39 protein-coding genes, 1 tRNA gene and 1 CRISPR repeat array (2 of these 41 cut by a window edge) are annotated in these 57,671 nt (G+C 54.8%); of the genes, 20 read left to right on the forward strand and 20 right to left on the reverse strand.

Annotation, left to right across the window (positions count from 1 at the left end):
- Together FE788_RS13520 and FE788_RS13525 are read left to right on the forward strand one after the other, a co-directional pair.
- Positions 1-136 carry the 3' portion of an FIST N-terminal domain-containing protein gene (locus FE788_RS13520; protein WP_138381138.1) on the forward strand. Its footprint begins 1,025 nt before the window's first position, so only the last 136 of its 1,161 coding nucleotides appear in the window; the start codon falls outside the window, past its left edge; its stop codon occupies positions 134-136.
- Positions 137-168: 32 nt separating this feature from the next.
- Positions 169-1,587 carry an ATP-binding response regulator gene (locus tag FE788_RS13525; protein ID WP_138381139.1) on the forward strand — a complete coding sequence of 473 codons (1,419 nt, stop codon included), beginning with the start codon at positions 169-171 and terminating at the stop codon, positions 1,585-1,587.
- Positions 1,588-1,592: 5 nt separating this feature from the next.
- On the opposite strand, the gene FE788_RS14355 is transcribed toward FE788_RS13525, so the two are convergent.
- Together FE788_RS14355 and FE788_RS13535 are read right to left on the reverse strand one after the other, a co-directional pair.
- Positions 1,593-2,270, reverse strand: a complete 678-nt coding sequence (locus tag FE788_RS14355) for a LuxR C-terminal-related transcriptional regulator (protein WP_138381140.1) — start codon at positions 2,268-2,270, stop codon at positions 1,593-1,595.
- A gap of 50 nt (positions 2,271-2,320) precedes the next feature.
- Positions 2,321-3,952, reverse strand: coding sequence for a long-chain-fatty-acid--CoA ligase (locus tag FE788_RS13535; RefSeq protein WP_138381141.1), 1,632 nt, complete (start codon positions 3,950-3,952; stop codon positions 2,321-2,323).
- A 415-nt stretch (positions 3,953-4,367) separates the two neighbouring features.
- On the opposite strand from FE788_RS13535, the gene FE788_RS13540 reads away from it, so the two are divergent.
- The 3 genes from FE788_RS13540 (at position 4,368) to FE788_RS13550 (ending at position 7,376) form a co-directional block, all read left to right on the forward strand.
- Positions 4,368-5,738 (forward strand): sodium-dependent transporter, encoded by a 1,371-nt coding sequence (locus tag FE788_RS13540; RefSeq protein WP_138381142.1) that lies wholly within the window; start codon positions 4,368-4,370, stop codon positions 5,736-5,738.
- 104 nt (positions 5,739-5,842) lie between these two features.
- Entirely contained in the window at positions 5,843-6,037 is a 195-nt protein-coding gene (locus tag FE788_RS13545; RefSeq protein ID WP_138379006.1) for a hypothetical protein, read from the forward strand.
- A gap of 202 nt (positions 6,038-6,239) precedes the next feature.
- Positions 6,240-7,376 (forward strand): site-2 protease family protein, encoded by a 1,137-nt coding sequence (locus FE788_RS13550; protein WP_138381143.1) that lies wholly within the window; start codon positions 6,240-6,242, stop codon positions 7,374-7,376.
- A 36-nt stretch (positions 7,377-7,412) separates the two neighbouring features.
- On the opposite strand, the gene FE788_RS13555 is transcribed toward FE788_RS13550, so the two are convergent.
- From FE788_RS13555 to FE788_RS13565, 3 genes are all read right to left on the reverse strand, one after another.
- The gene (locus FE788_RS13555) at positions 7,413-8,954 is read right to left on the reverse strand and encodes an indolepyruvate oxidoreductase subunit beta family protein (RefSeq protein WP_138381144.1); all 1,542 of its coding nucleotides are present in this window, start codon (positions 8,952-8,954) and stop codon (positions 7,413-7,415) included.
- A 12-nt stretch (positions 8,955-8,966) separates the two neighbouring features.
- Positions 8,967-11,138: a thiamine pyrophosphate-dependent enzyme gene (locus tag FE788_RS13560; protein ID WP_138381145.1), complete on the reverse strand. Its 2,172-nt coding sequence runs from the start codon at positions 11,136-11,138 to the stop codon at positions 8,967-8,969.
- 147 nt (positions 11,139-11,285) lie between these two features.
- A complete protein-coding gene (locus FE788_RS13565; protein ID WP_138381146.1) occupies positions 11,286-12,071 on the reverse strand; it encodes a cyclase family protein in 786 nt (261 codons plus the stop codon).
- A 524-nt stretch (positions 12,072-12,595) separates the two neighbouring features.
- Between FE788_RS13565 and FE788_RS13570 the strand changes: the two genes are divergently transcribed.
- A complete protein-coding gene (locus tag FE788_RS13570) occupies positions 12,596-13,966 on the forward strand; it encodes a PAS domain-containing protein (RefSeq protein ID WP_168190433.1) in 1,371 nt (456 codons plus the stop codon).
- 104 nt (positions 13,967-14,070) lie between these two features.
- Positions 14,071-18,924 (forward strand): NAD-glutamate dehydrogenase, encoded by a 4,854-nt coding sequence (locus FE788_RS13575; protein WP_168190434.1) that lies wholly within the window; start codon positions 14,071-14,073, stop codon positions 18,922-18,924.
- Between the two features lie 87 nt (positions 18,925-19,011).
- On the opposite strand, the gene FE788_RS14170 is transcribed toward FE788_RS13575, so the two are convergent.
- From FE788_RS14170 to tsaD, 8 genes are all read right to left on the reverse strand, one after another.
- Positions 19,012-19,185: a hypothetical protein gene (locus FE788_RS14170; protein WP_168190435.1), complete on the reverse strand. Its 174-nt coding sequence runs from the start codon at positions 19,183-19,185 to the stop codon at positions 19,012-19,014.
- Between the two features lie 31 nt (positions 19,186-19,216).
- A CRISPR array of direct repeats spans positions 19,217-20,770; the repeat unit is 36 nt; unit sequence GTCATAGCTTCCCTTTTCACACCGATAGGCTATGAT.
- Between the two features lie 46 nt (positions 20,771-20,816).
- Positions 20,817-21,134: a CRISPR-associated endonuclease Cas2 gene (gene cas2 / locus FE788_RS13580; protein WP_210414013.1), complete on the reverse strand. Its 318-nt coding sequence runs from the start codon at positions 21,132-21,134 to the stop codon at positions 20,817-20,819.
- Between the two features lie 30 nt (positions 21,135-21,164).
- Positions 21,165-22,058, reverse strand: a complete 894-nt coding sequence (gene cas1 / locus FE788_RS13585) for a type II CRISPR-associated endonuclease Cas1 (protein WP_210414015.1) — start codon at positions 22,056-22,058, stop codon at positions 21,165-21,167.
- Positions 22,059-22,134: 76 nt separating this feature from the next.
- On the reverse strand, positions 22,135-25,218 hold the full coding sequence (cas9, locus tag FE788_RS13590) for a type II CRISPR RNA-guided endonuclease Cas9 (protein ID WP_168190436.1): 3,084 nt from the start codon (positions 25,216-25,218) through the stop codon (positions 22,135-22,137).
- 209 nt (positions 25,219-25,427) lie between these two features.
- Positions 25,428-25,805: a Rieske (2Fe-2S) protein gene (locus tag FE788_RS13595; RefSeq protein WP_138381152.1), complete on the reverse strand. Its 378-nt coding sequence runs from the start codon at positions 25,803-25,805 to the stop codon at positions 25,428-25,430.
- Between the two features lie 17 nt (positions 25,806-25,822).
- The gene (locus FE788_RS13600; RefSeq protein ID WP_138381419.1) at positions 25,823-26,110 is read right to left on the reverse strand and encodes a YciI family protein; all 288 of its coding nucleotides are present in this window, start codon (positions 26,108-26,110) and stop codon (positions 25,823-25,825) included.
- Between the two features lie 47 nt (positions 26,111-26,157).
- On the reverse strand, positions 26,158-27,165 hold the full coding sequence (locus FE788_RS13605; RefSeq protein ID WP_210414019.1) for an NAD(P)H-dependent glycerol-3-phosphate dehydrogenase: 1,008 nt from the start codon (positions 27,163-27,165) through the stop codon (positions 26,158-26,160).
- Positions 27,166-27,241: 76 nt separating this feature from the next.
- Positions 27,242-28,351 (reverse strand): tRNA (adenosine(37)-N6)-threonylcarbamoyltransferase complex transferase subunit TsaD, encoded by a 1,110-nt coding sequence (tsaD, locus tag FE788_RS13610; RefSeq protein ID WP_138381154.1) that lies wholly within the window; start codon positions 28,349-28,351, stop codon positions 27,242-27,244.
- Positions 28,352-28,461: 110 nt separating this feature from the next.
- Here tsaD and hemC point away from each other — a divergent pair, with 110 nt between their 5' ends.
- Genes hemC through FE788_RS13630 form a run of 4 tightly spaced genes read left to right on the forward strand, consistent with a single transcriptional unit; the run spans position 28,462 to position 32,871 of the window.
- Entirely contained in the window at positions 28,462-29,415 is a 954-nt protein-coding gene (gene hemC, locus FE788_RS13615; RefSeq protein WP_138381155.1) for a hydroxymethylbilane synthase, read from the forward strand.
- A complete protein-coding gene (locus FE788_RS13620; RefSeq protein ID WP_138381156.1) occupies positions 29,412-30,200 on the forward strand; it encodes a uroporphyrinogen-III synthase in 789 nt (262 codons plus the stop codon). Before hemC ends, FE788_RS13620 begins: the two co-directional genes overlap by 4 nt.
- Entirely contained in the window at positions 30,197-31,606 is a 1,410-nt protein-coding gene (locus FE788_RS13625; protein ID WP_138381157.1) for a COG4223 family protein, read from the forward strand. The genes FE788_RS13620 and FE788_RS13625 overlap by 4 nt, the downstream gene beginning before the upstream one ends.
- Positions 31,603-32,871, forward strand: a complete 1,269-nt coding sequence (locus tag FE788_RS13630; protein WP_138381158.1) for a heme biosynthesis HemY N-terminal domain-containing protein — start codon at positions 31,603-31,605, stop codon at positions 32,869-32,871. The genes FE788_RS13625 and FE788_RS13630 overlap by 4 nt, the downstream gene beginning before the upstream one ends.
- Before the next feature lie 13 nt (positions 32,872-32,884).
- On the opposite strand, the gene FE788_RS13635 is transcribed toward FE788_RS13630, so the two are convergent.
- Positions 32,885-33,639, reverse strand: a protein-coding gene (locus FE788_RS13635; protein ID WP_138378788.1) for an IS5 family transposase whose coding sequence is annotated in 2 segments (ribosomal slippage) — positions 32,885-33,306 and positions 33,306-33,639 — 756 coding nt in all. Because the reading frame shifts where the segments join, the coding sequence is not laid out codon by codon here.
- Between the two features lie 348 nt (positions 33,640-33,987).
- Between FE788_RS13635 and FE788_RS13640 the strand changes: the two genes are divergently transcribed.
- A tRNA-Thr gene (locus FE788_RS13640) sits at positions 33,988-34,063 on the forward strand.
- A 134-nt stretch (positions 34,064-34,197) separates the two neighbouring features.
- On the opposite strand, the gene FE788_RS13645 is transcribed toward FE788_RS13640, so the two are convergent.
- From FE788_RS13645 to FE788_RS13670, 5 genes are all read right to left on the reverse strand, one after another.
- A complete protein-coding gene (locus FE788_RS13645) occupies positions 34,198-35,367 on the reverse strand; it encodes a site-specific integrase (protein ID WP_138381159.1) in 1,170 nt (389 codons plus the stop codon).
- A 54-nt stretch (positions 35,368-35,421) separates the two neighbouring features.
- Positions 35,422-35,886 carry a hypothetical protein gene (locus tag FE788_RS13650; RefSeq protein WP_138381160.1) on the reverse strand — a complete coding sequence of 155 codons (465 nt, stop codon included), beginning with the start codon at positions 35,884-35,886 and terminating at the stop codon, positions 35,422-35,424.
- 776 nt (positions 35,887-36,662) lie between these two features.
- The gene (locus FE788_RS13655) at positions 36,663-37,115 is read right to left on the reverse strand and encodes a hypothetical protein (protein WP_138381161.1); all 453 of its coding nucleotides are present in this window, start codon (positions 37,113-37,115) and stop codon (positions 36,663-36,665) included.
- 1,033 nt (positions 37,116-38,148) lie between these two features.
- Positions 38,149-39,462 (reverse strand): type II toxin-antitoxin system HipA family toxin, encoded by a 1,314-nt coding sequence (locus tag FE788_RS13665; protein WP_138381163.1) that lies wholly within the window; start codon positions 39,460-39,462, stop codon positions 38,149-38,151.
- Positions 39,462-39,716, reverse strand: coding sequence for a helix-turn-helix domain-containing protein (locus FE788_RS13670; protein WP_138381164.1), 255 nt, complete (start codon positions 39,714-39,716; stop codon positions 39,462-39,464). The genes FE788_RS13665 and FE788_RS13670 overlap by 1 nt, the downstream gene beginning before the upstream one ends.
- Positions 39,717-39,859: 143 nt before the next feature.
- Between FE788_RS13670 and FE788_RS13675 the strand changes: the two genes are divergently transcribed.
- The 8 genes from FE788_RS13675 to FE788_RS13710 all read left to right on the forward strand — a co-directional run bounded on the left by FE788_RS13675 (position 39,860) and on the right by FE788_RS13710 (position 53,203).
- Positions 39,860-40,057: a hypothetical protein gene (locus tag FE788_RS13675; protein ID WP_138379465.1), complete on the forward strand. Its 198-nt coding sequence runs from the start codon at positions 39,860-39,862 to the stop codon at positions 40,055-40,057.
- A gap of 18 nt (positions 40,058-40,075) precedes the next feature.
- Positions 40,076-41,689: a class I SAM-dependent DNA methyltransferase gene (locus FE788_RS13680; protein WP_138381165.1), complete on the forward strand. Its 1,614-nt coding sequence runs from the start codon at positions 40,076-40,078 to the stop codon at positions 41,687-41,689.
- A complete protein-coding gene (locus FE788_RS13685; RefSeq protein ID WP_138381166.1) occupies positions 41,682-42,956 on the forward strand; it encodes a restriction endonuclease subunit S in 1,275 nt (424 codons plus the stop codon). Before FE788_RS13680 ends, FE788_RS13685 begins: the two co-directional genes overlap by 8 nt.
- Entirely contained in the window at positions 42,953-43,750 is a 798-nt protein-coding gene (locus FE788_RS13690; RefSeq protein WP_138381167.1) for a hypothetical protein, read from the forward strand. Before FE788_RS13685 ends, FE788_RS13690 begins: the two co-directional genes overlap by 4 nt.
- Entirely contained in the window at positions 43,747-47,022 is a 3,276-nt protein-coding gene (locus FE788_RS13695; RefSeq protein ID WP_138381168.1) for a DEAD/DEAH box helicase, read from the forward strand. Before FE788_RS13690 ends, FE788_RS13695 begins: the two co-directional genes overlap by 4 nt.
- Positions 47,019-50,174: a type I restriction endonuclease subunit R gene (locus FE788_RS13700; RefSeq protein ID WP_138381169.1), complete on the forward strand. Its 3,156-nt coding sequence runs from the start codon at positions 47,019-47,021 to the stop codon at positions 50,172-50,174. The genes FE788_RS13695 and FE788_RS13700 overlap by 4 nt, the downstream gene beginning before the upstream one ends.
- A 76-nt stretch (positions 50,175-50,250) precedes the next feature.
- On the forward strand, positions 50,251-51,720 hold the full coding sequence (locus FE788_RS13705; RefSeq protein WP_138381170.1) for a DUF4407 domain-containing protein: 1,470 nt from the start codon (positions 50,251-50,253) through the stop codon (positions 51,718-51,720).
- 540 nt (positions 51,721-52,260) lie between these two features.
- Positions 52,261-53,203, forward strand: a protein-coding gene (locus tag FE788_RS13710; RefSeq protein ID WP_138381171.1) for an IS630 family transposase whose coding sequence is annotated in 2 segments (ribosomal slippage) — positions 52,261-52,602 and positions 52,604-53,203 — 942 coding nt in all. Because the reading frame shifts where the segments join, the coding sequence is not laid out codon by codon here.
- A gap of 132 nt (positions 53,204-53,335) precedes the next feature.
- On the opposite strand, the gene hhe is transcribed toward FE788_RS13710, so the two are convergent.
- Positions 53,336-57,671: the 3' portion of a DUF4011 domain-containing anti-phage protein Hhe gene (hhe, locus tag FE788_RS13715; protein ID WP_138381172.1), read on the reverse strand. The gene runs 1,361 nt beyond the window's last position; the window shows 4,336 of its 5,697 coding nt (coding positions 1,362-5,697); the start codon falls outside the window, past its right edge; its stop codon occupies positions 53,336-53,338.

Genomic DNA, 57,671 nt, shown 5'->3' on the forward strand with positions numbered 1-57,671 from the left:
AATGTCGGAAATCTATGCCCGGGCCCGCACCGTCGGCTTTGCCTCTTTCGGTGAGCAATATAACACCGTGCATATGAACAATTCCTTTTCCTGTGTCGCCATCGGCCGGGACCGGCCTGAAACGCCGAACATATAAACGCCGAACATATATAGGAGAACTTCGGGCCCATGACTGAACGCCAAAGCCGCCTTACAGATGAGGAAATCAAACGGCTGGTTCTGGAAAATGCCCGGCTCAATAAAACCGTTCAGGTTCTGATGGAGCGGGTGGAACAGGAGATGGACCAGCAGAAAGACAGTTTTTCCCTGTTCCAGACCGCCATCAATCTGGAAAAAACCATTGAGCACCGAACCCGGGAATTAAAGGTACTGAATGCCCGGCTGATGGCGGAACTGGCGGAACGGGAAAAGGTGGAAGAAGCCCTGCGCATTGCCAAACAGCAGGCGGAAGAGGCCAATCAAAGCAAAACCAAATTCCTCGCCACCGCCAGCCACGATCTGCGCCAGCCCCTGAATGCGGCGCGTCTGTTTCTGGGTTCTTTGGAAAATGACAGCCTAGGAGACACCGAAACCGACATCCCCCGGCTGGAAACGGTGAAACGGATCGGTGCCGCCCTTGATGCTCTGGATGATCTGCTGAGTGTGTTGCTCAATATTTCCCAACTCGACGCCGGCGGCATCAAACCCAATTTCCATCATTTTCCGGTGCAGGATCTGCTGAACCGGATTGTGCCGGAATATATCAAAACCGGCACGGATCGCGGACTGGAGGTGCGCATGGTGCCCAGCAGCGCCGTGGTCTACTCGGATGGGCGACTGCTGGAGACCATTTTGCGGAATTTCCTGAGCAATGCCATCCGCTATACCAAAAAGGGCAAGGTACTGATCGGCTGCCGGCGCCATGCCGACGGGGTAACCTTGATGGTCTATGACAGCGGCATCGGTATCCGCGAAGACCAATTGGAAACCATTTTCGAAGAATTCCGACAGGTGCATGAAGACAGCAGCATCGGGACCCGCGGTATCGGCCTGGGACTGTCCATTGTAGACCGCATTGCCCGTCTGTTGGGCTTGTCCATCACGGTGGCCTCGGTTTACGGCAAGGGCTCCTGTTTTGGTGTCACTCTGCCGCTGGGCAAACCCCACCAGCTGCGCGAGACGTCCCCTGAACAGTCTTCCTCCGGGAAGATCCCGCAAACCAATCTCTGCGACCTGCTTGGAGAACGGGTGATTGTTGTGGTGGACAATGATCCGCAGGTGCTTGACGGGATGCGTGCCCTGTTACGCAACTGGACCTGCAAGGTGGTGGCCGAAACCACCGCCGAACGGTGTCTGATCCCACTTATCGAACAGGATCTGATCCCCGGCCTGATCATTGCGGATTATCATTTGGGCCCCACCACTAACGGCCTTGACGCCCTGCGGGAAATCCGTGCGGAATTTGACCCTGCCCTGCCCGGCCTGATCATCACCAGCGACCGGAACCAGGAATTGCGGGACCGGCTGGAGAGTTTACAAATTCCGTTGTTATACAAACCGGTTAAACCGGCACGGCTGGCGGCGCTGATCAAACATGCCCTTTCATGAGTGCGTCAGGATGGTGACTGATCAACAAGATTTTTGGCCGCAATCACCGCCTGTAAACGATTGCTGACGCCAAGCTTGCGTAAAATGGCGGAAACATGGGCCTTTACGGTAATTTCGGATATGCCCAGCTCATAAGCGATGACCTTGTTGGGTTTGCCCTTGGCCAGAAGCTCCAGAACGGCCCGTTGCCGGGGCGTGAGGGCGGCGATACAAAGATCCGGCGGGGTCGTCTTTTCTCGCGAAGGAGGAGGCGCATCCGGAGCACGTTCCCCGCTCACCCCCAACGCCTGGGACGGGATATAGCTGTTGCCACTCATCACCAGTTGCAAGGCATGGCGCATCACCTCTTGGGAGGAGGATTTGGGCAGATAGCCCATGGCCCCCCGTCCAAAGCTTTCCCGGACGGTTTCTTCGTGTTCACTGGACGAAACGATGATAATAGGAGTCGACGGCGCCGTGTCACGCAGGGCCATCAAACAGGAAAACCCCTCGGCGCCCGGCAGCAGCAGATCCAGAAGAATCAAATCAAATCCCGATCCTTCTTCCACCGCGGCCAATGTTTCCCGGGCCGTACAGGTCTGGATACAGATCACCTCGTGCCCCATGACACTGCGGACAATATTGCTCAGCGCCTCACGAAACAACGGGTGATCATCCGCAATCAATACCCTGCTTTGCGTCAAACGACGGCCTCCCTTACCGATTCATACGAGTCTGTAAAGCTTAGGCGAATCTAGGCGCGCAAACAATCCTTGTAGCGTTCCCGTAGGGTGATTTTCTTGATCTTACCAGTGGCCGTGAGCGGCATTTCCTCTACAAAAAACACCTTGTCAGGCATCCACCATTTGGCGATTTTGCCGTCCAGAAAAGCCAGGATTTCCTGTTCCGTCGGCGACGCGCCGGGCGCCGGCTTGATGATCAGCACCGGCCGTTCTTCCCATTTGGGGTGATAGACCCCGACTACTCCGGCCTGCAGCACCTTCGGATGTCCCACGGCAAGGTTTTCAATATCAATGGAACTGATCCATTCGCCGCCCGACTTGATCACATCCTTGGCCCGGTCGGTGATTTTGATATAACCATATCGGTCTAGCGTCACCACATCACCGGTCGGGAACCAGCCCTCCTTGTCCAGCACCCGGCCGCCTTCGCCCCGGTAATATTCCGCCACCACCCACGGCCCGCGCACCCAGAGATCACCATAGGTTTTCCCGTCGCGGGGCACCGGGTTGCCCTGCTCGTCCACAACCTTGACTTCCAGCCCGTATTGCACCCGGCCCTGTTTACTGAGTACGGCCTCGCGCGCCTCCGGCGGCAGGGCGTCCACCTCGGGGGTGGACGAGGCGATGGTGCCCAACGGACTGGTTTCCGTCATGCCCCACAATTGCAGCACCCTGACTCCATAATCCTTCAAAAATTTGTCACTCATGGCCTTGGGCACCGCGGATCCCCCGATCATGGTACGCTCAAGACTGTCAACTTTCTGACCCGTTTCCTCAAGATACTGAAACAACATGGTAAAGACCGTTGGCACGGCACAGGAAAAGGTCACGCCCTCGCATTCAATCAGGTCATGAATATGTTTACCGTCCATCTTCGGCCCCGGAAACACCAGCTTGGCTCCCAGCATAGCGGCAATATAGGGCAAGCCCCAGGCATTGCCGTGATACATGGGCGCAATGGGCAGAATCACATCATATACGGACAGGCCAAAGGCGCTGTTCTGGGCCGCCGCCAAGGCATGAATGATGGTTGAGCGATGGGAATACATCACCCCTTTGGGATTGCCGGTCGTACCGGAAGTGTAACAAATGGACGAGGCGCTTTTTTCATCAAAAACCGGCCACGTCATCTGCCCGTCTTCCGCCGCCAGAAGGTCCTCGTAACAATGGACATTCTTCAGCGTGGTCTGGGGCATGTGATCCCGGTCGGTGAGGATCACATAGCCTTCCACATGTTTAAGGCGCGGCGCCAGTTTTTCCACCAGCGGCACAAAATCCACATCCAGAAACAGATACCGCCCGCCCGCATGGTTGATGACATAAACAATCTGTTCATCAAACAGCCGCGGATTGGCCGTATGCAGGATGGCCCCGATACCGGACACGCCGTAAAACATTTCAAAATGGCGATAGGTGGACCAGGCCAGCGTGGCAATCCGGTCGCCCGAGACAATGTTCAGCCGGCGCATCAGCGCCTGAGCAAGCTTCTTTGCCCGATGTTCCGCCTCACGATAGGTATATCGGTGCAGCGGCCCTTCGACTGTGCGGGTGACAATTTCTGTGGATCCGTGATATTCCGCTGCATAACGGATCAAAGACGAAATCATCAGATCATTATACTGCATCAGTCCGGGCTGTGTCATGGTTCTGCTCCCTGTTCCGGCGGCACAGACGTTATTGTTGTCTCCCCAAAAGTAAATTTTTCACCGCCATTTACCCCCTTTACTCTATCTGCCGCTGCATCGGGCGTCCATTGGACCAATGGCGTATGCCCCCCTCGAGCGAACTGTAATGCTTTAGTATCAGATACCTTCGACACCTGGCGGGAAAGCCGGCTCAAAATCGGCTATTCCAAAAATCCTGTCATCCACTATAGTATGCCCTTCAAGGACAGGCATCGCGTGCAACAGGTGACCTGTTTGCCTAACCGAACGCATACAAAAGAAAAAAGAAGAATGACAATAAAACGGGTGGTGAAGGTTTTTGGCCTCCCGCCTTAAAAGGATCGACAACAGACATCGAAGACTACACATTATAAAATTAAACAGGGAAAAACATATGCAGGTTTCTACGTCTCATGAAAAATGGTCCTCCCGCCTGACATTCATCATGGCGGCGGTGGGGTCTTCCGTCGGGCTTGGCAATGTCTGGAAATTCCCCTATGAAGCGGGGGTCAGCGGTGGCGGCGCCTTTGTGCTGATTTATATCGCCTGTATTCTGGTGGTGGGGCTGCCGATCCTGATTGCCGAACTCACCCTTGGCAAACAGGGCCAGATGAGCCCGCCCAACACTATGCGTACCCTAGCCCAGCGGGAAGGCCGATCGTCTCTCTGGCAGTCGGTCGGCTGGCTCGGCGTGCTGGCCGCCTTTATGATCCTCAGTTTCTACAGCGTAATTGGCGGCTGGGCCCTGGCCTATGTGCCCAAATTCATCTCGGGCGACCTGATCACCACAAATCCCGATGTGGTCACAACGGAATTCAATACCTTGCTGGCCAGCCCGGTGCAGATGTTGGCCTGGCACGGGCTGTTTATGGTGCTGACCATTTTCGTGGTCGCACGCGGCATTCATGCGGGGATTGAAAAAGCCGTGGATATTCTGATGCCAGCATTGTTTTTTATCCTGCTGGCGCTGGTCATCTATGCCGCTATCGCTGGCGATTTTGGCCGGGCATGGTCGTTCCTGTTTGCCGCTGACTTTTCCAAAATCACCCCGGATGTGGTGCTGAACGCACTGGGACAGGCCTTTTTCTCCATCAGTGTGGGGCTTGGCGCCATGATGACTTATGGCGCTTATCTGCCGAAAGACGTCAAAATCCCCCGGGCCGCCACCATTATCGTGTTTGCCGATACTATGGTGGCCCTGCTGGCGGGACTCGCGATTTTCCCTATTGTATTCGCCAACGGGCTTGATCCTGCCAGCGGGCCGGGCCTGGTGTTTGTGACATTGCCACTGGCCTTTGCAGGGGTGCCGTTGGGCGGATTTTTCGGCACCATGTTTTTTGTGCTGATCGTTTTTGCGGCCATCACCTCCTCCATCTCCCTGCTGGAACCGGTGGTGTCCTGGGCCGAGGAACACAAAGGTGTGAAACGATCCTTGTCAGCCATTGTGGCCGGTTTCCTGATCTGGCTGCTGGGTCTGTTGAGCGTATTTTCCTTTAACCTGTGGGGCGACGTACACCTTCTGGAAATGTTTGAACGGTTCGAAACGGCAACCCTGTTCGATCTGATGGATTTCACCACGTCCAATATCTTCCTGCCGCTAGGGGGCATGGCCATGGTGATCTTTGCCAGCTGGATTATGTCGCGCGAGACCACCGAAACGGATCTGGGCCTGTCCCCGGCCTTGTATAAAAGCTGGTTGTTCCTGGCCCGGTTTGTCGCCCCGATCGCGCTGTTGATGATCTTTGCCTATAACATTTTCGGCTGAGGAGTGTTGGGCTGAAGATTACTGCCTCGGCCCACAGACCCTAGAGTGAATTGTGAATAGGTTGACCCATTCTGCCGGTCAGGTCTGGTTCAGGAGCCAGGGGTTTGGCGCAGGCCATACTGACGGTACGGCCAAGCCAAACCCCGCCGGAACTGGACCAGATCGGCCCGGCCCTTCGGGGTGGCGGCTTGGGGCCGCTCACTTTGTCAGACTCCTGGGTCAGACGCCTGGCCCGATGCCCCGCATCGCCCGGCGCCGTCTTCCGCGTGAGGCGGGCCACAATCCGCCAACAGAATTGAGCCAACCTCTTCACCATTCACTCTATCAGGTCATATCAGGCCTAATTCTTTCCGGCAGGATTTTCGGGTCCTGCCGGACTTGGCCTGCGGGCCGGTTCCTCCTGCTCTTCTCGCTCCGATTGTTAGTGAACTCCAGCCAGAAATGCTGTAACCATAATGCTGTAACCATAAAGAATGGGCTCCATTTGCGAAGGGGGACAAAATGTTTACCAGGAAAATCGCGCTTTTCTCGTTACTTGGCTTCAAGGTCAACCTGGACATCAGCTGGCTGTTCCTGGCGGTTCTTGTGGTCTGGTCCCTGGCCACGGGATATTTCCCCTATCAGGTGCCGGGGCTCGACGCCTCCACCTATTGGAGTATGGCGATCATCGGCGCCGCAGGACTATTTTTTTCCATTGTGTTTCATGAATTTTCCCATTCCCTGGTGGCCCGTCATTACGGCCTGCCCATCAGCGGCATCACCCTGTTTATTTTCGGCGGGGTGGCGGAAATGGAAGAAGAGCCGGAAAATCCGAAAGTGGAATTCCTGATGGCGGCGGCAGGGCCGCTGGCCAGTTTTTTTCTTGCCGCCCTGTTCTGGCTGACCGCACGGTTTCTGGAAAGTCAGTCATTCGGCATCGGGGTTGCCGCGGTGGCCTCTTATCTGGCCCTGATCAACGCCATTGTGGCCGTATTCAATCTTATTCCTGGCTTTCCCCTGGACGGTGGGCGGATGCTGCGCGCCGTTCTGTGGTACTGGAAAGATGACCTGAGATGGGGCACCCGCATCGCCACCGGGGTGGGGGACGCCTTTGGCCTGGTGCTAATTATCCTGGGGGTAATCAGCATCTTTACCGGCAATTTCATCGGCGGGATGTGGTGGTTTCTGATTGGTCTGTTCCTGCGCGGGGCGGCCGCCGCCTCCTATAACCAGCTGCAGGTGCGCCGCCTCTTACAGGGCGAACCCATTGCCCGGTTCATGACCCGTAATGTGGTGGTCGCGCCGCCGCATATCAGCCTGCATGAGCTGATCGAGGATTATATTTATGCCTATCATTACGACATGTTCCCCGTGGTGGAACAGGACCGGCTGATCGGTTATGTGACGGCACGGGACCTGAAAGAAACCCCCCGGGAGCTTTGGGGGCACACCACAGTGCGCGCCATTTCCCGACCCCTTGATGACGGCACCACCATCGAGGCGCAGGAAGACGCGCTCAAGGCTCTGGCCCAGATGCGCAAAACCGGCAACAGCCGGCTTCTGGTTACCGATCGCGGCCGACTTGTGGGCATTGTGGTGCTCAAGGATCTGCTCGAATTTCTTACCCTCAAAATCGACCTGGAAGGCCTGGACCGGTAAGGTCCCCTCCCAGAGAAAAGATCAGGACCACACCTTTCAGGCGGCGAAGGCCTTCAGGGCCCGGGCCAGTTCCACCCCCTTTTCATCGGCCATGGCTGCGGCCCTGAGATCGGCCAGGCGAGCCGCCGCCTGATCCGTTTTTCTCAGGGAGTCATACAGCGACATCAAGGTTTTGAAATTGCTTGCGCCCCGTTCATGAGTATCGCCATAGCCCTTGATCAGCCGCTGGCAACGGGTGATTTCCACGGCCAGTTCATAATCTTCGGGCAGGGTTTTTTCAATCAGCTCCAGCCAGTAGGTGATCATCTCATGTTCCTGCTGATACCGCAGGGTGGAGCGGCGAATGCGCCTCAGCGACGCCAGAAAATACATCAGCAGATAAACACTGACCTTGCCGGTATTCATGAATTTATCCCCAGTAAATCGGCGGATCAGACCCGACAGCAATTTGCTGTTGCCGATAAAACGGGCCAGCCCCGCCGGCATGGTGCCGAGGATTTCCTCAAGCCGGGGCTTCATGAATTCCACCATATAAACAATCTGCCCGTCGGCGGCACGCACTTCCCGACGATATTCTTCCACCCGTTCACGACGGATTTTCAGGTCCGCCACCCGGATCACATCGTCAAAGGCCATCCACAAGGCCAGATGGCGGGCCACATCGCGGCTGAGGCGATAATCGGCATCCTGATCCCGGGCAACAATATTTTCCAGTTTGTCCAGATAGTCCGCCACATAGTCCAGATCCTGGTAATCCAGAAGTTTTTTGGCGCCTTCATAAGCGGTCTCACGCACCCCTTGCGGCAGGGCGTTGATCCGGTCCAGAATCTTCTGCGCCTCAGGCGTGGTGGCGGCACCGGCAATCTGCGGGCCGTCCCCAGCGATGGGCTCTTGCGAACTTTCTTCGGTATCCACCCGCCGTTCCGCCGCCGCCTCGAAACCTGCGGCAAAGGCCCGCAGATTGGTCTCCACCATCTTGCCTTCGGCCCGAATGGCGTCCTCAAAGCTTTCGCGACTGAACGGCAGACGACCGCAGCCGGCAATGGCGCCAAACAGCACTGCACTAATCACCGCCCCCTTGTCCTGGGCCAGCCGGTCCATGTCGAAAGCCACCAGATCCCGCGACGCCTCGCGGGCCGCCTTCAACAGCACCTGCTTATCGACAATGCCGTTGCCCATATCCATTTTTTCAAAAATGGAGTAAACCCGATGGGTGGATACGATCAGCGTGGTTTTGTCGGGAGTGACGAACTGGCGCTGGATGGCCCGGCCCGCCTCCACCAGTTCGGAGGCCACCACAATGTCCACATCGCCGGCGAATGGCATCAGCGTCATGACCGGCGCCTTATCCACCGTCTGATCGGCCTTGCGCGGCGCCATTTCCAGATAATAGATCGTCGCGCCGGTGCGCTGGGCCACGCCGGGCACGGAAGTGGACTGGGCGAAATAACCGTTGGCTTCGGCCACCGCCACCAGCCAGTTGGTCAGCACGCCACCGCCCTGACCGCCAAGCGCGGAAATGGCGATGGTAATGGGACGGTTTGAACCCTCAGGATGAGAAGTGTTTTGTTCTGTCATAATCGGGCCCCTTTACAAACTCACACGCGCCCGCTTGCGGGCATATCTGTTCTGGAAAAAGCCAATGATGCTCTGGCGCAGCCCGTACATAAAACGGTCCCAGAAAGTGGGGTTGAAAATCAGTTCCGCCCGCGAGAAGGATGGACACAGCACCGCCTCATGCGCCACCTCGCCACACACCCCGCAGCCCACGCAACTGTTATCCACATAGGCGACCGGATCCTCGCGCAGCGGGTCCGGATTGGGTTTGATGGTCAGTGACGGACAGCCCGATAGCCGGATACAGGCATGATCCCCGGTACAGGTCTTGCTGTCCACATAGAAACGCTCCTTGACATAACGCCCGCCTCCCTTGATGGTTTTGGCCACCAGCGGTTTCTCCCGGCGTTGGCGGTTGAGCATACATTCGCCTTCGACCACGATGACCTTGGGGCCTTCATAGTCGGTGGACATGGCTTCATCCATCACCTCGCGCACCGCCGAGATATCATAGCTCTGCACCGTGCGGACCCATTTAACCCCTACGCCCTGCACGGCGTCCTGAATGCGGGCCTTTTTCTCATTTTCCTTGATGGTGGCGCGGGAGGAGGGAATATACTGTCCCCCCGTAGCGGCGGCATAGCCGTTGTCGACAATGACAAAAACGTTGTCGCTTTTGTTATAGACGGCGCTGGCAATGCCCGAGGTCAGACCGTTGTGCCAGAACCCGCCATCCCCCATCACGGCAATGGCCCGTTTGTCGCCTTCGCTTCTTAAGCGTTTGTCGCTGAAAGCCGCGGAGCTGGCCCCGCCCAGGCCATATCCCAGAATGGTGTTGCCGATGTTGAAAGGGGGCAGGGTGCCAAAGGAGTTACACCCGATATCCGCGGACACCTGCATTTCGCCATATTTCTTTTCCAGCATTTTCATGGCGGAAAAAAACGGCCGTTCCGGACAACCGGTACACAATCCCGGCGGACGCGGTGTCACGTTTTTGTCCAGTTCCTCACGGTTGATGGGGCTTTTGGCCAGTGCCTCCAGGGAAACCTTACTGTTATCCTGGCGGATCAGGTCGGGATGCCATTTTTCCAGGAACCGGCGCAGGCCTTCCTTGACCACATCACCCGTATATTCGCCGGCCATCGGTAGAACATCCTTGCCATGAATCCGGGTTTTCAGCTCCGCTTCGTTGAAAATCTTGTTCAGGGCCTGCTGGATATAGTCGGGCTGCCCTTGCTCCACCAGAAGCACAGCCTTTTTCTCCCGGCTGAATTCAATCAGCTCGTCATCCACCAGCGGATAGGTCACATTCATCACATAAAGCGGAATATGGCTGGTGCCGTCCTCATCCGCCAGCCCCAGAAGCTGAAGCGACCGGATGACCACATTATACATGCCGCCTTCCAGAATGATGCCCAGATCCTTTGTCGCATCGCCGTCAAAAAATTCGTTCAGCTTGTTGTCCTTGATGAATTGGACGGCGGCGGGCCAGCGTTTTTCCACCTTTTCCTTTTCCTGCTGGAATGTAAAGGGCGGCAGGATGATCTTTTCCTTGATCCGGGTGGGATGAGCGAGAGCATCCCGCACCCGGAAAGCCGGCGCCACATTGTCCTTGGCTTCGAACTGGCCATAAACGTGGCAGGCGCGAATCCTGAGCTGGAGGAAAACCGGTGTGTTGCTGGCCTCGGACAGTTCAAAACCCTTTTCCACCATGTTCACGATCATCGGCAGATTGGGCCGGGGATCCAGAAGCCACATCTGTGATTTCATGGCGAAGGCATGGCTGCGTTCCTGCATGATGCTGGCGCCTTCGCCGTAATCTTCACCAATGATGATGAGCGTGCCACCGATCACGCCGGCAGAGGCCAGATTGCTGAGCGCGTCGGAGGCCACATTGGTGCCGACCGTGGATTTCCAGGTCACGGCGCCGCGCAGGGGATAGTTCTGGGACGCGGATAACATCGCCGCGGCACTGGCTTCGCTGCCATTGGCCTCAAAATGCACATCCAGTTCATCCAGAACATCCCGGGCATCCGCCAGCACATCCATAAGATGGGAGACCGGAGCGCCCTGATACCCGCCCACATAGGCGACTCCGGACTGCAACAGCGCCTTGGTCACCGCAAGAATGCCTTCCCCGTGGAAGACTTCTCCGGCGCCCAAGCGCAATTTTCCTATTTCCTTAGTAAAGGAGCGTTCAGCCATGTCTGTCTCGTGTCTTTTTTACTGGTTGAGGTTCGGCTTATCCTGGTCGGGGCCGCCGCCCGTCGTGGCCCCCGGAACAATGCCCCCTGCGCCGCGGCAGGGGCCACTTGTCCGATGGCAACCGGGGGTCGGAGTCCGGGCCGTCCGTCAGGCCGCCGGCGCCAGCGCCAGTACCCGAAGCGGGCTGCCCGAGCCGTTTTCAATTTTCAACGGCGGGGTAATGATCACCGCCCCTTTGGGCGGCAACTGATCCAGGTTACACAGCGACGCCAGGCCCATTTTATTGGCCCCATGCATCAATGTGTGGCAGGGGAAGGCCGGGTCCAGGCTATGGGCAATGCCGGCATCGGTGCCCACCGTCTCCACGCCAAATCCCAAAACATCCCGCTCTTCGATCAAAAACTTAATCACTTCGGCGGAAGGCCCTGGGCTATGGGCGCCATCTTCCTTGATATTGAGGAACTCATCCGGATCCGTGCGCTTGCTCCAGTCGGTCCGCATCAGGACCCAGCTTCCGGCTTCGATTTTGCCATGTTCCTCTTCCCATTCCTTGACCTTTTCCACGGTCAGCAGATAATCATGATCCTCGGCGCTTTCCTTGCTGACATCAATCACATTGGCGGGCGCAATCAGCTTTTGCGGGGGGATGGTGTCCGTGCAGCCATCCGCATAATCCTGCCCCGTCACCCAGTGGCCCGGCGCATCAAAATGGGTGCCCGTATGTTCACCACAGGAAATAACGTTCCAGTACCAGGCCGGCCCGTCATCATCAAACCGTGAAATCAACTCTTTCTTGAAACCGGGAGACTGACGGAACGGATCGGGCAGGGCAATCACCGGCGTTTTTTCACTGAGCGTCTGGGTCAGGTCCACGACCCGGATGCTGCCGTTGGCAAGTTCTTCGGCAAAGGCTGTTAATGTTGATGCAGTCATTATACTTCCCCTGTCTGTGTATTTTAGAGTGTCTATGTCGTTTAACGTTCTGGGTCGTTTAACGTTCTGGTTTCAAGATGCTTCGGGCCCGAACGCCCCCCGCCTGCTCTGCGGCTTGCGGCCGCTATTGGGTTACGGAGGCCAGCTGCCCGTCACCGCCGATCCTATCACGCCGAATGCGTTCGGGTCACGGCCAAAGCGCCTGAGCACAACCTTTTTATATTGCGCTGTGGTGTCACTTTCGGAAGGCATCATAACGCAAATATTTTAGACTTAAAATAATTAATTTCATTTTTCATATTTTTTTCCTGAACAATCGCCGGCGGCGATATGAAGTTGTCTGAAATAAATTTTTGATTCAGAATAAATTTACTCTTTTCTGATAAGGATTTTAGGAGTAGAAGTTGTCTTGTAGAGCGTCCCCAAAAGCCCGGAGTTGTTCCCGCATATGTTTGGGAGCCGGCAACCGAAATCGGGGCGTTCACGAACAGAAAGCGGCAGATTTGATGGAGAGGCAGGGACTCATGGACCCGTCAGCCCATACTGGTCGGGAAAGACGCATCACCTTTCAGCTGTATCATTATTGGCAGGAGCTGGCCGGGGAGCGGGATATGCCGTCACTCAGGGAACTCTCCCCGGAAGACATCCAGCCTTACAAGGATCAGATGATCCTGATTGATCTTAGGGACAGATCTTCGGAACCAACTTTGCAGGTGATTGGTCAGGCCCTGAAGCAGGATCTGGACGAGGATCTGACCCTTAAACCCCTCAGCGAAATTCCTCGCCGGACTATTCTCAGCCGACTGACCGACCATTATCTGGAAGTCTTCGCCAACCGGGCCCCCATTTCCTTCGACGCGGAATTTACGACCCGGGACAAGGAAAAAGCCCTGTATCGGGGAATATTGCTGCCGTTCAGCGATGATGGCGAAAACATTAACTTCATTCTCGGGGCCATCCGCTGGATTGTGGAAGAAGAACTCGAAGAGCCGGAAGGGCCGGCCCATCCGCCGCTTCGCCACGAGCCGGCCCCGGCGGAAGATGATATGGTTTTCGAGGAAGATGACCCGCTGCCGGCCCCGGCGGAAACCGACGAAGATCACAAGACACAAGCTTCCGAAACGGAAGCCCCCTTACCGCCAGCCGAAAACGTTCCCGCGCCGCCGCCTCCCGCGGAGGACCGCGAACCGGACAACCGCCCCTTACCAAATAAACACAGCCTGCCAGATAAACACAGCCTGCCAGATAAACACAGCCTGCAAGAACAACTGGCCCACTGCCGGGCCCTGGCCCGAGGCAAGGACGCCACCGACAGCCGTTCGCGCCGGGCCCTGTACCGCACGCTGGCGGCCATTCTGGATTTTCACCTCACCGCCCAACGTCACCCCGAAGCCTATCAGGCGTTGTTGCGGGAAGCCGGACTCAAAGTTCAAAAACGCGCCCCGTTTACGCCAACGCTGAAACTTTGTTTTGGCCGAGAATTTGACAAGACCCGGCTGACCGAATATGCCGCGGCGCTCAGTCATGCGCTGAAAAAAGGGCATACGGGCAAGAGCCTGCCAGACTTTCTTGAAAGCTTCCAGGGCGGCATTAAAGGCTGTGTGAAAGCCGAACGGGAAAGCCGTCGGCCGGGGAGCGTGCAACGCATGAATAATTCACTTGAAGAAGTCAAGAAAAGGGTTAATAACATGCCCGTTCTGTCCCGTTTTGAACTGACGGCGCCGCACCTTCCGGAAGGGCCGCCAGGAAGCACGGAAGAGGCAGAAAACGGGCAGGAACAAAAACTGTGTTTGATATTGGGTAGACGGAAAGGCTCTGTCGTTGAGGTCGTGAAACTGCTGGATGAGGATGAGTCGCTTTTGGCGCCGGTCCTCAAAAAAGCCATAAAGCCATAACAGACCAAAACCAGGCGTTTCCAGAACAGGATTGAGAAGCTTGTCTTGCCGGCATTCACCAGCAGGACCCGCAGATCAATCCGAAAGGATCAAGAGGACAAACCGTGAATTACTGGGCACAAAAAGATATCCGCATCGACTCAGTTGTGGAGTTTGCCGCGGAAAAACTGAAAACCGCCAAACAGGACGGCTTTCTCGATTTTATCCGCGACCTGTATAAAAACGTCTCACCGGATGACCTGGTGGACCGGCCGGTGGACGAATTGTACGGCATCGCCCTGTCTTTGTGGAAATTCAGCGATCAGCGCGACAAAAACACAACCAAACTTCGGGTGTTCAACACCACCCTCGAAGAACATGGCTGGCAGTCCTCTCATACCGTGATCCAGATCATCAATGAAGACATGCCGTTCCTGCTGGATTCCATCACCTTTAACCTGCTGGAACAGGGGTGTGACGTTCATATGCTGCTCCATCCCATTGTCAGCCGCCACCGGGACAGCAAAGGCCGCATGGTCCCTTCCGGCGGGGAAGCAGTGCGGGAATCGGTCATGCATATCGAGGTCACCGCCATGACCGACCCAAAACAGCTGAAGGCGCTGGAAGGCAAGCTCTTGCAGGTGATGAATTTTGTCCGCGCCGCCATCGAAGACTGGCACCCCATGCTGGACAAAATGAAGGCGCTGATCAAATCCATGGACCATGCGCCCAAGGAACTGCCGCGCAGCGAAGTGAAAGAAGCGCAGAATTTTATGCGCTGGCTCATGAATGACAATTTCACCTTTCTCGGATACCGGGAATATGTCCATGAGGGGACAGGTGACAAAAAAGCTTCCGGCAAAAAGTCTCCCGACAAAAAAGTGGTGGAAGAGGCGGTTGACAGCCGAGGATACGGCATTTTACGGGACCCGAATGTGCATGTGCTGAGGGGGCCGAAAGGGTTGGTGGCCATCAACCCGGAAATCGAATATTTCATGAAACAGCCGGATGTGATGATGGTCACCAAGGCCAATGTGAAATCCATGGTGCACCGGGTGGTGCATCTGGATTATATCGGTTTCAAGAAATACGACACCACGGGCAACGTCATCTGTGAAGCCCGTTTTGTAGGCCTGTTTACCTCCGATTCCTATAGCGAGCGAGCCCGTTCGGTGCCCTATCTCAGCCGCAAGGTCAACAATATCCTGATCCGTTCAGGGTTCCCCCCGGGCAGCCACAATGCCCGTTCCCTAGTGCATATTCTGGAAACCCTGCCACGGGACGAGTTGTTCCAGATCGACGAGGATCAGCTTCTGGAAACCTCCATGGGCATTCTGCATCTGCAGGTTCGCCCCAAATGCGCCGCCTTTATCCGCAAGGACCGTTTTGAACGGTATGTCTCTGCGTTGGTCTTCGTGCCCCGTGACATTTACGATTCCACCCTGCGCAGCAAGATCGAACGCATTCTCTGTGACGCCTATAACGGGGAGCTGTCTTCCCGCTATGCCCAACTCAGCAATGAAAGAATCGCCCGCTGGCATTTTATCATCCGCACCAAACCCGGCCAGGTCCCCAATCCGGATCCGGCAGATATCAACAAACGCATCCAGGAAGTGGCGCAGCGCTGGAACGATTATCTGCACGAAGTGCTGACCGACCGTCTTGGTGAAGAGGCCGGCAACAATCTTTACAATAAATACAACCGGGCCTTCACCCCCGCCTACAAGGAATATTTCGATCCCCGTTTTGCGGTCACCGACATCGAAAAACTGGAACGTCTGCCCGAATGCAATAATATCGCCTTTAACCTGTACCGGCTGGCCGAGGATCCGGATCATACCCTGCGTCTGAAAATCTATACCAGCCAGCAAACCATTGCGCTCAGCGACTGTCTGCCCATGCTGGAAAATATGGGCCTCAGGGTGATCGAGGAAGTGGCCTTTGACCTGATTACCCATCCTCTCGGCGAAGAGGTCCGCTATGTCATTCACGATTTCCATCTTGAAGACACTGCCCGGCTGTGGACCGATCTTTCCGAGATCAAAACCCGGCTGGAAACCACGCTGCGAATGGTCTGGCTGGAAAATGTGGACAATGACGGCTTTAACAAGCTGGTGCTCAGGGCCGGGCTGGATTATCGGCAGGTGCTGGTTCTGCGAATCTACAGCAAATATCTCAGACAACTTTCCTTGTCCTACAGCGAAGTTTACATGCAGGACACGCTAACCCAGCATCATGAGATCGCTTATTGTCTGGCCCAACTTTTTGAGGTCAGCTTTAACCCGGATCTGCCGGAAGATTTTGACCGGGAAAAAGAACGCGAAGCATTGGAAGGACGGGTGCGGGAGCTTCTCGAAAATGTGGATAGCCTGGACCAGGACCGCATGCTCAGAAGTTATCTCAATGTGATTACTGCCACATTGCGCACCAATTTCTATCAGTATCAGGACAACGGTAGTCCGAAACCCTATGTGTCCCTCAAAATCAAGAGCAGCGCCGTGCGCGAGGCGCCGAAACCCAAGCCCTACGCGGAAATCTTTGTGTATTCACCGCGTCTGGAAGGGGTGCATCTCAGAGCCGGGCCGGTGGCCCGGGGAGGCTTGCGCTGGTCCGACCGCCGGGAAGACTACCGCACGGAAATTCTCGGCCTGGTCAAGGCCCAGCAAGTGAAAAACACCGTGATTGTGCCGGTTGGCGCCAAGGGCGGATTTGTGCCCAAGAAACTGCCCGCCGACGGCAGCCGGGAAGACATCCTGGAAGAAGGCATCGCCTGTTACAAAACCTTTATTTCCGGGCTTCTGGACATTACCGACAATCTCAAGGACGCAGATGTGCTACCGCCGGCGCGGGTGGTGCGACGGGACGGCGATGATCCATATCTGGTGGTAGCGGCCGACAAAGGCACGGCCACCTTCTCCGACATCGCCAACAGCCTGGCCCAGCAGTATGATTTCTGGCTGGATGATGCTTTTGCTTCCGGCGGATCGCAAGGGTATGACCACAAGAAAATGGGCATCACCGCCCGTGGCGCCTGGGTGTCCGTACAGCGTCATTTCCGCGAACGCGGCATCAATGTGCAGAAAGACAACATCACCGTCGCCGGCATCGGCGACATGTCCGGGGATGTGTTCGGTAACGGCATGTTGTGTTCCCGGGCCATCAAGCTGGTGGCCGCATTTGACCATCGGGATATTTTCATTGACCCTGATCCCGATCCGGAAAAAAGTTACGCGGAACGCAAACGGCTGTTCGATCTGCCTCGCTCCAGCTGGCAGGATTATGACCGCAAGCTGATTTCAAAAGGCGGAGGCATTTTCAGCCGTAAGGCCAAGTCCATCACGCTCACTCCGGAAATTTGCCGGCTTCTGGACATTCCGCTGTCAGAAAAAACCCTGACTCCCAACGAACTGATCCGCAGCATTCTGAAATCCCAGGTCGATCTGTTGTGGTTCGGGGGCATCGGCACCTATGTGAAAGCCTCATACGAAAGCCATGGCCAGGTCGGCGACCGCGCCAATGATGCGGTACGCGTCAATGGCAACGAACTGAACTGCAAGGTCATTGGCGAAGGTGGCAATCTGGGCTGCACCCAGCGCGGACGGATCGAATTCGCCCTGAATGGCGGCATGATCAACACCGACGCGGTGGACAACTCCGCCGGGGTTGACTGTTCCGACAACGAGGTCAACATCAAGATTCTGCTCAACAGCCTGGTCTCAGACGGGCAGCTGACCCGCAAACAGCGCGACAAGCTGTTGGAAGACATGACCGATGATGTGGCCGCCCTGGTGCTCCGTGACAATTACCTGCAGACCCAGACCATCAGCATCGCCCGCGCCAGCAGCGTGCGGGAACTGGACAGTTTTGTGCGCTTCATGAACGATCTGGAAAAATCCGCCAATCTGGACCGGGAACTGGAATTTCTGCCAGGAGACGAGGAATTGTCCGAACGGGCGGAAAAGGAACAGGGGCTGACCCGGCCGGAACTGGCGGTACTGGTGGCTTATGCCAAAATGGCGTTGTATGATGAATTGCTGAAAAGCGATTTTCTGGAAGATCCTTATCTGGAAAAATATCTGATCAGCTCCTTCCCGGAACGCCTGGGCCAGACCTATGCGGACGCCATCCGCAAACACCGGCTGCGGCGGGAAATCATTGCCAAGGTGCTGTGTAACGACATTGTCAACCGCGGCGGGATCCAGGCCATCAAGGAAGAAACCGGGGCTTCGGCCGCGGAAATCGCCCGGGCCAGCATCATTACCCGTGAGGTGTTCGATCTGGACAACCTGTGGCAGAAGATCGAAAGTCTGGACTATGTCGTGCCGGCCACCATTCAGATCCTGCTGTTACTGGACGTGGAAGAATTTGCCCGCCGGCAGACCATATGGTTCCTGAACAACACCGATCCCAAGAAACCGCTCCAGGAAGTCATCGACCAGTATCGCCCGGGCATCATCAAGCTGTTTGATATGCCCATCGTGGTCAATTCTTCCCATGAAGAAAGCCTGAGAGCCAAAATCGCCATGTATTGCGAACAAAGCGTGAGCGAGGATCTGGCCACCCATATTTCCAATCTGGAAATGAAACTGGCCGCCTGTGACATTGTACAGGTCGCCCGGGATTTGAACCGGGATGTGGTTGATGTGGCCCGGGCCTATTTCATGATGGGAGATGAAATGGGCATCGACTGGATCCGCGATCAGGCGGAAATGGTAGAGGCGGCCGACCATTGGGACCGGCTGGCGGTCAGCGCGGTGATCAGCGACCTTCTGGATCAGCAGAAACTGCTCACCCGCCACGCCATCCAGACCTATGAAAACGGCGCAGCCATTGATTCCGTCAAGGCGTGGCTAAAGAATTCCGAGGCCGCCCGGGCCCGGATCAACAAACTGATCAAGGAATTCCAGTCCACCGGCCAGATCAACGTGACCAAGCTGGGCTTTGCCGCCCGACAGCTGCGCAACGTGGTCGCCGGCTGACCGGACTTCCTGTTCGCACCTTGCGACGATGACCAAACCAGCCCCCAGAAGACTCTATCGGGGGCTGGTTGATATTTGGGTTAATACTCAGGGCTGCAAGTCGCGCAGTTTACGCCAGCGCTGATATTGCGCGGCCTTTTTCGGGGCCGGGTCCTCAATCCCGCGCAGCCAGAAATTGAACCAATCCAGGTTCCGCCGATACACCAGATATTTGTGGGTAGGTTGCCATTTGACATGATATTCATCGGGATAGATGATCATCTCCACCGGCGTCCGGGTGTTGCGGCATAGCGTCATAGCTTCCCTTTTCACACCGATAGGCTATGATCTTCTGGGCATGTACCCCATGTATCTGTTGGTCATAGCTTCCCTTTTCACACCGATAGGCTATGATGCATATGTCACGTTTAAAACAGGGTCTGTCGTCATAGCTTCCCTTTTCACACCGATAGGCTATGATCAGATGTTTGGAAACGGGCCGCATGACCCGGTCATAGCTTCCCTTTTCACACCGATAGGCTATGATAGCAGGATCATCAACCCCGTCATGATTAAGGTCATAGCTTCCCTTTTCACACCGATAGGCTATGATGCACAAATCTAACATCCGCACTATCGAGCAGTCATAGCTTCCCTTTTCACACCGATAGGCTATGATAATTGTCCTTCGTTCTGTTGAGCGCTGAGGGTCATAGCTTCCCTTTTCACACCGATAGGCTATGATCAACTGGCCTGTCGCCTACTCGTAGGGGACGTCATAGCTTCCCTTTTCACACCGATAGGCTATGATCATGTTGAGGTTGAGCGGATGTTGCAGCGGTCATAGCTTCCCTTTTCACACCGATAGGCTATGATGATATCCCCTGTGGACGATTGGCATCATTGGTCATAGCTTCCCTTTTCACACCGATAGGCTATGATCTTGAATTTTGCGCCATGCTCAATAATCATGTCATAGCTTCCCTTTTCACACCGATAGGCTATGATCCTAATTATTATCTATCTTATACCTATCTTGTCATAGCTTCCCTTTTCACACCGATAGGCTATGATATAATCGTGAACCGGGCCATGTGGGTATCGGTCATAGCTTCCCTTTTCACACCGATAGGCTATGATATCAGCCGCGAGACGCTTAATCCCCTCTGCGTCATAGCTTCCCTTTTCACACCGATAGGCTATGATCGATCGTAAACCTGGAAGGTGAGGCTAAGAGTCATAGCTTCCCTTTTCACACCGATAGGCTATGATAATCCCCTGTATCGGGGATTTCTCGGGCATGTCATAGCTTCCCTTTTCACACCGATAGGCTATGATAAGTACGCCTCGCAGTCGATAGAGAAACCGGTCATAGCTTCCCTTTTCACACCGATAGGCTATGATCGATTAGTCCTGCGATAAGCCATTTCATATGTCATAGCTTCCCTTTTCACACCGATAGGCTATGATTTCGTCGCCATGTGCCACCTCCAGCTCTTTGTCATAGCTTCCCTTTTCACACCGATAGGCTATGATCAGCAAAGGGCACACCCTGTACTATCATAAGTCATAGCTTCCCTTTTCACACCGATAGGCTATGATTATTCCGGAGGTCATGAGGGTGAGCGGACTGTCATAGCTTCCCTTTTCACACCGATAGGCTATGATAGTTTACCCGCTAAGAAATCGGCGCAGATTGTCATAGCTTCCCTTTTCACACCGATAGGCTATGATAAACAAGTTCGTCGAGTTCGGACAGGGGTTCGTCATAGCTTCCCTTTTCACACCGATAGGCTATGATAATTTACCCGCCAGAAAATCGGCACAAATAGTCATAGCTTCCCTTTTCACACCGATAGGCTATGATAGGTCAGAGATAAGTGACTGATATAGCAGGAAAAACAGCGAACAGCTCAGAGTAAAAGGAGCTGTTCGCTGTTGTTTTTCGGGTGGGTCTCGTCAAATTCCGGGGCATTTGAAAGCAAAATCCTGATATTTTTATACTGCCGGTCGGTGATCTGCATGGCGCGGATGCTGCCTTTGGGCGGCAATTCCAGCTCCAGCCGTTTCATATGTTTTTCAACACGTTCCAAACCATTGCAAATTCTAGCATAAATTGAATATTGAAGCATCATATATCCGTCCCGAATCAGAAACTTTCTGAACCGTGTCGCATGGCGCCGTTCCTTTTTTGTAGTGGTCGGCAAGTCAAACATAACGAAAATCCACATATATTTATCTCCCGTCCGACTCATGAGGATCTACACCGCAAACAAAGGCAGATGGAGCAACCGGCTGTCTTTTTCCCGCAGCGCCCGGACCAGACTGCTGGCGACCCGATCCGCCGCATTGGTCAGGGTCTGCACCTCCCCGTCGATCAACACCTGTCGGGTGGGCAAGGCGGCAAGGGTCTGACGATCTTGCCGACTGAGCTCACGCCCCGCGGGCGGCATATCCCCCACAAGCCGGATCACCTCCCGATCCACAAAGGGCCGGAACGGCTCCAACAGATCATCGGCCAGATTATAGGCATTCAGGTTGCTGTCATGATGCAGGCCAAAACAGGGCAGCAGGCCATAACTTACCAGAGACCGCGCCACTGCGGCCCGCACCACCATATATCCATAATTCAGCACCGCATTGGCAAAATCCGCCGCTCCGCGGACAAATCCCGGCGGCATAAGCCGCTTCCAATAATCCCGCGCCGCCTGCGCCTCGCGATTTTTGGTATCCCCACTGTCGACCCGCCGCGCCATCTGCCGCAACGCCGTCCCCGTGTCCTGTCCCGTAAGCATAAGACAATCGGCCTGATTACCGATCTTGGCCTGCACAATCCGTTGCCAGCAACGCTTGCGGAACGGCCGGCTCCAGTCCCGCTGCAAGGCGGCAATTTCACTCAACCGGGAATGAGGAAGGAACGGTAAGAGCAGCCCGTTGGGCATATGACGGCCGTCACAGGTGATCACCGCCACATTGTGGTCCTGAAGCGCCGCCAGCAAAGACGTGGTCACCGTGGCCTGCGCCGTTTCCAGGATCAGCACCGTGATATCCTCGACAGGAATGGTGACGACGCCGTCGTTCCGCTCGCAACGAAGCTGGGCATTTTTCAACGAAAGAGAACAGCGGTTCTGGATCAACACCGTCCGCCATGACATAACAACCCCCATACTTTCTCTTATGATTGAGGGTGTTATGATACATGCAACCGGTTAAGGCGGAGTTAAAGGCGTTCTATGAAGTTTTCCAACGCTGACCAAATACGTCCACATAATATTTCTCAAACGACTTCATACGTTGTACGCCAGGTCTTAATTCTTTTCCGGAATTATCATGTATGCGCAGTCTAATTTGCCCTGTAGCACGGTCCGTGTTAATATAATATCCCTCAATCCGTTCCTCTTTGTGATTTTCCAGAACCACATAGTCGTTCTTAAAAAGATCGAATTTGAACCGATAACTCTCATCAACTTGCCGCCAGTCCTCTTCGATTTTACCTTGCACAATCAGCCGGTCAGGCTCCCGACCCGTCATGACATCTTTCACATACACCGGGCAAAGATAAAATTTACCGTCTTTTTCATAAACCTTCACATAGGCCATATCACCGTTGCTGGCGATGCCTTCACGCACCTTAAAGCCGGACTTATCGGAAGTCACAAGCCGCACGGCGCGGATCAGCGGCCCCTGTCCCCCACCCTTTTTCGGCATATAAACCGGTTCAGCAAAAGCTTTTTTGGCATCCCCACCATGGGCGTCCAACCGATCTTTCAAAAGATAATAAAGGGTGGCATTGCGGCCATGGGCCACCCCGTTCTCATCCACCTCCGCATCGACAATGTTTTTCAGATCTGCGAGTTTCAAATCCCCCAAGCGGACGCGTTTAACAACATAAGGTCGCCCTTGCGCGTCATACCGCAGGCTTTTGATGGTATCTTCATGAATGGCACCGGTTACTTTGCGATCGGGGGCCCGGCTGACAAAGATCTTGTCCACCACCTCCAACGCGTCTTCACGAAACGTTGGCCAGGGTTTGGGCGGATAAAAACCTGGATCATCCGGGTGATTGGGCCGGTGGCGTTTGTCCCACAGGGTCATCTGCTGCACATGGCCTTGAGTCGCAGCGGCAACAATAATGGCATCCAGGCCGTGATGGCGGTCATTTTCGTCCCGGTCCTTCAGACCCAGCCCCCAGGCATGGCGCAGGTGAGACGTAAGCGCCCCGTTGCGAGTTTGCACAAACAAGGGATGCCCGCTGTCATCCGTGCGGTCATAGCGCGGCGCCAAATGGCGTTCCATATGCGATACCAGAAGCCTTGCCACATAGCTATTATCCCGCAAGTGACGGCTTTTCCATTCATTTTGCTTTTCCAGATCAAAATCCCGCATCAACAACCTTCGGGCTTTTTGGTCATTGCCCAGCCGCTTGGCGAAATCCTCAAGCCCGGCCAAATCGCGCCCGATCCGGCTAAAATATTCCACCGGGGTTTCGTTGCCCTTATGCTGGTTTTCATCAGCGTAACATAACACCTTGTTAAACCAGCTGTTATCAAAAGAACGGCTATAGGGCAAAATATGATCTACCTGTGTTGCCATAGGATCCTTCAGGGTTTCAGGCGGGATATATTCCCCACTATAGGCGCAGATACCGTTTTGTTCTTTCCAGAGTTTGTATTTGGCGAAATCCTCTCCACTGGGTTCACGACCGAAGATTTCTTCGGCATGTTGGCGCAACTCTTCGTTATAGGCGCGCCTTTTCTGAATTTCCCGTTCCCGGTCCTTGCGGTCCTTGAAATTCCTACCCAATTCCCGCGACAGTTCGACATGAAACCGGTCGGGCATGCCATGTTCTCGGATCAGCGCGTTAATCACTTTGCGGGTCTGGCTCAGGGCCCTGAGCACCACAGGGTTGCGCACTTCCGTGCCATATTCGGCAAGAAAAGGCGGCAACTGGTCCTTGTCGCCAAAATAGCGCGGGCTGTGATCGTATCCTGCCGCCTCACAGGCTTCGGAATAGACCAGCCCCTGTTCCAGATAAGGCAGAATGTTATAGATCGCCTTGAAAGACAGCGCTGCCGTGCCTGCCAGATTGAGCGGCATTACGGCCTGAAGCTGTTCCTCGGTGAGCGGCAGGTCCCGCGCCAAGTCCCGGATATCCCGGATATCCTCGTAAAAGGCCAGAATTTCCGTCAACCTATCGAGATGAGCCGGCTCAGCAGCAAAATTCTTCCAATCCCCTTCGGACATATACGGGGCCAGGGCCTTTTTGATTTTATGATAGCCTTCCATCTTGATCAGGGTGGCCTTTTCGGCCGTTTTGACCACACTTGCCCAGTCCTGGTCTTCCTCCTTGGTTTTGCGGTAGCTGGCCAGATTGAATGTATACTCCGTCGGCAGGCCCAGTTCCTTCCGGGCCCGGGCAAAAGTGACGTTGGCTTGGCGGTGCGCCAAACTGATCAGCGCCCGTTTCTGATCCAGTGTCAGCGGCGTTCCCCGGCCGCTCTTGAGCAGGCGCAAGCTGTTCAGCCGTTCCCAGCAGGTTCTCAGCTCATTACTGTAGGCCCGCACCGGCGCCCGTTTTTCACCCGGCTCAAATTCACACACCCCCACCAAGTCAATGCTGGATTGAAGTGGGCGTTGACGAAAAGCTGTTTCCTTGAAGGCGTCCCGGAGCGCCTCAGTGGCCAACGGCTGACCAAAAGCCTGCTGCCGGGCAATCAGAATATCCACTTCCTGACGCAGCAGATTGCGGATCACGGTATGCTCATAGCTATCTGGTCTGTTGCGCTTTTTTTCAAGCCCCGCCAAATAGGCGCCAATGGTTTCCGCCCCTGCCGCCTTCATGTTTTCCTGCAGCTTGGCCGCGGCGCTCAGCATCACGCCCCCTTCGCTTTTTTCATCCACGTCGGATTTACGGATGGATTGAAAACCCCGGCGCTGATTGATATGCATTAAGACTTGGGCCAGTTCCCGCGAAGACAGTTTACGCTCAAGGCCCAGTTTGCGTAATTGCCAGACATCAGGCTCGGTGATTTTTCCCGTTTTTTGACCTTTCACCGGCAGAGCCACATCCGCTTCGGAAAAGCCATGATCAAGCAACAACTTGCGCACGGCGATACGGCGGCGGCGGCGGCGGTCAAGCCGGCGGCGCGCCAGCCGTTTTTCCCGGCGCGGCAAAGCAAGGGACGAGCCATCTTTGCCATGTTCCGCCGCATCGAAAATCCGCGCACCGCTGGCAAGAATTTCGTTTTTTCTCAAATCAATATAAGCATAGCCGACAGAAGCAATGCCGGTATCCACGCCGATGATTTTTGTCATATGCATCCCCCCTGGAAAGCGTTTTTTTGCTTGATCTTGCGGTCAAGTAGTGCAACTATTATACACACAACTATCGGTGTGAAAAGCGTTGTTGTGATAAGGATTTTAAATCCGTGGAGCTCTATCCCCGCGTCGCAAGGCGTCGGGGATATCTTCTTAGGGCCCTCTGATAACATCCCCACCCCACCCCCCCGCGGGAAGAGCAAAGGTCAGAGGACCACCACATTGCCGCCCTCAAGCGTGACCGCCACAGACCGCAGGGACCGACCGGCACAGGGGGCAGCAACACATTTTCCAGTCTCCACCTCAAACAGAGCGCCATGAAAATTGCACAGGAAATACCGCCCGGATTTTTCGGTAAAGACCCCTTCCTTGAGATTGAGCGGCGCATACATGTGCGGACAGGCATTTTCATAGGCGAAAACCTGCGCACCGCGCCGCTGCACAAACATATAAAACGGCGCCTTGGCATCCCCAAAGGTAAACTCCCGCGCCCGGCCGTCTTCAATATCCCTAAGCCGGCACAGCACCGTGCCCTTGGGCGGCGCCCCGGCAATCTCCTTCAGATAAATATCAAACTCGGCCATGTTTTTCCCTATGGACCCTATTTGGGCAACCAGTCCCCCGCAGCCGGCATGAAAGGCACAATCTCCACCCGCTCGAACAGGCCGGCCTGGCGATAAGGGTCATTTTCCACAAAACGCTCCGCCGCCGCCCGGTCTGCCGCCTCAATGATCAGCAGGCTGCCCCGGGGCTCCTGTTGCTCATCCAACTGAGGCCCAGCCAGCCGCACCGCTCCGCTCTCGGCCACATAGGCCAGATGCGCCGGACGGGTGGTTTTCCTCACTTCCAGGTTTCCGGGTTTGTCATAGGCCAGGATCATAAAATACATGGTGTTTCCCTGTTTCATCTGTGGCGCCCTGCCGTAAGCACAAGCGGTTACAGCATTTCTTCGGTGGTGATCGGCCGGCTCAGCAGATCGTCAATCACTTCATCCACCCCGCGGCCGCCATGCAGCAAGCCATAAACCGCCCGGGCGATGGGCATGTCGATATTTTCCTCTTCGGCAACCTTGTACAGGATTTCCGAGGTATGATAGCCTTCGGCCACGGTGCGCCGGTCCTTCATAATATCTGCTACACTCTGGCCTTGCCCCAGCGCTAGCCCCAAGGACATGTTCCGGGACTGGGGCGAGGAACAGGTCAGAATCAGATCACCTAGTCCCGACAGCCCCATCATGGTTTCCGGATCCGCACCGCGTTTTTCCCCAAAGCGGATCATTTCCGCCAGGCTGCGGGTGATCAGGGCCGCCCGGGCATTCTCCCCGAGTTTCTTGCCCGCCACCACCCCACAGGCAATGGCAAAAACATTTTTGACCGCCCCGCCGATTTCCGCCCCCACAACATCCCGCGACAGATACGGCCGGAAAGTGGGCTGACGAATGGCCTGTGCCAGATCACCGGCCAGTTTCTGGTATTTGGAGGCAATGGTCACCGCCGCCGGCAAGCCGTCGGCCACCTCCCGGGCAAAACTCGGCCCTGAAAGCACCGCAAGCGGGTTCTTTGGCATCACCTCCGCCATCACATCACTCATCAGCTTGCCGCTGGACTGTTCAATGCCTTTGGCACACAGCACAACGGGCACACTTTCCGGCACATGATCCTTCAGGGCCGCCGCCGTAGGCCGCACAAATTGTGCCGGCGCAACCATCAGCAGGGCATCCGGACGATCCGTCTTATCGGCAATCTCCGCAAAACGCCTCACCGCACGAACCCGTTCCGGGATCTTTACTCCCGGCAGAAACAGATGATTTTCCCGCGCTTCGTTAATTGACGTCACGACGTCTTGTTCCCGGGCCCACAGCCGAACCTCCCGGCCAGCCCGGGCCAGGGAAATGGCCAGGGCCGTACCCCAGGCACCGCCCCCGATCACAACAAATTTCTGCATTCTGATCTCTTCTGTCATTATACCCTCTGCTGTTACGCCCCGAGACCTTATCCGGGTTAATTATACGCTATTCACTCTATGCCTTCACCCCAGCGCCGGCAGCCCGCGGGGCCGTCGGATCCAGCGGCCAGCGGGCCCGGGCCCCCAGCGACAAATCATCCCGCAGCCCCCGCCGCAATCGCTCCACCCCCGCCCAGGCAATCATCGCGGCATTATCGGTACACAATGCCGGGGGCGGGGCCACCATGCCCACCCCGCGGCCGCGACAGAGACGGGCAAGTCCCTCTTTCAAATGGCTGTTGGCCGCCACCCCGCCCGCCACGACCAGACAACGCGGCCCGTCATGGGATCCCGCCGAGCATTGCTCAAGATAAATCTCAAGGGCGTGATCCACCCGGTCCAGCACTGCTTCGGTCAATGCCTGCTGGAAACTGGCCGCCAAATCATGAACATCCTGTCGGGTTAACCGGTTCCCCAGTTTTTCCAGTTCGCGCCGTACGGCAGTCTTCAATCCGGAGAAGGAAAAATCACAGCCCGGCGCGCCTTTAAGGGGGCGAGGCAGACGAAAACGGTGCCCATCGCCGCTTTTCGCGGCGGCCTCGACGGCCGGCCCGCCCGGATATCCCAGATTGAGAATTTTTGCCGTCTTGTCAAAGGCTTCCCCCGCCGCATCATCCAGCGTGGTGCCCAACCGCCGGTAGTCGCCCACCTCCCGCACCAGAAGAAGCTGGCAATGGCCGCCGGATACCAGCAGCAACAAAAACGGAAACGCCACCTCCTCGCACAGCCGCACGGACAGGGCGTGGCCTTCCAAATGGTTGATGCCCAGAAACGGCAGCCTGTGCGCGGCGGCAATGGCCTTGCCGGTCATCAGCCCCACCATGACCCCACCGATCAGGCCGGGGCCGGCGGTGGCCGCTACCGCATCCAGATCCCTGAAACCACATTGGGCCTCGCTCAAAGCCTGACGGATGATGTCATTAAGGTGGTCAATGTGGCTGCGGGCGGCAATTTCCGGCACCACCCCGCCATAGGGGCGGTGTTCTTCCAGCTGGGAAAGAACCACATTGGACAGAATTTCCCCCTCGCCGGAAACCACTGCCGCGGCGGTTTCATCACAACTGGTTTCCAGACCTAGAACCAGGGGCGGTTTGTCCGGTATTTTTTCAGGATCAGCGGTTGTCATTCTCTGTACGGCTGTTAAAAAATAGACTGTGATGATGTCCTTGAAATGACTATATAAGGTTTATCGTTCAAAGCAGACTCAAAAAAGCCTCTAACATCTGGAACCGCCAAGTGCAAGAAAAGCTTCGCATCGGGACCCGCGGCAGCAAACTCGCCCTCGCCCAGGCCCATGAAACAAAAAACCGCCTGCTCGCCGCACATCAGGATCTGAGCGCCGGGCAGATCGAGATCGTGGTGCTCTCGACCCGAGGAGATCGTATTCTCGACCGGCCGCTGGCGGAAATCGGCGGCAAGGGGCTGTTTACCGAAGAGATTGAGGCCGCATTGCTGGACGGCAGCATTGATCTTGCGGTGCACAGCCTGAAGGATATGCCAACAGTGCTGCCGCCGGAACTGGACCTGGCCTGTTATCTGGAACGCGAGGATGTGCGCGATGCATTTATTTGCAAAAAAGCCGCCAGCCTACGGGAGCTGCCCCCCGGCGCGGTGGTGGGTACAGCTTCACTGCGCCGCGCCGCCCAGACCCTGGCCCTTAGACCTGACCTCAAAGTGATTCCCTTCCGCGGTAATGTGCAAACCCGGCTCAACAAGCTGGAACAGGGGCAGGTGGACGCCACCTACCTGGCCATGGCGGGGCTCAATCGCCTTGGTCTGAAGGATGACCGCATCCATGCGCTGGAGACGGATCAGATGCTGCCCGCCGTTGCACAAGGGGCCATTTGTATCGAAATTGCCCGGCAGAATACGCGAATCCGCGACCTTCTGGCACCTTTGAACCATCAGGACACGGAAGTATGTGTAAGCGCGGAGAGGGCCTTTCTCGCTGTACTGGACGGGTCCTGCCGCACCCCCATTGCTGGACTTGCTACAGTGAAGGACGGCCAGCTTACGATCAGGGGTCGGCTGCTGAGCCCGGACGGGCGCGAGGATTTTAGCGGCCGTCTGAGCGGCCCTGCCGAAGAGGCCGAGCCCCTCGGCCGAACGTTGGGGGAACAGCTGAAACAAGAGGCGGGTCCTGAATTTTATGCCCGGCTCCTTAGCGCGACAAGTCAAGGACAGCCATGAATTTTCTGCTCACCCGGCCCCGCGAAGACAGCGAAAAACTTGCCACACAGCTGAAACAGCTTGGCCACACGGCCTATATCGACCCTCTTATCAACATTCGCTCTCTCCCCTTGGCAGCGCGTGAACATCCTGCCGACTATCAGGCCTTAGTTTTCACCAGCGCCAACGGCGTGCGCGCCTTCAGACGCCACTTTACCGAAACAAACATGCCTGTTGTTGCTGTCGGGGACGCCACCGCCCGCACCGCCGCCGCCGCCGGTTTTTCCCGCATCACCGCCTCGGGGGGCACCGTTGAGAAGTTGGCTGAGACGATCAAACAACACTTAAACCCTGATGCCGGACCGCTGCTACATGTGGCGGGCACCATTGTCGCCGGCGACTTGAAGGCCCTGGTGGCGGAAGCCGGATTTCGGCTCGAACGGTGGTCGCTTTATCATGCCGAAGCCGCAACAAAGTTGGATCCCGCGACTTTACGGGCCCTGGAAGAACACCAGATTGACATCATCCCCTTGTATTCCCCCCGCACCGCCCGCATTTTTGCGCAACTGATCCGCCAAACCGGGCACGAGACAACTTTGCGGCATGTCAGCGCGCTTTGTCTTAGTCCTGCGGTACGGAATATGATACAGTCCCTGCACTGGCGCCGTTGTCTGGTGGCCCGGACTCCGACCCAGGACAGCCTGTTCGAAACCCTCAACATCCGGCTGCCCGACATGGAAGACGGGTCCCATGAAACAACTCCTCCCGGGGGGAGGCAAGACAATAAGGAGGACACTTCGCCATGACCGATCCTGATGACCTCAAACCGGAGGGTGACCCGGTACGGCCTCGCTTTGGCGCTCAACCTGACGACCAGAAAAGCGAGGGGAAGGAGAAGGAAAAGGAGACGGGCAAGGACACGGCGACCGCTGCAAAAAAAGGGGAAACCGCTCCTGTTGCGGCAAAAAGCCGTTCCCGCAAACCACGTCCCAACTGGGCCCTGAGGGGACTTTTGCTTCTTGTGCTGTTTCTGGCGGGGGCGGCAATGGCCATCTATTTCCTGCCGGATATCAGCGCCCGGCTGCCCGTGATAGATCGCTGGCTGGCCCGATCCGGCGGCGCTGGTACGGATCAGGGGCTTGCCGCTGAAGATATCCGGCAAAAACTTGCACAGCAGGATCAGCGTCTGGCCACCTTGCAAGACCAGTTCGGGAAACTTGAGTTGCGGCTGGAAGCACTGGAAGAAAAAAGTCAGGCAGGGCAACTTTCTTCCGTTTCAGATTCCACGCTCCAAAACGAGATTCCATTGGACAATATTCCGGTGGACAATATTCCGGTGGACGATATTCTGGCCCGTCTCGAAGCGCTGGAAAAGGCCGTCGAAACCCCGGCTCAAAGTGAAACGGATCTTTCCCAGTCGGCCCGCATCGATATGCTGCTTAGTCGTATGAGTCAACTTGAAGCCTCTTTTGTGCCATTGAGCAAAGGGTTGATCGAAGCCCGCGACGCGGCAGAAGAACGCCAAAACCTGGCCCGGGAAACCAAGTCCCAGGCAGAATGGCTGGCGCAGCTGGAAGGCCGGCTTGATCGGCTGGAGCGGGCTGCCGCGCGGGAGGCCAGCGATACCTGGCTGGCGTTCCGCCTGTCGCGCCTGAAGGACCGGGTGCTCGCAGGTCAACCCTATCAGGAGACGCTGACACATTTTCAAGAGGCACTGGGCGAGGGTCCCCTCACACAGCTCCCCGCCGTACAGGACGCCCTGGACCGGCTTCAGCGCCACGCTGGTGAGGGCGTGGCCCCCCTCGATGATCTGCGCCGCACATTTGACACCCTGGTCCCAACGGTTTTGCGGGCTGCAACCCATGTGGAAAACGGCAGCTGGTGGGATCGGTTGCTCAGCCGTCTTCGGGGTCTGATCACCGTTCGCGATCGCGCGCCAAAACAGGGGGGTGTGCATGAAACCCTGCTCAAAATCGAACAGGCCCTGGCGCAGAAAACCCCGGAACACATTCTTGACCTGATTCCTTCCTTGCCTGCCGAAGCAAAGCGCGCGCTCGAAAGCTGGGAAGATCGGCTGCGTGTCCGCCTTGAGGCCGAAGCGGCGCTTGCCAACCTGGAAAACATTATCGGGGAAAGCCTGTTCCAACCCGCGCCCGCCACGCCCAAGGCGCCCCGTTCTGCCGACCCTGCCGGGGAGGGCGTCCGCCAATGATTCGCCTGACATTTTATATAATCCTTGCCATTCTCCTGGCGCTGGTAGCGGCGTGGGTGGTGGCGCATCCAGGTGACGTGCGGCTGGTCTGGCAGAGCTGGGAAATTCAGATGTCCTTTGCCACTTTTGCCGCCCTTGCCCTGCTCTACAGCCTGGCCCTGTGGGGCGTGGGGCGGGTGTGGCGCATGATCAGCAACCTCGCCCCCCTGAAATCCGCCGTCCGGCGGCGGCGTCAACGGGGAGAGGCGGAACTGGATAAAGGCTGGTCGGCACTGGCGCTGGATGATCGGGAAATGGCGCGCCGGCACGCCCGCCGGGCCCGCAACAGTCTAGGGGAACGCAATGATGTCCTGAGGCTGCTCAGCGCCTGCGAAAGTGACAAAAAACGCCAGGAAATCCTGAATATTCTGCGCCGTCGGGAGGAAACGGCGGCTTTTGCGCTGAAAGAGCTTCTGGATGATGCGCTCAAGGGGGGGGACTACGGGCTGGCGCTCAGCCTCGCCCGGGAGCTGAACGACCGTCAGCCCGGCGTTGCATCCGTCTTGCGCCGGATTGTGGACATTGAAATCCATTATGGCCATTGGCAGGCCGCTGAAAAAAGCCTGATCGCCGCCCATAAAAAATCAGCTTATAGCGAGGCGGAATTCAAACATCTCTCGGCGCTATTGCATTATGTTCAGGCCGTAGAAGCGGATGTGGCCGGCCAAAAGGATCTGGCCCTCACCGAAGCCCAGACGGCGCTTAAGAAGGACGCATCCTTCCTGCCCGCGGCCAGTCTTGCCGCCCGCCTTTTGCTGACCCGGAAAGAGACCGGCAAGGCCCGAAAAATTATAGAAAACACTTGGAAAATCCGGCCCCATCCGGAACTGGCCGAACTGTTTCTGGACCTCGCGCCCCAGGAAAGCCCCACAGAACGTTTCCGGCGCGTAGATCACCTGGTCAGATTCAACCCTGACCACCGGGAAAGCCGTCATCTGCTGGCGGCCGCGGCCATTGCCGCCGGCCACTGGCCCGAGGCGCGCCAGGCGCTCGACCGCGTTGTCAAGGCGGATCAGGCCACCAGCCGGACCTGGCAGCTTTATGCACTTCTGGAACAAAAACAGAAACAGGACATGGCGGCCGCTGAATCCTATCTGGCCAAGGCCCGCACCGCGCCGGCGGAAGCAGCATGGCATTGCAAAAACTGCGGTTATCGCTCTGCCCATTATGCCGCAACCTGTCCCGAATGCCATCGTTTCGACAGTCTCGATTGGAAGGACGGCTAGGCTGAATCGACATTCATCGCATCCATATGATTGATGCGGCGAGGAGGGTGAAGGCGAGGAAGTTGCAGGCTTTTCGATCATATCGGGTTGCGAAGCGGCGGAAATGTTTGAGTTTGTTGAAGGCTCGCTCGATGGCGTTTCGCGCCTTATAGATGGTTTTATCGTAGGGGATCTCGATTTTTCTGGTCCGGTTTGACGGGATCACCGCCTCCGCCCCCATATCCCTGATGATCTGGCGCAGGGCATTGCTGTCATAGGCTTTATCGGCCAGTACATGGCTGGCGCTCAACCCGTCAAGCAAGGCGGGAGCCTGTGTGATGTCGCCCCGCTGTCCCGGTGTCAGGATGAACCGGAGGGGGCGCCCAAGGGCATCGCTCGCCATATGAACTTTGGTGGTCAGTCCTCCTCGGGAACGCCCCAGAGCCTGATTTTGGTCCCCCCTTTTCCGGTCGCTGCCTGCTGATGGGCGCGGACCAGTGTGGCATCCAGCATCACATAATCATTGTCGGGATCCTCCACCAGGTCATTGAAAATCCGGTCCCAGACCCCGCGCTTCGCCCAGCGCGTGAAGCGCTTGTGGACAGTTTTCCACTTGCCGTAGCGGGGCGGCAGATCGTGCCAGTGGGCCCCCGAGCGCAGCACCCACAGCACCCCGTTGACAAATTGCCGGTTATCGACCGCGGTACGGCCGGGATCACCCGCCTTGCCGGGCAAGAGCGGCGCGATCCGGTTCCATTGTGTGGTCGTCAGTTCATAGCGCTTCGACATCAAAAGGGCTCCAACATTAAAGGTGAAACCCTATGAAGCACATAAAACACATCTTGTGAAGCATGAATGTCGATTGAACCTAGTCTTCTGACTCTGAAATTCGTATCATATTTGTAGCAGGCTATTTGAATTTCAGAGTCAACAAGAAGACTAGTTAATTATTTGACTCTAGTGTGGTGAATTGTGCCAACCTATGCACAACTCACTCTAAGCTATGCCCGAAACCGGGCCTGTCCCCTGATCGCCAGTTGCTCCTGCGACACGATAAAAGCGTAAAAAACGTAATTTTTGGCTTGTCGTCAGGACTTTTTGTGCCTATTTTAGCCCCCGGTTATGAAGCACCGGCGTGCCGATGTAGCTCAGTTGGTAGAGCAACGCATTCGTAATGCGTGGGTCGTAGGTTCAAGTCCTATCATCGGCACCATCTAAAAAACCCTTTGGTATCAATGCGTTATCAAGTGCCAAAGGGTTTTTTATTTGAGGTTTTCTCCCCTTGTGGTACAAAATCTCTGCTTTTCCAAGCCGTTGAAAACATTGGGAAACTTTTTTGAGCGTTTTTCAGCTTTGTACCAATTTTGTACCAAGGAGGCCCCCCATAGCCTGATTCACGGCCTGTTTATAGGACCCATCGTCAGGGAACAAATTCCCGTATAGGTCGTAAGTCACATTAATGGTGCTGTGTCCCATATATTGCATAATTTCCTTTGGATTGGCTCCTTGTTTGATCATTAACGAGGCATAGGCGTGCCTGAGGTGGCGGAAGAGGTATTTTTTATGAACCTTCTTTGTTGAGTGGTCTATCTTGGCCAATCCTTTGGAGAAAAGGTGAGATGTCCAGACGCGTTTGTCCCAATTGCTCCTGTCGAGAGGCGTTCCCGCTGTTGTCGGGAAAACCAGATCATGGATAGCTTGCGGACATTCTTTCTGCCACGCCCGCAATAACTCCAGGGCGGGGACTGGAATGGGGATATTCCTGCGAGAGTTTTTGGTTTTCGGGGGACCTAACTTTTTAAGACGGTCCATGCGCTGTCGAATCAGGAGTTCCCCATTGCTAAAATCAACGTGTTTCCAGGAAAGACCCATTGTTTCTGAGACGCGGGTGCCACACATGGCGGCGAGAGTGACCATTGTATGGTCTCGTAAGCTCAGGTTCCCGCGATCTAGGATCTTTTTTAAGTCCTCCATGCTAGGGATAACGACCTCTTCATCCTCGACCCCTTTGATGGTTTGAGGAAAGCGCAGGCGGATATCTTTGACGGGGTTGGTGGCTGTGTACTCTTCCTCGACTGCGAAGGCCAGGAGAGCCCCGAATACAACCTTTATCTTGGTTAAGCGGGCTGGGGAGAGCCCACCACGCTTTAAGTCCTGAAAGAAACGTTTTAATTCCGGGGTAGTGAATGTATTGGGGTCCCGATGGGCGAATTCAGGGTAGATGTGGTTTCTGAGTACTCCTTCATAATCCCTGTGAGTAATCTCCTGTAAACCGTTGGTCTTACATTCCTCGATGTAAAGTTTCCCGATTTGCTCAAGGGATAAGTGTCCAGCATCAGGTAAGAATTCACGCCGTTCAACTTTAAGGGTAACCTCGTCACGGAACTTCTGGGCTTCTTTGCGAGTTCTGAAGAACTTGGATCTCCACTTTCCATTCAGATCTTTATAAGAAACGCGGTACCGAGTTTGTGAAGCCCCGCTTGGCAAGGTTCTGGTTTGTTTGGATAAAGAGGCCATTTTTATGATTTTTTTGAAGTTTATGTTAGAAGAATTCTGAGAAAGTGACTGAAATCACTTTAAACTCTCCCAAATTGGAAATTTCCCGGTCTTCAAGGCAGCTATGTAGTACTCCCTTGGGTAGAACGGATTCATGATATATAACTCTTTTAGGTTGTTTAAATGAAGAGGATATAAACCATTAAGGTATTCTATGACGATCTCCAAGGAAGGTTTAGGAAACTTTGTGCGAAGATGATGAATTGGATTTATGCAACCATGGGTATAACATCTCCTGTAAAGGCGTTGACGTGAATACAGCTTGTCACCGTAGTGCTGGTGCAGAAGTCGAGGGATACTCTGGTAAGCTTTTCCGCCAGCGTTCAGGCGGGGATGACCATTCCAAAAAGGACCAGACCAGACCCAACAACGCTTTCTGTCCATGAGCGGCCATTCGGTGGGATGGGTGCCTAAAAGACGGTCCAAGTCCAAGTCTTTTGGCAAGTTCTTCTTCAAAGCGAGAAGGATTTTCTCATCCATAATCATGCTCCTTTATAAAAAGAGGGTGGTTTTACCGGTATTTTTAAGGGCCCAGGACCGGGAGGGGGAAGGGGTGAATCTTGCGAATATCCTAAATACGCAAATAAAACTTTCAAGTGTGTATTTATGTAGTTTTTCACTCATAGATTCTACAGTACACAAAAATACTGTAAAATAGGGGGTCTGCGAGAACCCTATTGTACACAAGAATATATGTACAATAGGGTGTGCTGGAATCCGATATTATGGAAAATTTTGGGGAATAGGTTTAGAAGTTTCTAATTTAGTAATTTCTAATATAGAGCAGAAATCCTTGATTTTTTTATATTAGAAAATTCTAATACGCGTATAAGGCCTTATATATCTATCTATCTTTTCTATATTATTTATTTATTTATAATTATTTAAATTACCTTACAAATAAAAAAAGGAAATAAGGGTTTATACTAGGAAAGAAAAAAACAGTTTTACCCCCCCGGGCTTGGGCCCCCTCCACCTCCACTTCTGGTCAAACCTCCCCGCCCGGTCTCGGAGCAATATACGCCTCTGGTCTCGGGGCCTCGATCCCTCCCCCTTCTGGTTCTTGGCCCCGACCATTCAATTTTCCATCTCAATTTCCGGATCATTTCAAGGGAAAACTCCACCGCCAATTAACGAAACCACCTCTCAGAGGGGTAAGGTACCCGACAACACTTTCTCATCAATTTTCAGGCGCGAAATTCGATCGAAATGGGGGAAGGGGAAAACCATGACAAAAACCCCTCCCCCACCCCGGCCTAGGCTTGGACAAAGCCTAGGTGCTTGAACCTATTGGTTTTTGTTACGGTTCCGTCGGGGTTTTTCACCTCGACGCTTTCCCGCCTTGAGAAGGCGTAAAGGGGCTTGATTCCCCTTAGTTTCAGGGCCTTTTCAAGGTGGGGCATCAGGTAGGGTGCTCCCCCGATCATGGCATAGGCACAGCCCTGTCCTGCGGCGATATCCGCGAGCTCTCGGGCCCGATCCTTTAATTCCCTCTTCGAGGGAATAGCCGTAAACGTGAGCAGGTTAACAACCTGCTTCCCCAACCCGGTCCCCAACCCGCTTCCGGACCCCACCGGGTCATAGATTTCGATCACGGGAATTTCCCCGTTTCTCTGATCATCCGTCACCTGATGCTGGGTCAGGTTCAGGACGGCGTTCTGGCGGGTTGCAATACTCAACCCTTTGAAATCAATACACTTTTTCAACATTCTTTTTCTCCATTATTAGGCGAGTACATACCAGTAAACAATCACCCAGGCCAGATAGATCCACCCCGCCCAGGTCAGTCTCCACAGCCACTTATCCACGGACCTTTGCCCCCCATTTTTCGGCCAGATCCAGGACCTGTTTTCGGTCCGCCCTGCTGAATTTCTGGTACTCAATGGTCCCATCCCGGTGGCGAATGATCACATCTCGCCCCAATTTGTCGGCGAGCGTAATTCCCCGCACAGGACCGTCAAGGGGTTTGGGTCCAACCCAATCTTCAGGGTAAACCATACAATCCAAAGTAGAACAGTAAATTCTCTCGCCGGACCTGGATCTGGCCCTGGGCCGTTTCGGGGTCAATTCAACCGAAAGTTGCTTGAATATTTCATCGGCCCATTTCTCCACCGTTTCCATGCGAGAAATAAGTTTCCTGTCTCCAAACACATCAAATGTGCTGGAGTTATGGTTATGTTTCAGATCTACTTTGCCGGGACAGGTCTGGTTCAGGATCAAGGGATTTGGCGCCGGTATGGTCAAGCTGAATCCCGCAGAGGTTGCGCCAGAAGACTGTGGAGAGATCGGCCGGCAGGCCTTTGGACTGGCGGTTTGTGGCCATTCACTTTGCAAACATTTGGGTCAAACGCCCGGCCCGATACCCCACCACATCGCGCGGCACCGTCTTCCGCTACGCTCCATACGGCTCATGAGAGAACATCACGAGATTGCGACTGGACCTAAAATCGGGGGGATCAAGCAACACATCCATTCGCCAACCTTCGCACTGAGCCGGGCCGCCCCATAACACCCCATAACAATGGACCAGGCAGTAACAATGACGATGATCTCAGCCTAGTCTTCTGCCTCTGAAATTCGTATCATATTTGTATCAGACTATTTGAATTTCAGAGTCAACAAGAAGACTGGTTAATTATCTGACTCTAGTGTGATTTTTAGTGTGATTTTTAAATTTGAAGTTCCTAAGTCGTATGACATAGTCAATAACAGGAACTTCAAATTCACCACACTAGGTCCAGCCTAGGTGATGATCGCTTCCAGCTGGCGCAGGCGGCGGCGGTAGCCGCCAATGATCGACTCGGTGAGGCCATGTGGGAAACCGTTCGGCAGCGCGGCCAGCGTTTTATCGATAGCTTTGTCGCTGCGATCCAGCAGCTCTGCGAACAGCTCCTGGACGATGTTTTTGCCCATGCCGCAAGCTTCGGCCGTTTCCAGAAAGTGCCGGGGAGAAATTCTATGCACGAGGTAATGCCGGCTTTTACCGATGGCCATTGCCATTTTCATCTGACGTTGCTGCAGCTGCTTCGCGTCATAGAGTGGCTGGACCGACATGACATCGTAAAACGGCGTTAGAGAAAACCGGCTGCGCGGGTACAGGAACAGGCTGAAATTCTTGGCGTGACCGTCGGTCGCGGCGAGCAACCAGAACACAATCGCGGCCTTCATGATCCGCCGCTGATCCTCAAGGGGCGTATCGCTGCTGGTGAACAGGCCAATCAGCCCAGCCAGGCCCGGGCCACCATCGCTTTCATATTTCCGGGCCGGCGGAACCGACAACGCCTGGCAGCAATCTTCCTGCGGCAGGCGCAGCAGCCGTTTATCCGTGGTCCAGAGCCGGTCGAACCGCTTGACGACGAGCACTTTCCTGTTGCCAAAGCGCGCGATTGCAGTCTCGGCAGCCGGCAGGCCGAGCGCATTCATCAGCGTCATGCACAGATGCTCGTTCTCGACCGAGAGTGAAAGGTCGATGCCGTCCGGCCGCTTGCCGATCTCCGGTTTGAAGATGTGGGTGGTCGCCGTTGTGCCGTGCGGGATATGCCACTGGTCCTTCCAATGCAGCAGGGCGGTTTTTTCCTGCGCGCCCGCCAATGAAATCCGGAATTCTTCATCCGCGCCAATGCCGAGCGGACTATTGCCAAGGTCTCCTAGCAGCGCGGCGATCTCATCGTCACTCACGGGCCTTGCGTCGATCCCGCCGGGCGGTCCCGGGGCAATGTCTTCGGGCAAGAACTGCAGGGCGCCGACGCAGTCGCGGCCGATTGCGCTCAGCAGGTTGAAGGCATCGGTCCCATCGGCCCGGGCGCGTTCGGCAAGCTTGCGGCGGATATCGGGATTATCCGGGAGCAGATTATCGAACACCGCGATCACCGGCGCGCCGATATAGCGATCCTCGCGCAGCGGCAGCGAGAGGGAGATCGGGAAAGCATCCTCCCAGGACAGCCAGCTGTCATCATACTGGAAATCGACGGCGCCGCTCGCGGCCTTGCGCAGCTGGCCGACCAACCGGCTGTTCAGATAAACCGCAAGCGGGGCATGTCTTTTGCGGCGGGCCATCAGAACAGCCCCTCGATATCCTCGGGCTTGGCCTGGCTGCGCGGCCGGACGACAAGTTCCAGATCGAGCGCGGCCAGGGCGGCAATGACCGTGGCAAGCTGCGTGGCCGGGGCGCCGTCCTCCAGCTTGGAAATGGTCGCCTGGCGCAGATGGATTTTTTCGCCGAGCTGGGATTGCGTCAGGCCCTGTTGCTTGCGGACCCGGCGCAGGATGGCGCCCAGCTGTTTTTCTGATCTGGCAATCTGTTCGGTCATGATCCTGTCCTTTTATAGCTAATATACGTAAATGCGTATAAAATGTCAATATACGCGAAAGCGTATAAGTCATTCTTATGCGCGAACGCGTATAAATGATATTCAGACTACACAAATGTGTATCCGTTGGTTACACTGCGGCGATGGAAAAAGATGTCGGGTTTCGCATCAGGCTTCAGCGCGAGCTGCGCGAGAAATTTCTGGCAGCCTGCCACGCAGAGGACAAGTCGGCGGCGCAGGTGATCCGGGAGTTCATGCGAGAATATGTGTCCAAGCGCCGCCCCTCAACGGAATCGCCGGCGCAACAATCGCCCGAAAATCGCGATAGAGGTAATTTGTAGACCAGGAAAAGAGGCACTATGACACGCCGAAAGTCAGAATCGAAATCAAGCAGCAAAGGCAAGGCCAAGAAAAATAACGGCCAGCTGGGTTTTGAGGCACAGCTCTGGGCCGCCGCCGACAAGCTGCGCGGCAATATGGAGCCGTCGGACTACAAGCACGTCGCCCTTGGCCTGATCTTTCTCAAATACATCTCCGATGCCTTCGAGACAAAACGTGCGGAACTGCTCAAGGAGGAACTGGCCGATCCGGAAGACCCGGAGGAATACCTCGCCGAGAACGTCTTCTGGGTGCCTAGGCAAGCCCGCTGGTCGCACCTTCAGGCCAACGCCAAGAAGCCCGAAATCGGCAAGCTTATTGACGACGCCATGCTGGCGATTGAGGCCAAGAACGAAAACCTCAAGGGCGTTCTGCCGAAGGACTACGCGCGCCCGGCGCTGAACAAGGTGATGCTGGGTGAGCTGATCGACCTGATCAGCGGCATCGGCATGGCCGAGGAAGCCGACCGTTCAAAAGACATCCTCGGGCGCGTTTACGAATATTTCCTCGGGCAGTTTGCCGGCTCGGAAGGCAAACGCGGCGGGGAGTTCTATACGCCGCGTTCCGTCGTGCGGCTTCTGGTCGAGATGCTGGAGCCCTACAAGGGCCGCGTCTATGACCCGTGCTGCGGCTCCGGCGGCATGTTTGTGCAAAGCGAAAGGTTCGTTGAGGAACACGGCGGGCGCATCGGCGACATCGCCATCTACGGGCAGGAAAGCAACTACACAACCTGGCGGCTGGCCAAGATGAACCTCGCGGTGCGCGGCATTGACGCCGACATCCGCTGGAACAACGAGGGCAGCTTCCATAAGGACGAATTGCCGGACCTGAGGGCCGATTACATTCTCGCCAATCCGCCCTTCAATATCTCCGACTGGGGCGGGGAGAGATTGCGCGAAGACGCCCGCTGGAAGTTCGGCGTGCCGCCCGTGGGCAACGCCAACTATGCCTGGCTTCAGCATATCTATCACCACTTGGCACCCACCGGCACGGCGGGCGTGGTGCTCGCCAATGGCTCCATGTCCTCGGCGCAAAGCGGCGAAGGCGAGATTCGCCGCGCGATGGTCGAGGGCGACGTGGTGGATTGCATGATCGCCCTGCCGGGTCAGCTCTTCTACTCAACCCAGATTCCCGCCTGCCTGTGGTTCCTGGCGCGGGACAAGAAGAACGGCACGTCCTCAAGTAGCGAAGCGGTAGGACAACGACAAAGCTTCCGCGACCGGCGCGGGCAGGTCCTGTTTATCGACGCCCGCAAGCTCGGCCACATGGTGGACCGCACAAGGCGGGAATTTTCCGATGAGGACATCGCGAAGATCGCCGGGACCTATCACGCCTGGCGCGGGGAGGAAGGCGCGGGCGACTATGAAGACGTGCCGGGCTTTTGCAAATCCGCCACGCTGGAGGAGATCAGAGCCCACAACCACGTGCTCACCCCCGGCCGCTATGTCGGCGCGGCGGCGGCCGAAGAAGACGACGTGCCGTTTGAGGAACGCTTCGCGGAGCTGAAGGAAACCCTGGCGGAGCAGTTCGCCGAAGCCGAGGAGCTCAGCGCGCTTATCCGGAAGAAACTGGAGGAGGTCGGTGCGCATGGGTGAAAGCGTAATTCTTCCGTACCCGCCAGACTGGGTGTTGACAACACTTGGTGAAGTTGCGGCTAGTGGTGGAGGAAATATCCAGACAGGGCCCTTCGGTAGCCAGCTGCACGCTTCAGATTATGTCGAGCATGGTATCCCTTCTGTGATGCCTCAGAACATCGGCGATAACAGAATTACTGAGAAAGGAATTGCGCGCATCACCGCTGAGGATGCGGAACGTCTATCGCGTTATCTGCTTCAACCTGGTGACATCGTCTACAGTCGGCGAGGCGATGTAGAAAGGAGAGCGCTTATTAGGCCCAACCAAGCAGGTTGGTTATGCGGCACGGGGTGCCTGAGAGTGCGCTTGGGCGAAGGGCCGGTCATGCCAGAATTTGCTGCGTATTATCTCGCTCATCCTGATGTAAGAGCCTACATCGTGCAGCATGCTGTCGGCGCTACTATGCCAAACTTGAACACGTCTATTCTTTCTTCTGTCCCGTTTCTTGTTCCTCCGCGTGGTGAGCAGGAGCAGATATGCGAAATTCTCGGAGCCCTCGACGACAAGATCGAGCTGAACCGGCGGATGAATGAGACGCTGGAGCGACAAGCGCGGGCGATCTTCAAGGATTGGTTCGTCGATTTCGGCCCCACCCGCGCCAAGATGGAGGGCCGCGAACCCTACCTCGCCCCCGAACTCTGGGACCTCTTCCCCGACGCCCTCGACGACGACGGCAAGCCGGCGGGGTGGGAGTTAGATAAGGTCGAGGACTATCTGGAACTTGCCTACGGCAAGTCTCTCCCCGCGAAAAAGCGTCGGCCAGGTCAAGTCACCGTTTATGGCTCAGGAGGGCTCACTGGCTTCCACGACGAAGCTCTCATTGATGGGCCAGCCGTTATTGTAGGCCGCAAGGGTACGGTTGGGAGCCTATACTGGGAAGATCGACCAGTTTTCCCAATTGATACAGTTTTTTACGTTGTTCCAAAGCGAGCAAGCCTTCTTTTTTGTTACCAAATGCTGCTTTCTCAGCCCCTCGCAGACATGAATACGGACGCGGCAGTTCCGGGGTTGAACAGAAACAATGCATATAGGCTTGAGTTCCCATGGCCGGGTTCTAGCCTTGCTGACGCCTTTGAAGGGATCGCCGCCCCTCTGTGGAAACAGCGATCGGCAAACCTTCGCGAGTTGGAAACACTCGCCCAAACCCGCGATCTGCTGCTGCCCAAACTGATGTCCGGCGAAATCCGCCTCCGCGACGCCGAAAAAGCCGTGGAGGCTGTTGCATGACGGTGGCGGTTGGAGAAACGGTGTACAACGAAGGCAAGGCCCCGTGCTCCGGGCTTGGCCTGACATGGTCGGACGATGACCTTGATGCAGCAATGAAGGGGCCAGTTGTCGCGATCTTGTTCGACGATGTGGGCAAGGCTGATATCGAAGATATTTTGACCGGACTTGCCGAGACCGAGTTTGAGCAGGAGGGGCTTCGCCGGGTTCTCGCTGATCCGGATGATATCGAGGACTGGCGCATTGGGGAGGCGATTGCCGAGACTTATCTGACCGATCACCGCGATTGCTACTTCCCGTGGCCCGATGGACGTGACGAACGCAAGCGGGGTTCCAGCCTGCCCGGTGCTGATCTCGTTGGTCTCCATAACGATGGCCAAGGAAACTGTTTGGCTTTCGGAGAGGTCAAAACCTCTTCCGAGGACAAGCATCCACCCGGCGCCATGCATGGCCGCACCGGACTCAAGCAACAACTCGAAGACCTCAGGGACAACGTTTCGATACGCGATGACCTGGTTAAGTATCTCGGGTTTCGTGCCAAGGGTGCAAAATGGATTCATCTGTTTCAGCAAGCCGCGCAGCGTTACCTGAGGAATAACTCCGACGTGCAACTTTACGGATTCCTCGTCCGCGATGTTGAGCCGCACAAAAATGATCTTCGGGCACGGGTTAAAAAGCTTGCCGAGGACTGCCCCGGCGGTACGAGGATTGAGCTCCTCGCTCTGTACCTTCCGAAGGGCAGGATCGAGGGTATTGGCAAAGCTGCTGTCGCGGCCAGGGCAGGAGGCGCGTCATGACCCTGTCCATGAATGCCCTTGAAGCTCTAAGAAATCACTGGGCCGTCAGTGCGATCGGCGTGGATGATCTTGAGCGGGCCGAACGGCTTGTGCACGAACATCTCGCCCGCCGCGCGGTTGGTAAGCAAATCGCCTTTTCGTTTACCTCATGTAAAGATGACGATGCTTTGCTGGAGCGGGTCGCGCTCGCTTATGAAATGGCGGCGATTGAAGGGCTGGATGAGCTGAGCCGTCCGGCGGGCGAGAACGTGGCGTTGCGCGATCAAGCGACCGCTGCGTCGTTCCGTGCTTTTGATATCCGTCGTTTATTACCTGTCCCAACGGAGACGCATGACCGGATCTTCTTTGTCCTGCAACTTTCTGCCATTGCCTATTGCGGAGACCGCTGGTCTGACCTTCGCCGCTGGTACAAGGAAAATGCGGAGGCCCTGAGGGCGCCGAGCGTTGCGGAGACGCCGTGGGACCGTCGCCTTCTGTACCGTCTTTTCCATTGCTGGGTCCGGCTGTTCCGCAAGGATGGTTGGGATGATCTTGACCGGATCAGGGAGATCATCGCCGGGCTGCGCGACGATCAAAAGACCTTCGAGGAAGCAAGACTTCAGAATGGCTCGCATGCGAAGGACCGGGCAATCGCCCTACGGCTCGCGGCGCTTTATCACTGGGCCAAGGGAACGGAGCTTGTTGCCCATTACATGCTTCAAGGGCAGCCAGCAAACCCGTTCGGCTCGATAGACAAACATTTCGACGGTGCGATCAAGGCGGCGACAGCCTCGGGGGACGCACAGCATGAGATTATACTGCGCTGGTTACATGCAACCGCGCGGATCATGATCACCAACTCGCTTTGGTGGGCGACACGCGCCGTCAATTCGCGGACATCAGATTTTGTCCGCTCTTTGACGCATCGTGAACATCAGGCGATGTTCGAACTTCTGCCGCCCCAGCGGGCAGCCCTTCTGGAACAAGGACTGCTCGATCAGGCCAAGACGGCCATCGTGGTCGACATGCCGACCTCGGGTGGGAAAACCCTGCTCGCGCAATTTCGTATCCTTCAGGCTTTAAATCAGTTCGATGCGAAGAAAGGCTGGGTTGCTTACGTTGCACCCACACGCGCTTTGTCCGCGCAGATCACGCGTCGGCTGAGAAAGGACTTTGAGCCTATCGGCGTCCGGGTCGAGCAATTGACAGCGGCAGTCGAGGTAGACGCCTTCGAGGAAGAGCTATTGGCGGACAACGATCAGCCATTCCATGTACTTGTGGCGACACCGGAAAAGCTGTCCCTCGTCATCCGCAACAAGAAGGTCGAGAACCGCCCACTTGCGCTCGTTGTCATGGACGAAGCGCACAACCTTGAAACAGAAGGTAGGGGACTTAGAATTGAGTTGTTGCTTGCGACAGTGAAGAGGGATTGCCCGCAGGCAAACTTCCTTCTCCTCATGCCATTTGTCGAAGGATCAGAATCGGTCGCCCGATGGCTGGCACAGGATATAAATGCCGGTCAGGCGATCAGCCTCGGCACGACACCCTGGAAACCTAACGAACGGATCATTGGGCTCTATAGTGCGGTTCCGGATGATAGCCAGCGCGGTGGATGGCGTCTCAATTTTGAGACCTTAACCGCAACCCAAAAGGCTATGCCGCTTCATGGCATGCACCGCGTTGGCGGCGTGAAGCCGATTGACGTTCCCAAGAGTGAGGTTCTTACCAAGGGCCAGCAGAAAGGCTTCGGTCTTCAGACGGCAGCCATTGCGACGGTCATGTCCGCCCGTGGCACGAGCGTCGCGGTCGCCAATAGCATTCGCACTGTGTGGAAAATGGCCGCCAAGGCGGCTGAAAGCTTACCCGATCTAGATACGGTCCCGTCGGATATCAAACTGGTCCAGGATTTTCTGCGCACGGAGATCAGCCCTGACTTCCAGCTTATCGCCATGCTGGATAAGGGGGTCGGCGTCCACCATGCCGGTCTTTCCGACGATGTTCGCGCCCTTATGGAGTGGCTTGCGGAGACCGGAAGCCTGCGGATGCTTTGCGCGACCACTACAATTGCGCAGGGGATTAATTTTCCGGTTTCGTCTGTTTTCCTGCAAACGCACAAATACGCTTACGGGCAAGAAATGTCGCCGCGTGAGTTCTGGAACCTTGCTGGTCGTGCAGGCCGCATCGGCCATGACAGTGTCGGCGTAGTAGGTCTTGCAGAAGGCTCCAGCCGGGAGTCTCTCATCGAGTTTGTGAGCCGCAATACGGGCGCCCTGGTCTCGCGCCTTGTGTCGCTACTGAACGATCTTGCCGCTCAAGGCCAATTGGCAAATCTTTCAGAGATTCTCTGGCAGGACCAGTGGGAAGATTTCCGCTGTTACGTTGCGCATCTCTGGGCGGAGAAAAAGAACCTCGATGCCGTTCTATCGGACTCCGAGCAGCTCCTTCGTCAGACCTTCGGTTACACGTCGCTGCGTAACGATCCCGCGCAACGGGAAAAAGCGGACGCATTGCTCGATGCAACGCAAGCTTACGCGCGCAAGCTAGCCGATATGCCTGAAGGCATTGCCGAGCTTGCAGATTCGACGGGTTTCTCGCCGGAAGGCGTGACGAAAGCGATGACGGGACTTGGCACTCTTGAAACCAAGCTCACCCCCTCGGATTGGGCGCCGGACAGCCTTTTCGGCGAAGGTGGCAAGATCGCTGATTTGTACGGCGTGATGCTGAAAGTGCCGCAATTGCGGCAGAAGCTTGAGGAGATCGGCGGCGTAGGTTTTGACCGAACCCGCATATCTGACATCACGCGTGACTGGGTGAATGGCAAAGAGATTGACACCATAGCGAAAGAATACTTCAGCCGGGAAAACGACGATGAATCTGGAACGGCAGCGATTACGGATGCCTGCCGCGCGATATACCGCGCAATTGTCAACAACGGCACTTGGGGTGTTTCCGCGCTAAGCCGTGTTTCCGGTATCGACTTTGACAGCCTGCCTGAAGCCGAGCGTCGAAGGATCAATGCGCTTCCGGCGATGATCTATCACGGCGTACGCACAGAAGAGGCGGTGCTGATGCGCATGAATTCCGCGCCACGCAGCGCGGCGGAAAACCTTGGAAATTTGTACCGCGAGACAGTCGGCGACGGCGATGTTCGGTATTCCGTTGGACAGGCTCGCCAGTTCCTCAAGAACATGAGTGACCGTGACTGGCAGCGCGCCCGCCCTGACAACGCGGCACTCTCCGGCAGCGGCTACAAACGCGTTTGGGAATTACTTTCCGGGGAGGCGGGTGAATGACCAAATTCGCCGAAAGCCATGTTGAAGACGCTGCGCTCGAATGGCTTTCGGGTCTGGGCTATCGCGTTATACACGGGCCGGATATTTCCCCCGATGGGCCAGCGCCCGAGCGTGTCAGCTATGACCAGGTGCTGCTGCTTGAGCGTTTTCGCACCGCGCTTGCGCGGATCAATCCACACCTGCCCGCTGACACGCTGGAAGAGGTGCTGCGCAAGGTGCAGCAGGTGGAAACGCCGTCGCTGGTCGAGGAGAACCGCCGCCTGCATCGCTACCTTGTCGAGGGCGTGCCGGTTGAGATCACGCGGGAGGACGGCAGCATTGGCGGGGATACGGCTTATCTGATCGACTATAGCGACCCTGACAATAATGACTGGCTGGCCGTTAATCAGTACACGGTCATTGAGAACAGGAACAACCGCCGCCCCGATGTGGTGCTTTTCGTCAACGGCCTGCCCCTGGCCGTGATCGAACTGAAGAATCCCGGTGATGAGAACGCAACCCTTGAGGGCGCCTTCAACCAGCTCCAAACCTACAAGGATCAGATACCGTCACTTTTCCGCACCAATGGCGTTCTTGTCACGTCCGACGGAATCATGGCGCGCGTCGGTTCGCTGACCGCAGATATCGAGCGCTTCATGCCCTGGCGCACGGTGGATGGAACCGAAGTTGCGCCTAAGGGCACGCCAGAGCTGGGCACGCTTATCGAAGGCGTGTTTGAAAAGAACCGATTTTTGACCCTCATTCGCGACTTCACGGTTTTTGCCGATACGGGCTCCGGCCTTGTCAAGATCGTGGCTGGGTATCACCAGTTTCATGCGGTGCGCCATGCCGTCGAGCGCACGATTGCCGCGTCCCGGCCTGAAGGCGACCGGCGCATTGGGGTTATCTGGCACACCCAGGGCTCCGGCAAGAGCCTGCTTATGGCCTTCTATGCCGGGCAGATCATCGCTCATCCGGCAATGGAGAACCCGACCGTCGTGGTGATCACCGACCGCAACGACCTGGACGACCAGCTCTTCGGCACGTTCGCCAATTGCCGCGACTTGCTGCGCCAGACACCGCAACAGGCCGATAGCCGCGAGGATTTGCAAAAGGTGTTGTCCCGCCCTTCAGGTGGTGTGATTTTCACAACCATCCAGAAGTTCTCGCCGGAGCGTGGCGAAACCGACTATCCAGTTCTGACCGAACGCCGGAATGTTGTGGTGATTGCCGATGAGGCGCATCGCAGCCAGTACGGGTTCAGAGCCAAGGTCGAACGCAAGACCGGCGACATTTCCTACGGCTTCGCCAAGTATTTGCGCGATGCCTTGCCGAATGCCTCTTTCATCGGTTTCACCGGCACCCCCATTGAGAAGGAGGATGTGAACACCCCCGCCGTGTTCGGGGAATATATCGACGTGTACGACATCAACCGGGGTGTTGAGGACGGCGCGACCGTCCCGATCTACTACGAAAGCCGCCTGGCGCGTATTGAGCTGGATGAGGACGTGGCCCCGCTTATCGACGACGAAATCGCCGAGCTGACCGAGGACGAGGCCCTCGCCGAGCAGGAAAAGCTGAAGCGCAAATGGGCAAATATCGAGGCTGTCGTCGGGGCCGAGAAACGCCTTGCCTTGGTAGCCCAGGACCTGGTGCAGCATTTCGAGGATCGCGTCGCCGCCATGGACGGCAAGGCCATGATCGTCTGTATGAGCCGCCGCATCTGCGTTGCCCTCTATGACCAGATCATCAAGCTGCGCCCGGAATGGCACAGCGATGATGACGAGAGCGGCGTTATCAAAATTGTCATGACCGGCGCTGCGTCCGACCCGAAAGAATGGCAGCCGCATATTGGTAACAAGGCCCGCCGCGAGCTTCTCGCCAAGCGCGCCAAGGACCCCAACGACCCGCTCAAGCTCGTGATCGTTCGGGATATGTGGCTCACCGGCTTTGACGCGCCGTGCATGCACACGATGTATATTGACAAGCCGATGCGTGGGCACGGGCTGATGCAGGCCATTGCCCGCGTGAACCGGGTGTTCCGCGACAAGCCAGCGGGGCTGATCGTCGATTACATCGGCATCGCGCAAAACTTAAAATCGGCCCTCAGTCAGTATTCACGCGCCGACCAGCAACACGCGGGCATCGACGAGGCCGAAGCCATCGCCGTAATGATGGAGAAGTACGAAATCGTCCGGGATATGTTCGCCCAGGATACCAAGGGAGGTTTCGATTATCGCGCTGGTTTGACCGGATCGCCGCAGGAGCGGCTTACTGTCCTGGCCGGGGCGATGGAGTGGGTGCTGGACATGCAGCATCGGGCTGCGGCAAAGGAAACCACGAACGAGGGCAAGAAACGCGCGCATCGCCGCTTCAGTGATGCTGTGCTGGCGCTATCGAAAGCCTTTGCTCTTGCTGCCGCCAGCGACGAAGCGCGCGACATCAGGGACGAGGTCGGCTTCTTCCAGACCATTCGCGCCGCGCTCACCAAAAGCGCGCCGGGTGCGAGTAAAACATCTGCCGAGCGAGACCTCGCAGTGCAGCAGATCGTCAGCCGTGCCGTCATCTCAACCGAGATTGTCGATATCCTTGAAGCCGCCGGGGTGGAGACACCTGACATCTCCATCCTTTCCGACGAGTTCCTCGCAGAAGTTCAGGGGATGGAGAAAAAGAATCTTGCCATGGAAGCCCTGCGCAAACTTATCAACGGTGAGATACGCTCACAAAGCCGCGTCAACGTTGTGCAGACGCGCGCCTTCTCGGAACGGCTAGAGGACGCCATTGCCCGTTACCACTCTAATGCCATCACGACGGCGGAAGTCATTCAGGAGCTGATCAAGCTGGCGAAGGACATCCGGGCCGCGCACCAACGCGGAGAAGAAGAGGGACTTAGTTTGGAGGAGATTTCCTTCTATGACGCCCTGGCCCAGAACGAGAGCGCTATCGAGGTCATGGGGGACGAGAAGCTCCGTGTTATCGCCCACGAGCTTCTGAATAGCCTTAAAACCAATGCTTCGGTAGATTGGCAGCACCGCGAGGCCGCGCGTGCACGCATGCGTGTTCTGGTCAAACGTATCCTGCGCAAATACGGCTACCCGCCAGACCTTCAGGATGCCGCTGTGCAAACGGTGTTGCAGCAGGCGGAAGTTCTTTCAGCGAGGTGGGCGGCATGAGCATCTTATTATTGGCGCGTTGCGATTCTACGGGCAATAAGCCGAATGGACAGAAATAAGACGATTGGAAATCGCCATGGCTAATTCATTACAGACGATTGCTGAAAAATTTTTGGCATTGTCGGAGGTGCGTGCTTCGACGATAGAACGTGTTCAAAAGATTAGGGGCAAGAATGAGAACCAGTTTGACCTTTCCAAGGAAGCTCCTGGTGTTGGGCGCTCTCTTGCCCAGATTGATGCCCGTATCATGGCGCTTTGCGAGATGGCACCCAATTCCGAAGCGGATAAGGAATCTGACTCTTTTCTGATTCCAGAATCACTTATAAACGGGGTTATCAAGCCCCTCGAACAACTCACGGGTCAGTACCAGTCGATTTTAGATGGTTTTTCAAACATTGAGAAAAACGGTGGTCCAGGAAACTTAAACCCCGACGACCTCACGCTCCAAAGTGCCAACGGACAAGTTAACCTTCAACTCGGACCAATTTTTCAACATATATGGAATCATTCGGAAGCGGTTCTTCTAGCCTACTATCCTTTGCTGAATTTGGTTGGTGTCAAGGAGCTGCCGGATTTCTCAGCAGCCTTGGACGCTTTTTCCATTGCCATGGAGGAAGTACATAGACAGCGTGCTGAATTGCAGGAACTCAATCGGGCCGCCCAGGCCGACCGAGAGAAAATTGGGGAACTTCAGGCGCAGAGCGCACCCCTGAGAGATGAGATAGAGCGGCTGAAGACGGAGAGCGATAAGGATCGCAAGACACTTTCTGAATACACAAACGAGGGCACACAGTCCATAACAGCCATTCGCGGAACTACGGAACAGGCTGAACAACTGCAAGTGCAAGTCGATAGCTACAAAGCGACGTTTGAGAATTTCCAGAAGCAGCTGGATGCGCGGGGAAAAACTTTCGAAACTGGGAAGAAACAACAGGATGAATTAATCGAAAATCTTCGAGAGATCGAAGATGACACCAAAAGGTTGACAGAGCAGGCAGAAGCCATGCTAACCGGCGCTACGGTTGCCGGACTGGCTGGTTCGTTTGGAGAGCTTCGTGACAATATTTCTAGCGAATTGAAGACCGCCCGGCGGGTGTTTTATTTTGCAATATTCTTGCTCTTCCTCTCTGTAATTCCGCTTGTTGCCTACGTTGTACCGGGGTTTGCGAGCCTGTTTGGATTTGACGCGATAGTTGCGCCCAATTTGCCGCGGGAGGCGGGGACACTGGAGTTCTTTGGGCAAATCATTGTGCGAGCACTCTTGCTGCTACCAGCAGCATGGTTCGCTAAATTTGCAGCAACACGTCATGCCGTCTTATTTAGGCTGAAGGAGAACTATGCATACAAATATTCGGTTGCTGCCTCAGTGGAAGGGTTTAAGAAGCAGGCTGAACCATTCAAAGATGGTATCGCAGCGGCAACTTTCTTTGAACTGACCTATAACCCAGCAGATCGAATGGAATCCAAGAGCCATGAGGAACGCCACCCAAATCCGGTCATGGATTGGATCATGAAGAAGATCGGCGCTACTTACGATGGAAAGTAGAAGATATCCTTTCCATTAGAGCCACAACTCTGCCACCATCAAATCTCGCAATGATCCTTGCTTGTTTCTGATCTTTGTGTGTCCGGCAAAGCCGCAACTGGCTGTCGTGAACCAAGCCCCGGCTATGCCGGGTCTTGGCCTTCCGGCGTCCATCCCTCGCGGTTAGGGCGGCTGCGCCGCCTCTGTTGAGCGGCCCTCGGGCCACTTCTTCTTTGTCTTGTCTTTGGGGCCTGCGGCCTCGTTTGTCTTGTCTTTGGGGCCTGCGGCCTCGTTTGTTTTGTTTTTGGGGCTTGCAGCCCCGGGGCCGTCAAGGTCAGGCCCTTCGTTTCTCTTCGGGCGGAAACCGCAGGGCCGTGTAGTCCCCCGGATCAGGTCCGGGGTCCGGCCCGCACAACCCGGCGGTTTCCAGCCTGTGACGGCCCAACCCCCGCTCATTGCCGCGTGGCTAGAGTGAATTGTGAAAAGGTTGGGTCGGAAAGGGGTTCCCTTTTTGCTTTATTTGTGATTCAAGATAGGGGCTGGATAAGGAGGCCAGTCTCTATGCCGAAAGCGCTTGATCAGGATTTGCGTGACCGCGTTATTGATGCGGTTCTTGTTGAGGGGATGAGCCGCCGTGGAGCAGCAGCGCGCTACGGCGTCAGTGCCTCCACCGCTGTGAAGTGGTTGCAGGCCGTGACACAGGACAAACGCCGCCATCCTGTTGGTACAGGTGGGCATCGCCCTTCAGCCCTGCCTGCTGTACAGGACTGGCTTGTGACCCGGATCGAAGAACAACCAGACCTCACCCTTGAAGCTCTGTGTGGCCTTTTACAGGATGAGCATGGTGTTCGTGCGGACCCGGGCATGCTTTCCCGCTTTTTCCGCACGATCGGTATCAGCTTCAAAAAAAACCGTATTCGCCAGCGAGCAGGACAGGCCTGATATTGCCTTCAGGCGTCAACAGTGGAAGAAATACCAGAAGCGGATCACATCTGAACGACTTGTCTTTGTCGATGAGACCTGGGCCAAGACCAATATGACCCCCACCCATGGCTGGAGCCCAAGGGGCCGGCCTTTGAAGGCTCAGGCACCGGGGGGGCACTGGTTGACCATGACCTTCATTGCAGCACTGCGTCATGACGGCATCACGGCGCCATGTGTCTTCGACGGCCCCATCAACGCGGAACGCTTCCTCGCATGGGTGAAACAGTTCCTCGTGCCAACCCTGAAGCCTGGCGATGTCGTGATCCTCGACAATCTCTCGTCCCATAAAGGCAAGGCTGTCAGGGAGGCGATCCGGAACGCTGGCGCAAGGGTGTTCTTCCTGCCGCCCTATAGCCCGGACCTCAACCCCATCGAACAGGTCTTTGCCAAACTCAAACGACTGCTAAGGAAGGCAAAGGAAAAAACCAAGGAAGCAACATGGAAACGCATTGGGACACTCCTCGATGAATTTTCACCACAGGAATGCGCCAACTATCTCAGAAATGCAGGTTATGCCTAAACCTATTAACAAAAGACTCTAGAGGCTGTTCCCCTACCGACGCGGAGCATCGAAACCTCCTCAGTTATTTGACAGGTTTTGAATAAAGATCATATTTCGCCGGATTGGAAAGCTCTTTTGTGAGTTTACGGCCTAGCAGTCTACTTCCGCCAGAATATCAAAAACTCTCTGACTATATTTTCTGAACTGGTTCAAGTCTATCGCATCTCCTCGCAGATGAGGGGGAACAAACTGCAGAAACTCGTCGCCATTTGTAGGCAAAGTCTCCAAAAGACATTCTATCATCTCATTGCGAAGCAACCCCTTAGACCGATCAGAATCAGGGCATTCAACATAGATAACATTCTCACGCAGATCTATAAGTTTGTCTTTGGCTTCCTCTATTGAAATTCTTCCATTTTTAAGAGAGGAGGATAGATTAGCTCTTTCTTTGGTGTCCTGATCGGGTTTTTGTTTGTTTGCATTTTCAGGTTCAAAGTTCTCTGATTTATTTATTGTCTCTTTAGGTTTCTGAGCCTTAAGAGCTTTTTGTTCCTGTTTTTCCCGACGTAGACGATCACGCTCCCTTAGCGTTTCAATACGCTCACATATTTTTTCAACCTGACGCTCACTATCCTCAAACCAATCAGTTGACCAGATGCGCTCAATTTTCCACCCCATCCTCTCTAGAACCAATTGTCTCAGGCGATCGCGATCACGAACTGACTTTGCTGAATGATAAGTTGCTCCATCACATTCAATTCCAAGAATAAATCCGTCATCCTGGTCCGGGTGTTTTACAGCCAAGTCGAGGAAATACCCCGCTACCCCTAATTGGGCGACACACTCATAGCCTCGTGAAGACAAAGCCTCCGCAATAGCAATCTCGAAATCACTATCTGGCGCTTCCCCTGTATGAGTACTTGTTTCCAACTGCCCTGTCTCGGCATAGGCAAGAAAGTTTTTCAAAGCGACCAGACCTTTCTTGGCATTAATGGCCAGCTTAATATCATCGGATCGCATAGAACTGATGGAAATGATCCGCTTCTTTGCCCTGGTAAAAAGGACATTCAGTCGTCGCCAACCTGTTTCACCTGTAATTGGACCAAAGCGATTCATAACCTTGCCACTGTCGGGATCTGGGCCATAAGTGAAAGAAATCATCATCACATCTCGCTCATCGCCCTGAACGTTTTCAAGATTCTTGATAAAAAACCTTTCTGAACCTTGCGCACGACGTTCAAGATACACTTCTGCAAGTGGGCTTTTTTGTAGAAGACGATAAAATTCGTCCTCTATAAGCTGTTGCTGGGCAGAGTTCAAAGCCACAATACCAAGGCTATTCGCCGTCCCTGACTCCATAAATTCAATTGCTCTTTTGGCTACATAACGGGCCTCAACAGGGTTTTTCCCCTTTCTACATGTCGCCTTAGGAACATACTCAAAACTTATACCTTTATCCTCCGACCTGGTTGTAGGAGATGGAAATACAACCAAATCATTATTATAAAAGTACTTGTTAGAAAAGGAGATCAGATCTTCAGATTGGCTTCTGTAATGCCAGCGCAACCTTCTTGCCGGCTGGAAAATGGGGATTGCCGCATCCAAAATGCTTTCTGCTTCCTCAACTTCTGAAGTATCGTCCTCATCCTCTTCCGCCTCCACTGTGCGATTAAAGAAATTCGTTGGAGGAAGCTGTTTGGGGTCACCCACAATGATTACCTGCTTAGCCCTTGCAATACATCCTATTGCATCCTCGGGTTTCATCTGGGACGCTTCATCCATAATTAGCAGATCGAATTCCAATTCCCCTGCCGGAATATATTGCGCCACAGATAATGGCCCCATCATCCAACAGGGTTTTAAGACCTGCAAAGACCTTCCTGCCCGTTTAATTAATTGCCTAATTGTTACCCGGCTTTTGGGTTTGGTAACGATATGATTGATAAGAGATAGTTCTGTTTTGTCCTTTACCCGGGGACCTTGAACCCCGGAGGGTACCTTCAATACATCAAGTCTGCCCGCAATCCCTCGCTTATTCAGGTCTTGGATTTTACTATCAAGACTTTTAAATGAACTGCGCAATTCGTCTAGAAAATCTCCATTTAATCCTGACAAAAATTGATCATTGACTGCTAGCCTATCGGCATGGGGGTAATAAGTCAGAAACGCCAGTCCGTTTTCCGCGTCTTCCTTCGCCAAGTCTCCTTGCTCCACAAGCTTTACTAGTCTTGATAGCCCCAGATTGTCTACCCGTTCCCTATTCCGCTTGTAAGTAATCCAATCGCTAAGGAGAGTTGGTAATGCCATGGCATTCTTTAAGCATTCACGGAAGTGCTCATAGTCCCTAACTCCATTAGAATCTTTAAACCAGTGGACTTGATCAAGATAGTAATCTTGAGCGATCTTTTCGGAATCCTCTATAAAATTCTTGAGCTTGGGGACCGCAGAATTTGACCACTTAATGAGTTGTACAATGATTTCCGGTGTTGATGATTTAAAAATCGCTTCTCTGATGGAATCCAAGATCAATATTTCATTCAATTTTCTGGCAAAATTAATAGCTATATTCACTTTATTTGCATCCGTCGAAACGCCAGAAAAAACTTCCCCTAGAATATCCTTTGCGAATTCATTTTTGTTGATTTCATTTTCGAGATTTCTTGCTTCAATACCCGCTTCCATCGCAAATCGATATTGCTCAGAGGTAATCGAAGTGGATTTTAATTTGACCGGCAATCCTACTATAAGCGATCTGAGTTTTGCGGCTGAGTTTTTAATATCTTCAACAAGTGTCGTCAGTTCTTCCTTAGGATCTAGCTCTCTATTCAAGTGCTCTAAGCACCAATTCAGGGCACTAAGAACCTCCTCACCTTTTCCTGCAAGGCCATATTGCTGCAAGCGAGAAAGTGATTTAAGGGTGGACACCTCCATTTCCAATATTTTATCCGCGGACCTTGCCGCCAAAGAAAAACCGAAACCCAATTTCGCTCTGACAGCTTTATACCATTCTCTTAGAGCTTTCAAACCAACAATGTCTGTATCAAGACCCTTAAATAAGTCCTGCCAGACTTCCCTGTATTCCTCGTTGGCTTCAAGGGCCTGTTTTTTCTCCTTAAAATCTGCAATCTCCAGAAGGAGCTCAGATATTGAGCCCCCCTTTGGATATTCCCCTTTCAAAGTCGATTTAAACAAACCTCTAGCTTTCCACCATTTTGGGGCAAAAAACCGGGTAACAGAACTGTTCTCCAATATAGAAGCAGCTTCCAAGATTTGTGATTGAGGCAGATCTTCATAACCAGAAAATGATAAGTCGAGTTTGAACTTCTGGTTTTTCAAAAGATCAATCTCATCTGACATGCTTTCCAAGAGTTGATCGACATCTTCATCAAAGACGTTACTCCGATAATTGAGTTTATCTTGGGGGGCTGTGGAACTTAACTCAATAATAACCTTAAGCAGCTCAAGTGTTTCGACAGTTAAAGCATCAGGCAGTCCAAATAACTCCAGACAATTTTTCCATTCCTGTTCTGTCTTAGACAAAATTCCATAAATGGAGGATATTTTATCCAAAATTTCATCGCTGTGACTTAACAGGCTTTTAGGGCTTAAAATCTGACTCGCAATATTAAACGCTTCTTCAAGATATTGCTGGTCATCATTTATCAGATAGGTTTCTCCTTCAAAGTGTTCATGAAACCTAGATAAGCACTCTTCATATTTCTGGACTTGAAGTAAAAAGCCCTCTAGTTGGTTTATGTTTTCTTCATCATATAATTTATTTACAACAGACCATTCCGGCATTTTGGGTAACAATGCCAATTGAGACTCAAGATCCACAAGAGATTCATAGATATCTGACCTATTGCCAACTTCCTGGCCAATCAAATATGAAAGTTTGACAACCTCATCCCGGCATTCGTCAAAAATGCTATGTAGGGCCTGAAAGGCATCCAAAATTGAAGATCTATCACGAACCCTAAGATCTGGTTTGTTGAGCCCAAACCAGGGAGATTTGTTGACAGAACCGGATTCGCGCTCAATAGTCTTAATAGACCTTAATAATATCCTGAGCGCCTCAAGTCTCTGAAAATAACGCTCCGCCGAAAACTTCTCATCCCATTTTTTTGCAATGCCTTCGAGGGCTGGGCATTTCTCTAAAACACTTCTTTTATATCTTGTCGCTTTATGGAAAAGAGAAAATGGCGAAAGTTCAATTCCCCCGATTTCCGTATGTAAATATTCCGTATATCTCTTTAATTCATCGCGTTTGGCATGCAGCTTTTTAAGTTCACCATCAAGTTCCGACGGGACCTTAAACTGGCCTCGTTTCTTTAGCCGGTTTTCTAGGTCAGTTACCAATGCCCCCTTTTGAGTTTTGTGTGAATGAAGCTCAAGAGTAAAGTCTCCTAAACCGGCCTCATTTAATCTACGCCTTACAACTTCCAACGCTGCTAATTTTTCTGCAACAAATAAAACTTTCTTCCCA

It is taken from the genome of Luteithermobacter gelatinilyticus (assembly GCF_005849285.1).
In the GTDB taxonomy this organism is placed as follows: domain Bacteria; phylum Pseudomonadota; class Alphaproteobacteria; order Sphingomonadales; family Emcibacteraceae; genus Luteithermobacter; species Luteithermobacter gelatinilyticus.

What these genes read in the sequence shown, in the direction of transcription:
- FE788_RS13525 (WP_138381139.1), top strand. Translation starts at nt 169, where the DNA reads ATGACTGAACGCCAAAGCCGCCTTACAGATGAGGAAATCAAACGGCTG.
- FE788_RS13535 (WP_138381141.1), bottom strand. Translation starts at nt 3,952, where the DNA reads ATGACACAGCCCGGACTGATGCAGTATAATGATCTGATGATTTCGTCT.
- FE788_RS13540 (WP_138381142.1), top strand. Translation starts at nt 4,368, where the DNA reads ATGCAGGTTTCTACGTCTCATGAAAAATGGTCCTCCCGCCTGACATTC.
- FE788_RS13550 (WP_138381143.1), top strand. Translation starts at nt 6,240, where the DNA reads ATGTTTACCAGGAAAATCGCGCTTTTCTCGTTACTTGGCTTCAAGGTC.
- FE788_RS13555 (WP_138381144.1), bottom strand. Translation starts at nt 8,954, where the DNA reads ATGACAGAACAAAACACTTCTCATCCTGAGGGTTCAAACCGTCCCATT.
- FE788_RS13560 (WP_138381145.1), bottom strand. Translation starts at nt 11,138, where the DNA reads ATGGCTGAACGCTCCTTTACTAAGGAAATAGGAAAATTGCGCTTGGGC.
- FE788_RS13565 (WP_138381146.1), bottom strand. Translation starts at nt 12,071, where the DNA reads ATGACTGCATCAACATTAACAGCCTTTGCCGAAGAACTTGCCAACGGC.
- FE788_RS13570 (WP_168190433.1), top strand. Translation starts at nt 12,596, where the DNA reads ATGGACCCGTCAGCCCATACTGGTCGGGAAAGACGCATCACCTTTCAG.
- FE788_RS14170 (WP_168190435.1), bottom strand. Translation starts at nt 19,185, where the DNA reads ATGATCATCTATCCCGATGAATATCATGTCAAATGGCAACCTACCCAC.
- cas2 (WP_210414013.1), bottom strand. Translation starts at nt 21,134, where the DNA reads ATGTGGATTTTCGTTATGTTTGACTTGCCGACCACTACAAAAAAGGAA.
- cas1 (WP_210414015.1), bottom strand. Translation starts at nt 22,058, where the DNA reads ATGTCATGGCGGACGGTGTTGATCCAGAACCGCTGTTCTCTTTCGTTG.
- cas9 (WP_168190436.1), bottom strand. Translation starts at nt 25,218, where the DNA reads ATGACAAAAATCATCGGCGTGGATACCGGCATTGCTTCTGTCGGCTAT.
- FE788_RS13595 (WP_138381152.1), bottom strand. Translation starts at nt 25,805, where the DNA reads ATGGCCGAGTTTGATATTTATCTGAAGGAGATTGCCGGGGCGCCGCCC.
- FE788_RS13600 (WP_138381419.1), bottom strand. Translation starts at nt 26,110, where the DNA reads ATGTATTTTATGATCCTGGCCTATGACAAACCCGGAAACCTGGAAGTG.
- FE788_RS13605 (WP_210414019.1), bottom strand. Translation starts at nt 27,165, where the DNA reads ATGCAGAAATTTGTTGTGATCGGGGGCGGTGCCTGGGGTACGGCCCTG.
- tsaD (WP_138381154.1), bottom strand. Translation starts at nt 28,351, where the DNA reads ATGACAACCGCTGATCCTGAAAAAATACCGGACAAACCGCCCCTGGTT.
- FE788_RS13620 (WP_138381156.1), top strand. Translation starts at nt 29,412, where the DNA reads ATGAATTTTCTGCTCACCCGGCCCCGCGAAGACAGCGAAAAACTTGCC.
- FE788_RS13625 (WP_138381157.1), top strand. Translation starts at nt 30,197, where the DNA reads ATGACCGATCCTGATGACCTCAAACCGGAGGGTGACCCGGTACGGCCT.
- FE788_RS13630 (WP_138381158.1), top strand. Translation starts at nt 31,603, where the DNA reads ATGATTCGCCTGACATTTTATATAATCCTTGCCATTCTCCTGGCGCTG.
- FE788_RS13645 (WP_138381159.1), bottom strand. Translation starts at nt 35,367, where the DNA reads ATGGCCTCTTTATCCAAACAAACCAGAACCTTGCCAAGCGGGGCTTCA.
- FE788_RS13650 (WP_138381160.1), bottom strand. Translation starts at nt 35,886, where the DNA reads ATGGATGAGAAAATCCTTCTCGCTTTGAAGAAGAACTTGCCAAAAGAC.
- FE788_RS13655 (WP_138381161.1), bottom strand. Translation starts at nt 37,115, where the DNA reads ATGTTGAAAAAGTGTATTGATTTCAAAGGGTTGAGTATTGCAACCCGC.
- FE788_RS13665 (WP_138381163.1), bottom strand. Translation starts at nt 39,462, where the DNA reads ATGGCCCGCCGCAAAAGACATGCCCCGCTTGCGGTTTATCTGAACAGC.
- FE788_RS13670 (WP_138381164.1), bottom strand. Translation starts at nt 39,716, where the DNA reads ATGACCGAACAGATTGCCAGATCAGAAAAACAGCTGGGCGCCATCCTG.
- FE788_RS13675 (WP_138379465.1), top strand. Translation starts at nt 39,860, where the DNA reads ATGGAAAAAGATGTCGGGTTTCGCATCAGGCTTCAGCGCGAGCTGCGC.
- FE788_RS13680 (WP_138381165.1), top strand. Translation starts at nt 40,076, where the DNA reads ATGACACGCCGAAAGTCAGAATCGAAATCAAGCAGCAAAGGCAAGGCC.
- FE788_RS13685 (WP_138381166.1), top strand. Translation starts at nt 41,682, where the DNA reads ATGGGTGAAAGCGTAATTCTTCCGTACCCGCCAGACTGGGTGTTGACA.
- FE788_RS13690 (WP_138381167.1), top strand. Translation starts at nt 42,953, where the DNA reads ATGACGGTGGCGGTTGGAGAAACGGTGTACAACGAAGGCAAGGCCCCG.
- FE788_RS13695 (WP_138381168.1), top strand. Translation starts at nt 43,747, where the DNA reads ATGACCCTGTCCATGAATGCCCTTGAAGCTCTAAGAAATCACTGGGCC.
- FE788_RS13700 (WP_138381169.1), top strand. Translation starts at nt 47,019, where the DNA reads ATGACCAAATTCGCCGAAAGCCATGTTGAAGACGCTGCGCTCGAATGG.
- FE788_RS13705 (WP_138381170.1), top strand. Translation starts at nt 50,251, where the DNA reads ATGGCTAATTCATTACAGACGATTGCTGAAAAATTTTTGGCATTGTCG.